At 50.7% G+C, this 57446-nt stretch carries 60 protein-coding genes; 38 read left to right on the top strand and 22 right to left on the bottom strand.

The window, feature by feature from the left end; genetic code table 11:
• Window positions 1-29 precede the first annotated feature (29 nt).
• The 10 genes from ubiE to V3O24_RS07595 all read left to right on the top strand — a co-directional run bounded on the left by ubiE (window position 30) and on the right by V3O24_RS07595 (window position 10965).
• Window positions 30-773 carry a bifunctional demethylmenaquinone methyltransferase/2-methoxy-6-polyprenyl-1,4-benzoquinol methylase UbiE gene (gene ubiE, locus V3O24_RS07640; protein ID WP_331306792.1) on the top strand — a complete coding sequence of 248 codons (744 nt, stop codon included), beginning with the start codon at window positions 30-32 and terminating at the stop codon, window positions 771-773.
• Between the two features lies 1 nt (window position 774).
• Complete coding sequence (locus tag V3O24_RS07635; RefSeq protein ID WP_331306791.1) at window positions 775-1395, top strand: SCP2 sterol-binding domain-containing protein; 621 nt, start codon at window positions 775-777, stop codon at window positions 1393-1395.
• Window positions 1396-1506: 111 nt separating this feature from the next.
• The gene (gene ubiB / locus V3O24_RS07630) at window positions 1507-3057 is read left to right on the top strand and encodes a ubiquinone biosynthesis regulatory protein kinase UbiB (RefSeq protein ID WP_331306790.1); all 1551 of its coding nucleotides are present in this window, start codon (window positions 1507-1509) and stop codon (window positions 3055-3057) included.
• Between the two features lie 270 nt (window positions 3058-3327).
• Complete coding sequence (locus V3O24_RS07625) at window positions 3328-3879, top strand: thioredoxin family protein (protein WP_331306789.1); 552 nt, start codon at window positions 3328-3330, stop codon at window positions 3877-3879.
• Window positions 3880-4176: 297 nt separating this feature from the next.
• A complete protein-coding gene (locus tag V3O24_RS07620; protein WP_331306788.1) occupies window positions 4177-5346 on the top strand; it encodes a phosphoglycerate kinase in 1170 nt (389 codons plus the stop codon).
• A 94-nt stretch (window positions 5347-5440) separates the two neighbouring features.
• Window positions 5441-5692: a DNA-directed RNA polymerase subunit omega gene (gene rpoZ / locus V3O24_RS07615; RefSeq protein WP_104421925.1), complete on the top strand. Its 252-nt coding sequence runs from the start codon at window positions 5441-5443 to the stop codon at window positions 5690-5692.
• 12 nt (window positions 5693-5704) lie between these two features.
• The gene (locus V3O24_RS07610) at window positions 5705-7873 is read left to right on the top strand and encodes a RelA/SpoT family protein (RefSeq protein ID WP_104421926.1); all 2169 of its coding nucleotides are present in this window, start codon (window positions 5705-5707) and stop codon (window positions 7871-7873) included.
• A gap of 10 nt (window positions 7874-7883) precedes the next feature.
• On the top strand, window positions 7884-8288 hold the full coding sequence (locus V3O24_RS07605; RefSeq protein WP_104421927.1) for a RidA family protein: 405 nt from the start codon (window positions 7884-7886) through the stop codon (window positions 8286-8288).
• 12 nt (window positions 8289-8300) lie between these two features.
• Entirely contained in the window at window positions 8301-10400 is a 2100-nt protein-coding gene (recG, locus tag V3O24_RS07600) for an ATP-dependent DNA helicase RecG (protein ID WP_331306787.1), read from the top strand.
• A gap of 4 nt (window positions 10401-10404) precedes the next feature.
• Window positions 10405-10965: a chorismate lyase gene (locus V3O24_RS07595; protein ID WP_331306786.1), complete on the top strand. Its 561-nt coding sequence runs from the start codon at window positions 10405-10407 to the stop codon at window positions 10963-10965.
• On the opposite strand, the gene V3O24_RS07590 is transcribed toward V3O24_RS07595, so the two are convergent.
• The 5 genes from V3O24_RS07590 to V3O24_RS07570 form a co-directional block, all read right to left on the bottom strand.
• Window positions 10962-11417, bottom strand: coding sequence for a DUF4411 family protein (locus V3O24_RS07590; protein ID WP_331306785.1), 456 nt, complete (start codon window positions 11415-11417; stop codon window positions 10962-10964). The two genes, V3O24_RS07595 and V3O24_RS07590, sit on opposite strands and share 4 nt — an antisense overlap.
• Before the next feature lie 10 nt (window positions 11418-11427).
• Window positions 11428-12576: an ImmA/IrrE family metallo-endopeptidase gene (locus V3O24_RS07585; RefSeq protein ID WP_331306784.1), complete on the bottom strand. Its 1149-nt coding sequence runs from the start codon at window positions 12574-12576 to the stop codon at window positions 11428-11430.
• Window positions 12577-12725: 149 nt separating this feature from the next.
• Window positions 12726-13700 carry a tRNA 5-methoxyuridine(34)/uridine 5-oxyacetic acid(34) synthase CmoB gene (gene cmoB / locus V3O24_RS07580; RefSeq protein WP_331306783.1) on the bottom strand — a complete coding sequence of 325 codons (975 nt, stop codon included), beginning with the start codon at window positions 13698-13700 and terminating at the stop codon, window positions 12726-12728.
• A complete protein-coding gene (gene cmoA, locus V3O24_RS07575) occupies window positions 13697-14428 on the bottom strand; it encodes a carboxy-S-adenosyl-L-methionine synthase CmoA (protein WP_331306782.1) in 732 nt (243 codons plus the stop codon). Before cmoA ends, cmoB begins: the two co-directional genes overlap by 4 nt.
• A 99-nt stretch (window positions 14429-14527) precedes the next feature.
• On the bottom strand, window positions 14528-15172 hold the full coding sequence (locus tag V3O24_RS07570) for an ABC transporter substrate-binding protein (protein ID WP_331306781.1): 645 nt from the start codon (window positions 15170-15172) through the stop codon (window positions 14528-14530).
• A gap of 131 nt (window positions 15173-15303) precedes the next feature.
• Here V3O24_RS07570 and hemB point away from each other — a divergent pair, with 131 nt between their 5' ends.
• From hemB to aroE, 3 genes are read left to right on the top strand one after another with little or no spacing between them, the layout of a single operon-like run.
• Window positions 15304-16308 carry a porphobilinogen synthase gene (hemB, locus tag V3O24_RS07565; RefSeq protein WP_331306780.1) on the top strand — a complete coding sequence of 335 codons (1005 nt, stop codon included), beginning with the start codon at window positions 15304-15306 and terminating at the stop codon, window positions 16306-16308.
• 53 nt (window positions 16309-16361) lie between these two features.
• Window positions 16362-16895 (top strand): hypothetical protein, encoded by a 534-nt coding sequence (locus V3O24_RS07560; protein ID WP_104421934.1) that lies wholly within the window; start codon window positions 16362-16364, stop codon window positions 16893-16895.
• Entirely contained in the window at window positions 16892-17725 is an 834-nt protein-coding gene (gene aroE, locus V3O24_RS07555) for a shikimate dehydrogenase (RefSeq protein ID WP_104421935.1), read from the top strand. The genes V3O24_RS07560 and aroE overlap by 4 nt, the downstream gene beginning before the upstream one ends.
• 185 nt (window positions 17726-17910) lie before the next feature.
• Here the strand turns inward: aroE and V3O24_RS07550 are convergent, their stop codons facing one another.
• The 3 genes from V3O24_RS07550 to lptF are packed head-to-tail and all read right to left on the bottom strand — an operon-like array spanning window position 17911 to window position 20660.
• Entirely contained in the window at window positions 17911-18447 is a 537-nt protein-coding gene (locus tag V3O24_RS07550) for a gamma carbonic anhydrase family protein (protein WP_104421936.1), read from the bottom strand.
• 33 nt (window positions 18448-18480) lie between these two features.
• Window positions 18481-19554, bottom strand: a complete 1074-nt coding sequence (lptG, locus tag V3O24_RS07545; RefSeq protein ID WP_104421937.1) for an LPS export ABC transporter permease LptG — start codon at window positions 19552-19554, stop codon at window positions 18481-18483.
• Window positions 19551-20660, bottom strand: coding sequence for an LPS export ABC transporter permease LptF (gene lptF, locus V3O24_RS07540; protein WP_104422268.1), 1110 nt, complete (start codon window positions 20658-20660; stop codon window positions 19551-19553). Before lptF ends, lptG begins: the two co-directional genes overlap by 4 nt.
• Window positions 20661-21004: 344 nt before the next feature.
• On the opposite strand from lptF, the gene V3O24_RS07535 reads away from it, so the two are divergent.
• The 7 genes from V3O24_RS07535 to V3O24_RS07505 all read left to right on the top strand — a co-directional run bounded on the left by V3O24_RS07535 (window position 21005) and on the right by V3O24_RS07505 (window position 28237).
• Window positions 21005-22681 (top strand): glycosyltransferase family 39 protein, encoded by a 1677-nt coding sequence (locus tag V3O24_RS07535; RefSeq protein ID WP_331306779.1) that lies wholly within the window; start codon window positions 21005-21007, stop codon window positions 22679-22681.
• The gene (locus V3O24_RS07530; RefSeq protein WP_331306778.1) at window positions 22678-23049 is read left to right on the top strand and encodes an SMR family transporter; all 372 of its coding nucleotides are present in this window, start codon (window positions 22678-22680) and stop codon (window positions 23047-23049) included. Before V3O24_RS07535 ends, V3O24_RS07530 begins: the two co-directional genes overlap by 4 nt.
• 1 nt (window position 23050) lies before the next feature.
• Window positions 23051-24166, top strand: a complete 1116-nt coding sequence (locus V3O24_RS07525) for a DegT/DnrJ/EryC1/StrS aminotransferase family protein (RefSeq protein WP_331306777.1) — start codon at window positions 23051-23053, stop codon at window positions 24164-24166.
• 204 nt (window positions 24167-24370) lie between these two features.
• Entirely contained in the window at window positions 24371-25330 is a 960-nt protein-coding gene (locus tag V3O24_RS07520) for a glycosyltransferase (RefSeq protein ID WP_331306776.1), read from the top strand.
• Window positions 25327-26262, top strand: a complete 936-nt coding sequence (locus V3O24_RS07515; RefSeq protein ID WP_331306775.1) for a formyltransferase — start codon at window positions 25327-25329, stop codon at window positions 26260-26262. The genes V3O24_RS07520 and V3O24_RS07515 overlap by 4 nt, the downstream gene beginning before the upstream one ends.
• A 29-nt stretch (window positions 26263-26291) precedes the next feature.
• Window positions 26292-27335 (top strand): bifunctional UDP-4-keto-pentose/UDP-xylose synthase, encoded by a 1044-nt coding sequence (locus V3O24_RS07510; RefSeq protein WP_331306774.1) that lies wholly within the window; start codon window positions 26292-26294, stop codon window positions 27333-27335.
• Window positions 27332-28237, top strand: coding sequence for a polysaccharide deacetylase family protein (locus V3O24_RS07505; protein WP_331306773.1), 906 nt, complete (start codon window positions 27332-27334; stop codon window positions 28235-28237). Before V3O24_RS07510 ends, V3O24_RS07505 begins: the two co-directional genes overlap by 4 nt.
• 137 nt (window positions 28238-28374) lie before the next feature.
• Here the strand turns inward: V3O24_RS07505 and V3O24_RS07500 are convergent, their stop codons facing one another.
• On the bottom strand, window positions 28375-28623 hold the full coding sequence (locus tag V3O24_RS07500; protein WP_331306772.1) for a hypothetical protein: 249 nt from the start codon (window positions 28621-28623) through the stop codon (window positions 28375-28377).
• A 231-nt stretch (window positions 28624-28854) separates the two neighbouring features.
• Window positions 28855-29187: a YnfA family protein gene (locus V3O24_RS07495; RefSeq protein WP_331306771.1), complete on the bottom strand. Its 333-nt coding sequence runs from the start codon at window positions 29185-29187 to the stop codon at window positions 28855-28857.
• A 317-nt stretch (window positions 29188-29504) separates the two neighbouring features.
• Here V3O24_RS07495 and V3O24_RS07490 point away from each other — a divergent pair, with 317 nt between their 5' ends.
• The 14 genes from V3O24_RS07490 to fdxA all read left to right on the top strand — a co-directional run bounded on the left by V3O24_RS07490 (window position 29505) and on the right by fdxA (window position 42586).
• Window positions 29505-30992, top strand: coding sequence for a leucyl aminopeptidase (locus V3O24_RS07490; protein ID WP_331306770.1), 1488 nt, complete (start codon window positions 29505-29507; stop codon window positions 30990-30992).
• Window positions 30993-31000: 8 nt separating this feature from the next.
• Window positions 31001-31432 carry a DNA polymerase III subunit chi gene (locus V3O24_RS07485; protein ID WP_331306769.1) on the top strand — a complete coding sequence of 144 codons (432 nt, stop codon included), beginning with the start codon at window positions 31001-31003 and terminating at the stop codon, window positions 31430-31432.
• 109 nt (window positions 31433-31541) lie between these two features.
• A complete protein-coding gene (locus tag V3O24_RS07480) occupies window positions 31542-31751 on the top strand; it encodes a DUF2281 domain-containing protein (RefSeq protein ID WP_331306768.1) in 210 nt (69 codons plus the stop codon).
• Window positions 31751-32041, top strand: a complete 291-nt coding sequence (locus V3O24_RS07475; RefSeq protein WP_331306767.1) for a type II toxin-antitoxin system PemK/MazF family toxin — start codon at window positions 31751-31753, stop codon at window positions 32039-32041. Before V3O24_RS07480 ends, V3O24_RS07475 begins: the two co-directional genes overlap by 1 nt.
• Before the next feature lie 133 nt (window positions 32042-32174).
• Window positions 32175-35087, top strand: a complete 2913-nt coding sequence (locus V3O24_RS07470; RefSeq protein ID WP_331306766.1) for a valine--tRNA ligase — start codon at window positions 32175-32177, stop codon at window positions 35085-35087.
• A 119-nt stretch (window positions 35088-35206) separates the two neighbouring features.
• Window positions 35207-36919 (top strand): type IV-A pilus assembly ATPase PilB, encoded by a 1713-nt coding sequence (gene pilB / locus V3O24_RS07465; protein WP_104421951.1) that lies wholly within the window; start codon window positions 35207-35209, stop codon window positions 36917-36919.
• A 2-nt stretch (window positions 36920-36921) separates the two neighbouring features.
• Window positions 36922-38145: a type II secretion system F family protein gene (locus V3O24_RS07460; RefSeq protein WP_104421952.1), complete on the top strand. Its 1224-nt coding sequence runs from the start codon at window positions 36922-36924 to the stop codon at window positions 38143-38145.
• Between the two features lie 93 nt (window positions 38146-38238).
• Window positions 38239-39105, top strand: a complete 867-nt coding sequence (locus tag V3O24_RS07455; RefSeq protein WP_104421953.1) for an A24 family peptidase — start codon at window positions 38239-38241, stop codon at window positions 39103-39105.
• A 4-nt stretch (window positions 39106-39109) separates the two neighbouring features.
• The gene (gene coaE / locus V3O24_RS07450) at window positions 39110-39712 is read left to right on the top strand and encodes a dephospho-CoA kinase (RefSeq protein WP_331306765.1); all 603 of its coding nucleotides are present in this window, start codon (window positions 39110-39112) and stop codon (window positions 39710-39712) included.
• 7 nt (window positions 39713-39719) lie between these two features.
• The gene (zapD, locus tag V3O24_RS07445; protein WP_104421955.1) at window positions 39720-40490 is read left to right on the top strand and encodes a cell division protein ZapD; all 771 of its coding nucleotides are present in this window, start codon (window positions 39720-39722) and stop codon (window positions 40488-40490) included.
• The gene (gene yacG / locus V3O24_RS07440; protein WP_331306764.1) at window positions 40490-40696 is read left to right on the top strand and encodes a DNA gyrase inhibitor YacG; all 207 of its coding nucleotides are present in this window, start codon (window positions 40490-40492) and stop codon (window positions 40694-40696) included. Before zapD ends, yacG begins: the two co-directional genes overlap by 1 nt.
• 215 nt (window positions 40697-40911) lie before the next feature.
• The gene (locus V3O24_RS07435) at window positions 40912-41388 is read left to right on the top strand and encodes a CYTH domain-containing protein (RefSeq protein ID WP_104421957.1); all 477 of its coding nucleotides are present in this window, start codon (window positions 40912-40914) and stop codon (window positions 41386-41388) included.
• 51 nt (window positions 41389-41439) lie between these two features.
• Entirely contained in the window at window positions 41440-42129 is a 690-nt protein-coding gene (locus V3O24_RS07430) for a tetratricopeptide repeat protein (RefSeq protein ID WP_331306763.1), read from the top strand.
• A gap of 133 nt (window positions 42130-42262) precedes the next feature.
• Window positions 42263-42586, top strand: coding sequence for a ferredoxin FdxA (fdxA, locus tag V3O24_RS07425; protein WP_104421959.1), 324 nt, complete (start codon window positions 42263-42265; stop codon window positions 42584-42586).
• Window positions 42587-42830: 244 nt separating this feature from the next.
• Here the strand turns inward: fdxA and V3O24_RS07420 are convergent, their stop codons facing one another.
• Window positions 42831-43118: a hypothetical protein gene (locus V3O24_RS07420; RefSeq protein ID WP_104421960.1), complete on the bottom strand. Its 288-nt coding sequence runs from the start codon at window positions 43116-43118 to the stop codon at window positions 42831-42833.
• A gap of 24 nt (window positions 43119-43142) precedes the next feature.
• A complete protein-coding gene (locus V3O24_RS07415; protein WP_331306762.1) occupies window positions 43143-43460 on the bottom strand; it encodes a DUF3301 domain-containing protein in 318 nt (105 codons plus the stop codon).
• Window positions 43461-43537: 77 nt separating this feature from the next.
• Between V3O24_RS07415 and V3O24_RS07410 the strand changes: the two genes are divergently transcribed.
• Together V3O24_RS07410 and V3O24_RS07405 are read left to right on the top strand one after the other, a co-directional pair.
• Window positions 43538-43951 carry a GFA family protein gene (locus V3O24_RS07410; RefSeq protein ID WP_331306761.1) on the top strand — a complete coding sequence of 138 codons (414 nt, stop codon included), beginning with the start codon at window positions 43538-43540 and terminating at the stop codon, window positions 43949-43951.
• A gap of 26 nt (window positions 43952-43977) precedes the next feature.
• Entirely contained in the window at window positions 43978-44655 is a 678-nt protein-coding gene (locus V3O24_RS07405; protein WP_331306760.1) for an alpha/beta fold hydrolase, read from the top strand.
• 49 nt (window positions 44656-44704) lie between these two features.
• Here the strand turns inward: V3O24_RS07405 and gltA are convergent, their stop codons facing one another.
• From gltA to zwf, 4 genes are all read right to left on the bottom strand, one after another.
• Window positions 44705-46006, bottom strand: a complete 1302-nt coding sequence (gene gltA / locus V3O24_RS07400; protein WP_331306759.1) for a citrate synthase — start codon at window positions 46004-46006, stop codon at window positions 44705-44707.
• A 122-nt stretch (window positions 46007-46128) separates the two neighbouring features.
• The gene (locus V3O24_RS07395) at window positions 46129-46779 is read right to left on the bottom strand and encodes a bifunctional 4-hydroxy-2-oxoglutarate aldolase/2-dehydro-3-deoxy-phosphogluconate aldolase (protein WP_104421965.1); all 651 of its coding nucleotides are present in this window, start codon (window positions 46777-46779) and stop codon (window positions 46129-46131) included.
• A 24-nt stretch (window positions 46780-46803) separates the two neighbouring features.
• Window positions 46804-48624: a phosphogluconate dehydratase gene (gene edd, locus V3O24_RS07390; protein ID WP_331306758.1), complete on the bottom strand. Its 1821-nt coding sequence runs from the start codon at window positions 48622-48624 to the stop codon at window positions 46804-46806.
• Between the two features lie 53 nt (window positions 48625-48677).
• Window positions 48678-50156 carry a glucose-6-phosphate dehydrogenase gene (zwf, locus tag V3O24_RS07385; protein WP_331306757.1) on the bottom strand — a complete coding sequence of 493 codons (1479 nt, stop codon included), beginning with the start codon at window positions 50154-50156 and terminating at the stop codon, window positions 48678-48680.
• Between the two features lie 378 nt (window positions 50157-50534).
• Between zwf and V3O24_RS07380 the strand changes: the two genes are divergently transcribed.
• Both V3O24_RS07380 and V3O24_RS07375 read left to right on the top strand, forming a co-directional pair.
• Window positions 50535-50717, top strand: coding sequence for a hypothetical protein (locus V3O24_RS07380; RefSeq protein ID WP_104421968.1), 183 nt, complete (start codon window positions 50535-50537; stop codon window positions 50715-50717).
• Window positions 50718-50803: 86 nt separating this feature from the next.
• Window positions 50804-51166, top strand: coding sequence for a hypothetical protein (locus V3O24_RS07375; RefSeq protein ID WP_331306756.1), 363 nt, complete (start codon window positions 50804-50806; stop codon window positions 51164-51166).
• A 124-nt stretch (window positions 51167-51290) separates the two neighbouring features.
• Here V3O24_RS07375 and V3O24_RS07370 read toward each other — a convergent pair whose 3' ends face one another.
• Genes V3O24_RS07370 through V3O24_RS07345 form a run of 6 tightly spaced genes read right to left on the bottom strand, consistent with a single transcriptional unit; the run spans window position 51291 to window position 57313 of the window.
• Window positions 51291-54308: a DEAD/DEAH box helicase family protein gene (locus V3O24_RS07370; protein ID WP_331306755.1), complete on the bottom strand. Its 3018-nt coding sequence runs from the start codon at window positions 54306-54308 to the stop codon at window positions 51291-51293.
• A gap of 9 nt (window positions 54309-54317) precedes the next feature.
• Window positions 54318-54587: a hypothetical protein gene (locus V3O24_RS07365; protein ID WP_331306754.1), complete on the bottom strand. Its 270-nt coding sequence runs from the start codon at window positions 54585-54587 to the stop codon at window positions 54318-54320.
• Entirely contained in the window at window positions 54584-54802 is a 219-nt protein-coding gene (locus V3O24_RS07360; protein ID WP_331306753.1) for a hypothetical protein, read from the bottom strand. Before V3O24_RS07360 ends, V3O24_RS07365 begins: the two co-directional genes overlap by 4 nt.
• Window positions 54803-54834: 32 nt before the next feature.
• The gene (locus tag V3O24_RS07355) at window positions 54835-55179 is read right to left on the bottom strand and encodes a type II toxin-antitoxin system RelE/ParE family toxin (RefSeq protein WP_331306752.1); all 345 of its coding nucleotides are present in this window, start codon (window positions 55177-55179) and stop codon (window positions 54835-54837) included.
• On the bottom strand, window positions 55169-55375 hold the full coding sequence (locus V3O24_RS07350; RefSeq protein WP_331306751.1) for a hypothetical protein: 207 nt from the start codon (window positions 55373-55375) through the stop codon (window positions 55169-55171). Before V3O24_RS07350 ends, V3O24_RS07355 begins: the two co-directional genes overlap by 11 nt.
• A 27-nt stretch (window positions 55376-55402) precedes the next feature.
• On the bottom strand, window positions 55403-57313 hold the full coding sequence (locus V3O24_RS07345) for a site-specific DNA-methyltransferase (RefSeq protein ID WP_331306750.1): 1911 nt from the start codon (window positions 57311-57313) through the stop codon (window positions 55403-55405).
• Window positions 57314-57446: the final 133 nt, after the last annotated feature.

Below are 57446 nucleotides of genomic sequence, written 5' to 3'. Positions count from 1 at the left end.
ATTACGATATAAACAAATCAGGTATAACCATGACCAACACCACCCATTTCGGATTTAAACAAGTCGCCACAGAAGACAAGGTCAAGCTGGTGCGCGGCGTATTCGATTCCGTTGCCGGACAATACGACATCATGAACGACCTGATGTCAATGGGCATCCATCGCATCTGGAAACGCGTTGCGGTGCAGTTGAGCAATGTGCGCAAAGGCGACCAGGTGCTTGATCTGGCCGGCGGCACCGGCGACTTGACCACGCTGTTCGAAAAACGCGTCGGCAAAGAAGGCCAGATAGTTCTGGCCGATATTAATTCGGAAATGCTGCGCACCGGACGCGACCGGCTGATCGACAGAGGCTTGGTCGGCAATATCCGCTATGCACAAGTCAATGCTGAATGCCTGCCCTTTGAAGACAATACTTTCGACTGCGTCTGTATCGCCTTCGGCCTGCGTAACGTCACCGACAAGGATGCGGCATTGCGCTCCATGTACCGCGTCCTAAAGCCCGGCGGTCGCGTCATCGTGCTGGAATTTTCGCATCCTGTCGATAAAATCACCGAGACAGTTTACGATTTTTACTCATTCAAACTGCTGCCGAAAATCGGCAAGATCGTTGCCAAAGATGAGGACAGTTACCGTTACCTTGCCGAATCGATCCGCATGCATCCCAAACAGGATGAACTGAAGAAAATGATGGAGAACGCAGGTCTGGAACGCTGCGAATACTTCAACATGACGCAGGGCATCGTCGCCGTTCATAGAGGTTATAAAATCTAGCATGACTATCAAGCCATTGCTGATTGGCGCACTGGAAGCCACGCTGAATCATTATCTCGCTCTGGATCAGGACAGCGGCTATTTTTTGACGCCGCTGGCCGGCAAGGTCATTGCTGTTAATGTTCAGCCGTTTGATGAAACCGTTTACCTGTGCCCTACGACTGACTCGATCCAGTGTCTGGATCAGTTCCCGGACCAGCCCGACACTCGACTGACCGGTTCGATTTGGGCATTGGGCTTAATGGGACTCAGCTCGACACCGATGCGTTCCGTTTTCTCAGGCGAGGTAAAAATTGAAGGCGATATGCAAACCGGCCGCAAGTTCCAGGAACTGTTCGCAAAACTGGACATCGATCTGGAAGAAAAACTGTCGCAATTCACCGGCGACATCATCGCGCATAAGGTGGCCAATTTTTTCCGTGCCGGGCAAAACTGGAGCAAAGATTCGCTTGAAACCTTCAGGCTGAATGCCAAAGAATTTTTGCAGGAAGAAACCCGCGACTTACCGGCCGTGCCCGAAGCGGATATTTTCTATGCCCAGGTTGATGAATTGCGCACCGATTTTGACCGATTGCAAAGCAGGATTGATCGTCTGAAAAGTACGTTGCAAAATAAATCTTAATTATTCACCACGAAGGCACGAAGGACACGAAGTTTTACCTTATTTTTCTTCGTGCCTTCGTGGTGAATTTAGGACTTAAAACACTGCCCGCCCTACAAACAAAGGTAACTCGTGATCCGCCCTAAATTATTATTGCGCCTAGTCCATATCAACTGGGTTCTGGTCTTTCACGGCCTGGACGAAATCGTTTTAAAAACCCATTTATTCCGGCCTGTCCGTTATCTGGCGGTTTTCTCCCCCAACTACTGGCTTAGAAGCTCGTCAGACTCTCGCGGCACCAGAATCCGACGCGCGCTGGAAGATTTGGGGCCAATCTATGTCAAGTTCGGCCAAGCCTTGTCCACCCGGAAAGACCTGCTGCCCGAGGACATCGCCGACGAACTGGTCAAACTGCAAGACCGCGTCCCTCCCTTTGGCAATGACATTGCCCGCAGCATTATCGAAAAAGAACTCGGCATGCTGATCAGCGAGGCGTTTGCCGAGTTCGATGCCGAACCGCTGGCCTCCGCATCCGTAGCGCAGGTGCATACCGCCGTCCTGCACAGCGGCGAAAGCGTCGTCGTTAAAGTGCTGCGTCCCGACATCGAAAAACGCATTCGCTCGGACATAGGGCTGCTCTACGAGTTGGCCCGTTTTGCCGAGCGCTTCTGGGCCGACGCCAGACGGTTGCGCCCTGTCGATGTCGTTGCCGAATTTGAACGCACCACGCTGGACGAACTCGATCTGGTCCGGGAAGCGGCCAATGCCTCCAAATTGCGCCGCAACTTCGAGAATTCCGACATCATCTACATACCGGAAATCCACTGGCCGCTAACGCGCCAGAAAGTCATGGTCATGGAGCGCATCCACGGCATACCGGTCGGCGAAATCGAGCAGCTCAGAGCGGGCGGCGCCGATTTTAAATTGCTCGCCGAGCGCGGCGTGGAAATCTTCTTTACCCAAGTGTTCAGAGACAATTTTTTTCATGCCGACATGCATCCCGGCAATATTTTCGTCGATCTGCCGGCCAAATATATCGCCGTCGATTTCGGCATCGTCGGCACTTTGTCGTTGTCCGACCAACGCTACCTCGCGGAAAACTTCCTGGCATTTTTCAATCGCGACTACCGCAAAGTGGCCGAAATGCACGTCGAATCCGGCTGGGTTTCCGAATCGACCCGGATAGAAGAGTTTGAATCCGCGATACGCACTGTTTGCGAACCGATCTTTGAAAAGCCGCTGAAAGACATTTCCTTCGGCCAACTGCTGCTGCGCTTATTCCAGACGGCGCGCCGTTTTGATATGCACGTCCAACCGCAGCTGGTGCTGTTGCAAAAAACCCTGCTCAATATCGAGGGCTTGGGACGGCAGCTTTATCCCGAGCTGGACTTATGGCAGACCGCGAAGCCTTTCCTTGAGAAATGGTTTCATCAGCGCGTCGGGCCTAAAGCCAAAATCGACAGGCTGATCAAACAGTTTCCCGACTTTGCCGAACAGTTCCCCGAAATTCCTTCGTTGATTTACAAGGCGCTGGACAATGCCGCTCACGCAAAGCGGCATACAGAACTGCAAAACAAGGAATTAATGCTGCTGCGCCGGCAAATGGACAAGAATCACCGCCGAACGGTCTGGGCTATGCTGGTCAGCGCGGCGGTCATCAGTGCGGCGGTGGTGTTTCGCTAATTGATTATTCACCACGAAGACACGAAGGACACGAAGTTTTCTGACAGTTTATGTTTTCTTCATTGTGAATAGATTGCAAGCTGGACGGGGCATGCTGCCCCGTCCGAAACGTAAGGCGTTGGTTAAGGTTAAGTTCAACCACTTTGCGTAAACATTGCAGAGGCGTAAGGTGTCAAAAGCCATCTTTATCCTATTTATTGTCCTTCGTGAACTTCGTGTCTTCGTGGTGAATAATTACAACGCTTTCCATACAAATAGAAAGGTACAAAAATGGTAGCACTGGAAACGCCGATCTGTGATTTCGGCAAAAAAGCCATCGATTTTGAATTGACCGGCGTTGATGGTCGAACCTGGACACTGCAACAGTGCATGGGCGAAAAGGGTCTGTTGGTGATGTTCATCTGTAACCATTGCCCGTATGTCAAAGCCGTGCAAGACCGGATAGTCCGGGATGCGCGGGAACTTAAAGCGCTGGGGGTTGAAACGGTCGCAATCATGCCCAATGATACGGTCGAATACCCTGCCGATTCTTTCGACAACATGAAAAAACTGTCCGAACAGCTAGGTTTTTGTTTTCCTTACTTGCTTGATGAAACGCAGCAGGTCGCCAAGGCTTACGGGGCTATCTGTACGCCGGACTTTTTTGGCTATAATGCCGACTATGAACTGCAATACCGCGGACGGCTGGATGCCAGCCGCAAGGAAACAGCACCGGAAGGCACCAAGCGGGAATTGTTCGAGGCGATGAAGCTGGTTGCCGAAACCGGCCACGGCCCCAAAGAGCAAGTCAACAGCATCGGCTGCTCGATCAAATGGAAGTAGGGATCGTGCATGAAATAACTTGAGCAAATTTTATTTTTAAACCATGAAGGATTTAAGTCTTTATGCGCTTCATGGTGATTGCTTAAATTAATTTATGCATGTTCCTTAAGTTAACCCTAAAAAACAAATGGAGCATGGATGTAACTGATAATTACGGATAAAAAACCCGTTTAAATCCGTCTAATCTGTGTCATCCGTCGACTGCATGGATGCAGGAGGTAGAGCAATGCAGGAGCAATTGCCGAGTTCCATTGAGAAAGCTAATACCTACACAACCCACAACAATGAGAGCGTAATATGTCAATTAAGAGAATGGTAGATCTGGACTTGTCAGGCAAACGGGTGTTAATCCGTCAGGATCTGAACGTACCGGTAAAAAACGGCAAAGTGACCAGCGACATTCGTATCCAGGCCAGCGTACCGACCATTGAAAAAGCCCTGGCTGCTGGCGCGGCTGTCATGCTGATGTCGCATCTGGGCCGCCCTGTCGAAGGCCAGTACGACGAAGAGTCTTCGTTGAAACCGGTCGCCGAACGCTTATCCAAATTGCTCGGCAAGCCGGTCAGACTGGAAAAAGACTGGATCGACGGCATCACCATCCAGCCGGGCGAAGTCGTGCTGTGCGAAAACGTGCGTTTTAATGCCGGCGAAGGCAAAAACAACGATGATCTGGGCAAAAAAATGGCGGCTCTTTGCGACATCTTCGTGATGGATGCTTTCGGCACCGCGCACCGGGCTCAGTCCTCGACCCACAGCGTAGCCAAGTTTGCACCGATTGCCTGCGCGGGACCGTTATTGGCCAGCGAACTGGACGCACTGGGCAAAGCTCTGGAAACACCGACCAAACCCCTGGTTGCGATTGTCGGCGGTTCTAAAGTCTCGACCAAATTAACCGTATTAGAATCTTTATCGGAAAAAGTCGACCAGTTGATCGTCGGCGGCGGCATCGCCAACACCTTTATTGCGGCAGCCGGTTTCCCGGTCGGCAAATCGCTGTATGAACCCGATCTGCTTGATGAAGCCAAACGACTGATGGCGGCAGCCAAAAGCAACGGTTCCGATATTCCCGTCCCTGTCGACGTGGTTTGCGCCAAGGAATTTTCGGAAACCGCCGTCGCCACCGTTAAAAATGTCGCCGATGTCGAAGCGGATGACATGATTATGGACATAGGTCCTGAAACCGCAAAACAGTATGCCGAAATTTTAAAAACCGCAGGCACCATCGTCTGGAACGGTCCGGTCGGCGTATTTGAATTCGACCAGTTCGGCGAAGGCACCAAGGCCCTTGCGGCGGCAATCGCCGAAAGTCCTGCTTTTTCGATTGCAGGCGGCGGCGATACTTTGGCGGCTATCGACAAATACGGCATTAACGATGACGTGTCTTACACCTCGACCGGCGGCGGCGCTTTTCTTGAATTTCTTGAAGGCAAAGAACTTCCAGCCGTTTCTGTGTTAAAATCGCGATAACAAGTTAGGCGAAGGGCGAAGGGCGAAGGGCGAAAAAGCCTTTCACCCTTCGCTTTTTGCCTTTTGCCTTAACTACAACGCATCAGGATTAAAAATGGCCAGAGTCACTATCGAAGATTGTTTGGAACACGTTGAAAACCGTTTCAAACTGGTTTTATTAGCCAGCACGAGGGCGCGCCAACTGAGCCACGGCGCGACTGAATTTGTGCCGCGCGGCAAGGATAAAGATACGGTGGTCGCATTACGCGAAATTGCGGCAGGCCATGTCTCGCCCGAAAACATCAACCTTCTGCACCGTGTCGGCGAAGCTCATGAGCATCAGCCTAGCCAAAACCCGATGTTCTAAATCGCAGAGCCTATGCTGGAAATAGCCGACCCGATCGAGCTCGAACGCCCCCAGGACAAATTGATCCGGCGTTTATGCACGACCTTGTCCGGCTATCTGGATCAAACCCAAATCGACCAATGCGTCCATGCTTATGAAGTTGGCGAAGCCGCTCATGCCGGTCAATTCCGTAAAAGCGGCGAAGCCTATATCTGCCATCCGGTCTCCGTCGCGATCAGTCTTGCCGAAATGCGCATGGACGCCAACGGCATCATGGCCGCCATCCTGCATGACGTTATTGAAGACACCCCGGTCAGTAAAAAAGAGCTGGCCGAACAGTTCGGCGCAGAAGTCGCAGATCTGGTCGATGGGGTTACCAAATTAACCAAAATCGACAGTAAATCACATGCCGAAACGCAAGCGGAAAATGTCCGCAAAATGTTTCTGGCCATGGCCATAGATTTACGCGTTATCATCGTCAAACTGGCGGACCGCCTGCACAACATGCAGACGCTCGGCGTCATGCCTGCGGCAAAAAAACGCCGTATTGCCCGTGAAACCCTGGATATTTACGCCCCAATCGCCAATCGGCTGGGCATGAACAATATCCGGCAAAAACTCGAAGCGCTGAGTTTTGAGGCGATGTACCCGATGCGCCATGCGGTGTTAAACAATGCCGTAAAAAAAGCGCGGGGCAACCGCCGCAAAATTGTCGACATCATCGAAAGCACGATAAAAAACCGTTTGGAACAAGTAGGTTTAAACTGTGAAGTTGCCGGACGGGAAAAAAATCTTTACAGCATTTATAAAAAAATGCTCAACAAAAGAATTTCCCTGGCCGATGTGTTCGATGTCTATGCGTTCAGGATTTTTTGCGATGATGTCGATACCTGCTACCGCGTGCTTGGCGTCATGCATAACCTGTACAAGCCGATTCCGGGGCGCTTCAAGGATTATATCGCCTTGCCCAAAGCCAATGGCTACCAATCCCTGCATTCGATCTTAATGGGACCCTATGGCGTGCCTATCGAGATTCAGATCCGAACGCACGAAATGCACCGCATGTCGGAATCGGGCATCGCCGCGCACTGGCTGTATAAATCCGACGATGACAAAGCCCAAAAATTTCGGGATCGCGCCAACGAGTGGCTCCGCGACTTGCTGGAAATCCAGAAATCCGCCGGCGATTCGCTGGAATTTATCGACAACCTGAAAGTGGACCTGTTCCCGCAGGAAGTGTTCGTGTTCACCCCGCAGGGCGCCATTATTAAAATGCCCCGCGGTGCGACCATTATTGATTTTGCCTACGCGGTGCATACCGATGTGGGCAATGCCTGCGTTTCGGCCAGAATCGACAAGCAGCTGGTGCCGTTACAGACCAAACTGGAAAACGGCTTCACCGTCGAAGTCATTACCGCATCGTGGGCCCGGCCCAACCCGCTTTGGCTCAATTACGTGGTCACCGCCAAAGCCCGCTCCGGCATCCGCAATTACCTGAAAAACTTTAAACAACTGGAAGCGATTAACCTGGGCCGCCGGCTGCTGGAAAAAGAACTGCAAGCCATGCACCTGCACCTGGAAGACATCGACAAAAACAAAATACAAGCCTTGCTTCAAGTCATGTCCAAGCAATCGCTGGATGAATTGCTTGAAGACATAGGCTTGGGCAACAAAATGCCGTTTTTGATCGCCAAACGCATCGCCCAGGACGACATTAACGCCACCGTCAAGCTGGACGACAACGATCAGGCCCAAAAAAAGCCGCTGATCATAAAAGGCACGGAAGACATGGTCATTACCCTGGCCAAATGTTGCAGGCCGATTCCGGGCGATTCGATCATCGGCTATTTCAACCCCGGCAAAGGCATCGTCGTGCATCATCACGAATGCCGTAACAGCAATCTGGTCAGAAAAAAACAAACCAACTGGCTGGATGTTGAATGGAGCGAGGACGCCGTCGGCGATTTCCCGGTTGAAATCCGCATAGAAATACTCAATCAACGCGGCTCGCTGGCGACCGTCGCTTCGACGATTTCCGAACTGAATTCCAATATTGAAAACGTCAACGTTGTTGACCAGGATGACCGCATCTGCGTCGATTTAATCACCTTGACCGTCAAAGACCGGGTGCATCTGGCCAAAATCATGCGACGTTTGAAAGAATTATCGATCGTGTTAAAAATTACCCGCGTTAAAGCCTAAAGGATCAAAAATGACCAGACAAATCATCCAGACTGATAAAGCGCCGCAAGCCATCGGCACCTATTCGCAGGCCGTCAGGGTTGATCGCACCGTTTATCTTTCGGGACAAATTCCGTTGGTGCCCGAAACCATGACCATTATTGAAGGCGATATAAGCGCGCAAATCACCCAGGTGTTCGATAACCTGCAAGCCGTTGCGGAAGCTGCGGGCGGCGATTTCTCGGACATCGTCAAGCTGAATGTTTTCTTGACCGATTTGGCGCACTTTCCGATAGTCAACGAAATCATGGGGCATTATTTCCAAGCACCCTACCCCGCACGCGCGGTTGTCCAGGTTGCCGCGTTGCCTAAAGCCGCCGGCGTGGAGATGGATGCGATTATGGTGTTAAAGCCGCAGGAATATCCGGCTTCTTAATGCTCCCGGTTAATGAAAAAACCGAACCCCCTGAATCAACCGGTCGGCATATTGACCGGGATAGGCGCTCAAACCGTAAACCGCCTGCAAAAACTCGGCCTTTGCGTCATTCAGGATCTGCTTTTTCACCTGCCGCTGCGCTATGAAGACCGAACCCGTGTTTATGCTATCGGCTCATTAAAGCCGGGCATGACTGCGCTGATCAGCGGCAAAGTCGAATTTATCGATGTTTTGCCCAGAGGCAGAAAAAGCCTGGTCTGCCGTATCGGCGACGGTACCGGCTTTATCAGCCTGAAGTTCTTCCACTTTACCGCCAGCCAGCACAACGCGCTAAAACCCGGCACGGCAATCAGCTGCTTTGCCGAAGTGCGCTACGGTTTTGCCGGGCTGGAAATGGTTCATCCCGAATACAAGGTTATCGCCAACCCCGACGACTGCATCACCCAAACGCGCCTGACCCCGGTTTATCCGCTGACCGAAGGCCTCAGCCAGAATGTCATCCGCAAAGCAGTCAAGCAGGCTTTAGACCTGTGCAACCGGGAACCTGAACTGCTGACCGACTGGATACCCGAGTCCATCCTAAAGCGATACCGTTACCCTAGCCTCGCAGACGCGATCCAGACGCTTCATGCGCCGGACGAATCGGTGTCGGTTGAAGCCTTGCAAAACGGCAGCGTACCCGCGCTGAAACGACTGGCCTTTGAAGAACTGCTGGCGCATTATTTAGTCTTAAGAGCAACCCGGAATAAAACCAAAGCCTGGCAAGCGCCCTCTTTCTCTGTAGGGACTACCGGCAAAATCGCCACCGAGCATTTCATCCGCTCCCTGCCGTTTAAACTGACCGGCGCGCAGCAACGGGTCATTGCCGAAATCGAAGCCGATTGCAACCGGCAACACCCGATGATGCGCCTGGTGCAGGGCGATGTCGGCTCCGGCAAAACCGTAGTCTCCGCCTACGCGGCGCTGCTGGCGTTGACGGCGGGCTATCAGGTTGCGGTGATGGCCCCGACCGAATTGCTGGCGGAACAACACTTCCGCAACTTCAGCGCCTGGTTTGACGGCTTTCAAACCCAGGTACTGTACTTGACCGGACAGCTCAAAGGCAACGCCAGAAAAACCGTATTACAGGCACTGGAGGACGGCACGGCCAACATTATCATCGGCACTCACGCCTTGTTCCAGGACAGCGTGAACTTTCATCGCCTGGGCCTGATTATTATCGATGAACAACACCGTTTCGGCGTCCATCAGCGGCTGGCGCTCAGGGAGAAAGGCCAGCAAGGCAATATCAGGCCGCACCAGTTAGTGATGACCGCCACGCCGATTCCCCGCACCCTGGCGATGCTGCAATATTCCGACCTGGATATATCGATTATCGACGAACTACCGCCGGGCAGAAAACCGATCGTGACCAGCGTGATCCCGTCCGAACGCCGCGCCGATGTGATCGACCGGATCAACAGCTGGGTCGGCAAAAAACGGCAGGTCTATTGGGTCTGTACGCTGATTGAAGAATCGGAAGTTTTGCAGTGCGAGGCGGCGGAAAAAACCGCAGAAACGCTGACAGAGGCCTTGCCGGATGTGCGCGTGGCGCTGATTCACGGGCGCATGAAATCCGCCGAAAAAGACGCCGTCATGCAGGATTTTAAAAACCACCGGATCGATTTACTGGTCGCCACGACCGTCATTGAAGTCGGCGTCGATGTGCCCAATGCCGGGCTAATGATCATCGAAAACCCGGAACGCTTAGGCCTGTCCCAGCTGCACCAGTTGCGCGGCCGGGTCGGCCGAGGCAACGACGACAGTTATTGCCTGCTGATGTATCAAGCGCCGCTGTCCGATACCGCCCGCCATCGTCTGGGGGTTCTACGGGACAGCAACGACGGCTTTGTGGTCGCCGAAAAAGACCTTGAATTGCGCGGCCCCGGCGAAGTCATGGGCACCCGGCAAACCGGGCAAATGCATTTTAAAATTGCCGATTTGGCCAGGGATTCCGAGTTGCTGGATACCGTCCAACAAATCGGCGACGATTTTTTCACCCAAGCGCCCCAGGCCATACAACCCTTGTGCGACCGCTGGCTGGGCGCATCCACCGAATATTCCGAGGTTTAACCCGTTGTCCAACAAAAGCTTTTTATTTAACCGGGAACCCTTGTGGTTTGAAAACCGCTCCGGCACCCGCCACACCCTGCCTGAAAACGTCCAGTCATGGACCTATGAACCGGGCTCGCTGACCCAGCGCATGCGCGATTATTACGGCAATGCGGTTGGCGTTAAAGTCCTGTTGCAACAATGGAATACGCCGTTCTTAAGCGAGCGCAGGCTGCTCAAATTACACGAAAACAGGTACAGCCTGATCCGTGAAGTCTTGCTGCACGCCGACGGCAAACCGTTGATTCTAGCCAGGACTATCATCCCGGCAAACACCGTCAAAATCGCTAAAAGCAACTTGTCTCATCTGGGCAGTCGTCCGCTGGGGGAAGTGATTTTTTCCTATCCCAAACTGGAGCGCATCGAGATGGATGTCACCTTGATCGAACCGCAGAAATGGAGCCGGTCGATTTGTAATGAAGTCAGTATCGACCAGGCGATCTGGGGCAGAAGAACCGTTTACGCAATAGCGCATCGGCAAATGCTGGTCAGCGAGTTTTTTTTACCGGGGGTTTTGGAGATTTAACGAAAAACTACAGCAGAACGTTTAATGAAATCAATGAAGTTGATACAAGGAACAGAAACCTCCGACATAGCACACACAGCAGGAATCTTATAGTTATGGCGCTCTTTGGGAAGATCGGGTTGTCTTCTCTCGTCTGAAACTAATTCGGCTCCCTGCTCCCGTGCCGTAGCGATGATAAGCAAATCATTTTCCCCAACACCAGTTCCGTATTTGTCACCGACAATACTAAGCAATAGCTTGATGCGCATAGCGTCTTGTATAACCACATTGCTAATTTCGATCAACCACAGACCATTATCATTGAGCCATTCCCCGCAATCCGGCGTTTTATTTGCCACTTCCTCAAACGCCACACTCGGCATCACCAGCTGCCTTTCCTCAGCCTGAGTCGCCATCCACTCCCACAAACCTGGAAACTGAAGCGCTGGGTAGTTATCCCATGCGTAAATCATGGATGACGCATCAAAGACCTGCAATGTGGCGCTCCAACTGATGTAAGTGTATGATTTTCAGGTTGTCGAGATAACTGCTCGCCTTGGCGAGTGTGATATATCGAGCATCCAACGCATCCAGAACCGTTCGCACAAAGGTATCGCCGAAAACATTTTTGGGCTCTCGATGTCGATACATTCGATTCCCGCCATCTTTTAGCATAACTACCGACTGCGCCCGCCATTGCCGGTAAGCTGTATATCGGTCTTGCGGCAGCCGACCAGCATCCAAAAGCCTGCGCAAAATCACCTCGCCACTCACCCCCCATGCCTTGCGTGGTCGCTCAAGCCATTCGTCATATTGCGATACCTCATCAGGCCGTTCCTCATCACGAATACTCGCCAGAAAAGCATCCGGCACCAATAAATGCCCCGCAAAAGCATTCGCCGCTAATTCCTTACCTTTATGGGATTGCAAGTCATGCTCATCATCAATTGAACTCATTTTGTGTAGCAGCAAATGACCCAGCTCGTGCATGAGTGTGAACGACTGCTGGGACTCCCAATACTGCTTCTTGATAACAATAACCGGGCAAGTCGGATAGTAAAGGGAAAAACCAAGAATCGGGTTCTCCTTCGCAATCTGCCACTTCCCGTTGTAGCCGTTACTACGAAACACCAGTATACCCTGTGCCTCCACAGATTCACGGTAGGTGTCGAAGCTGTTCCGGTCACTCAAACCAAGCCACTGGCGAGCAATACGCGCCGCCTCACGTGGATTTTCCCCATGTAAATCCGGCGAGCTAAACCCTATTTTGTCTGTATTACTCAAATCTTCGCACAGGCTCAGATACACTTCCCTCTGCTTTTCTACTCTTTCGATCAGAATCTTGAGTTTGGCAGACAACTCCGGTTTTTGGTTGGCAAGGGTGCGGAACTGTGCAGTATGAACCTGTTCCTCATCAACCTTCCCTGACTCCAAAAAGAACAGTACACCCCGACCAAAATACTCAGCGATCTTACGCAACTGATTGAATGTTAACCCATCTTCGCCTGCCATTACTCGTTCGATGCTTATCGTAGCAATGTTAAGCTCAGCCGCAAGAGCACTCGGCGTTATGCCATGATCGGCGCAACACCATGCAATACGTTCTGGATTAATAGATTGAATACGTTCCATATTTAGTCTTTTCAGGGAATTACGTTACATCTTGAACAATGATTTTGCTACAACACACCAGAAAAGGCAAAGTACAGTACCAATTTTTCAGCTCCTGTAAACCAGAATAAGCCTGTTCGAGCATAATGCGAGGACAGGCTTATCCTGTCCTACGCCACATTCGCAATAACAATCGCCCGTTTAGGAGCAGGCAAGCCTTCGCAAGTCAGCTGCGGATTTTCCGCATCCAGAAAATCTTTCAATGAATGAAAAGTCATCCATTCCGTAGTCCGCTGTTCTTCAATGCTGGTTACAGTAACGTCAACCACACGGATATTTTTAAACCCGCAGCGCTTTAGCCAGCTGACCAGCGTGTCGCAGCTGGGCAGGAACCAGACGTTGCGCATTCTGGCGTAACGGTCTTCCGGCAATAAGACTTGGCCTAAGCCGCCGTCGATAACCAGGGTTTCCAACACCAGTTCGCCGCCGGGTTGCAGACAGTCTCTTAATTCCATCAGATGATCGATAGGCGAACGGCGATGGTACAGCACGCCCATCGAAAATACCGTGTCGAATGCCTTGAGGCCGTAAGGCATGTCTTCGATGCCCATCGGCAGGACGTAAACCGGTGCTTCGCCATACAATTTCCTGACCAGTTGAAACTGCATGACATTGAGCATCATCGGATCGATTCCGACCACTGTTTTGGCACCCGCGCCGAGCATGCGCCAGCAATGATAGCCGTTGCCGCAGCCGACATCCAACACCAGACGGTGTTCCAGCGGCGCGATATGATCTTTCAGTCGGTTCCACTTCCAGTCTGAGCGCCATTCGGTGTCTACATGGATGCCGAATAGGTTGTACGGGCCTTTACGCCAGGGATGCAGGGCTTTTAACTGGCTTTCAAGCTGATTTTTTGCTGTCGCGGACAGGTCGTCCGAACCGCCTATCTGCACCGCATCAGTATCCAGCACGCGTTGTGCGGCAGGCAATACCGGCACGCTGTCGACCAGCGCCTGCCACTCCGCCAAATTGCCATGCCTGGCCTGATCAAAGCCCTGCTCAAGCTGCTGCGGCAACAGCTTTGCCCAAGCCTCGGCCTTGGCACCGATCAGCGCATCATATAAGGGTTGATAATCGATCATTTCAGCGCAATGATCGAGGCGAAGTTGAAGTATTGAAACCAGACTTCAGCGCTGCTGAATCCGACTTGACGCAAGCGGTTTTGATGCTGGGCAAAGGTCTCGGGAATCAGCACATTTTCCAGAGCTGTGCGTTTTTGGCTGACTTCCAGATCGCTGTAACCTTGCGCCTTTTTAAAGGCATGATGCATTTGGGTTTGCAATTCCTGTTGCCGGTCGTCATCGAATTTGAGTTTTTCCGACAGGATTAAAATGCCGCCGGGCAACAGTCCCTGATAGATTTTTTGCAACAGACAGAACCGATCTTCAAGCGGAATAAACTGTAGCGTGAAGTTCAAGACCACCACCGAGGCGTTTTCAATAGCGACTTCTCGAATGTCTCTGCACTGCACATCGACTGAGATCGGTGCCTGATCCTTTTGCAGCGCCTGCTGAAAACGCGTCACCATCGCTTCGGAGTTATCAATGGCGATAATGCGGCAGTTTTCAGCTTCAATCTGGTGGCGCATCGACAAGGTTGCCGCGCCTAAAGAGCAGCCCAGATCGTAGCAGACGCTATGTTCACGGGCAAAACGCCCGGCCAAAAGACCTATCGCGGAAATAATCGCACTGTAACCGGGAACGGACCGTTTAATCATGTCCGGGAAGACGCCGGCTACCGTTTCGTCAAATTTAAAAGCGCCGACTTCGCCAATGGGGCTGGCATAAATGGAGTCTTTCGGGAAGTTCATGAATTAAAAAGCAGGACGGAACCGCTGTTGGGTTGAGTAAGGGCGACCTATCGGCCGCCCTTTTGTTCTGTGGGTATGCGGGGTAAACCGGGTGTAGCTTTAAGAATTCGCAGCCGTTTTATCCGACAATGCTTCGGCATTACGTTTAACCAATCCTTCAATAACCGCGTTTAATGAGCCTTTGGTTTGAACCTCATTGCTGAAGGTAGTGCGGTAGTTGGTCACCAGACTCACGCCTTCAATCATAATGTCGTAAGCTTTCCATTCACCATCACGCAGCACCATCCGGTAATTAACGCCGATCGGCTGTATTCCGGGTTGTAATACTTCGGTTTTTACAATGACTTTTGTTTCACCGTCTTGCATTTCAAGCGGCAGGAAACGAACCGACCAATCGGTAAATTCGACAAAAGCGCGGGAATAGGTTCTTACCAGCAGCGTTTGGAACTCATGCTTAAACCGCTCCCGTTCATCAACAGTCGCCGTTTTCCAGATTTTACCCAGGACCAATTCTGAAATCCTGTCGAAATCTGTATGCGGATAAATAACTTCGTTGACGAATTGCGTAATCTTGGCGAAGTCTTTGGTAAACGACTTATCTTGCAGTTTTTCCTGTAATTTCGCAGAAGCCTCTTGTATCGCTTGTTGTGGAGGCAACAAGTCAGCCGCGTTTACCTTGGCAACAGGCATCAAACCGAGTAATACCGCAAATAAACCCAATATTGTAACTTGCTTAGCTTTCATAAAACCCTCTAAAATCAAACTGACGAATACGTTTACTCTCAAATATCAGCGTGCTAATTCCCTGATACAATAGATCCTCTGTACTTAGATAGAGATTTGAGATTTTTCAAACCCTTAGAACCAAGGATAAGATGCCATATAATAACATCAATTTTCCTCAAACACGTATGAGAAGAATGCGTTATAACGATTTTTCCCGTCGTTTAATGCGCGAAAACCGTCTGTCTGTGGATGATCTGATTTACCCGATGTTCGTCACCGAAGGCTCAAACCAACGGCAGACCATCTCGTCCATGCCCGGAGTGGAACGTCTCTCGCTGGATTTATTGCTTGAAGAAGCGCATCTGCTCTATAGCCTCGGCATCCCTGCGATTGCGCTGTTTCCGGTGACTTCCGCAGATAAAAAATCGGAGCATGCGGCCGAAGCCTATAACCCTGACGGACTGATTCAACGCAGCATCAGGGCTTTAAAAAAAGCCGTTCCCGAATTGGGCATTATTACCGATGTCGCGTTGGACCCTTTTACGACACACGGACAGGACGGGCTGGTCAACCTCGACGGCTACGTGATTAATGACGAGACTATCGACGTATTGACCCGGCAGGCGCTGTCTCATGCCGAAGCCGGGGCCGATATTGTGGCGCCGTCGGACATGATGGACGGCCGCATCGGCGCAATAAGACAGGCGCTGGAAGAGGCAAACCATATCAACACATTGATACTGGCTTATTCCGCCAAGTACGCCTCCAGTTTTTACGGCCCGTTCAGGGATGCCGTGGGTTCCGCCGGAACCTTGGGCAAAGGCAACAAATATAGCTATCAGATGGATCCGGCCAATTCCGATGAAGCCATGCGCGAAATCCAGCTGGATTTGCAGGAGGGCGCGGACATGGTCATGGTCAAGCCGGGAATGCCCTATCTGGACATTATCCGCCGGGTAAAAGACCAATACGGCGTACCGACATTCGCCTATCAGGTCAGCGGCGAGTACGCGATGCTTAAAGCCGCCTCGATGAACGGCTGGCTGGACGAGAAGCAGGTTGTTTTGGAATCCCTGCTGGCGTTCAAGCGCGCCGGCAGCGACGCCATCCTGACCTATTACGCCAAATCCGTAGCCCAGTGGCTGCAAGAGTAGTGCGTCTATTTTAAATAATCTTTTAATTTAACAACTGAAATGGAGCTTGTTTCATGTCAGAAGACATTCTAATCACCGAAAAAAAAAAATTTCACATTGAAGAAGCCATTTTGGTTTTACTGCTGATCCTGTCGCTGGTCGGCATCGGGATCATGGATTTTTCTCCGGCCGACGGCTATGGCTACTGGCTCATTTTAGTTGTCGTATTTTGCCTGTTCGCAATGATTATCGGCTGGCTGCAATCCAAACACCGCGCCGACGACTTCAAGATCATACTCCGCGAACAATCCATACACTGGTTCACCTCATTGCTGATCGTTGGCGGAATATTTTTAATCCATCAATCCGGGCGGATAGCCGAAGAAGACGCCGGCCTGATTATCCTACTGATTTTATCGCTTTCGACCATACTCGACGGCCTGCGCGTAGGCTGGCGTTTTAGTCTGGTAGGGCTTTTTCTCGGGGTTGCCGCTGTGGTTTCGGTTTATACGCCGCACTTTCTCTGGGTGGAATTGGGCATAGCCATTTTGATTGTTGCGGTGACCATTGCATGGGAGTTATGGATGGAGAAAAAAGCACAGTTATGATGCCCACTGACCGCTACGCCGTATTTGGCCACCCTATCAAACACAGCAAATCGCCGCGCATTCACCGTCTTTTTGCCGCACAAACCGGACAAACGCTCGAATACATCGCCGAGGAAGTCCCGGCCGAACAATTCCAGGCCGCCGTTGAGGCGTTTTTTGCCGCGGGCGGCAAGGGTTTAAATTGCACCGTGCCGCTGAAAGAACTCGCCTGGAGCTACGCAGACCATAAAACCGAACGCGCCCAGCTGAGCAAGGCGGTCAACACGCTCGCGCTTCAACCGGACGGCGCTATTTTGGGCGACAACACCGACGGCATCGGCTTGGTAACCGACCTGACCACTAATCATGGCATCGCCTTATCGGGCGCCCGTATCCTGATTTTGGGCGCCGGCGGCGCCAGCCGGGGCATCATACTTCCAATACTTGAGAAATCTCCGAAAACCCTGGTTATCGCCAACCGCACCAAGGATAAGGCCGTCAAGCTGGCGGCTGAATTTCACGGCAAAGGTCCTGTTACCGGCTGCGGCTTTGACGATTTAGCAAACCGGCAGTTCGATTTGATTTTAAACGCGACCTCAGCCAGTTTGAGCGGCCAGTTACCGCCACTGCCGACCGGTTTACTCGCAGCGGGCGGCATGTGTTACGACCTCGCCTACGGCAACGAGCCGACCGCTTTTGTGCGTTGGGGACAGGATAATCATGCGGCAAAAAGCCTGGATGGATTGGGTATGTTGGTTGAGCAGGCGGCGGAAGCTTTTTTTATCTGGCGCGGCGTTCGGCCTAAAACCCGGCCTGTTATTGAACTGCTGAATTCAGAGCGGCAAGCTTGAAGGGCAAAGGGCAAAGGGCAAAGGGCAAAGGGCAAAGGGCAAAGGGCAAAGGGCAAAAATAGCTTGCATTGAAATTTAAGAAGCCGTCAAATTTTTCGCCTTTCGCCTTTCGCCTTTCGCCTTTCGCCTTTCGCCTTTCGCCTTTCGCCTTTCGCCTTTCGCCTTTCGCCTTTCGCCTTTCGCCTTTACTCCTGCACCTTCAAATACTCATTTTTCAACTGAATATACTGCCGGGAAGAATATTCCAGAAACTCCTTTTCGGATTCCTTTAAAGGCCTGGCTTGTTGGGCCGGAACACCCACATAAAGATAGCCGCTCTCCAGTTTTTTCCCCGGCGGCACGAGCGCACCTGCGCCCAGCATCACATAATCTTCAAGAACGGCGCCGTCCATAATAATCGCGCCTATCCCTACCAGACAATAATCGCCGACAGTGCAGGCATGAACCACCGCCCTGTGCCCTATCGTTACGCCCTTGCCTATGATTAAGGGATGGCCTTGAGCCGTATATTTTCCGGCGTGAGTGACATGCAATACCGAACCGTCCTGAACATTGGTGCCGGCGCCAATCGTGATGCTTTCAACATCGCCCCTGACCACCGTCGTTGGCCATATAGAGACATCGTCACCCAAGGTGACATCGCCGATCACCACGGCGCTGTCATCTATAAAAACCGAGCTGCCGATTTCAGGTTGTTTATCGTTAAATTTTCTAACCGCCACTTCGCTCTCCCGCTTGCACACTCAATGGACTCATTACGCCTGCACCCGGCCCAACGCATATAAAGCCGCGGCCAAAGCAATCAGACTGGGAGCAACCGCCATAAACGGTGGATTAAGGTCATAAATCAGCCCGAGATGCCCGACAATTTTATCAATAATATTAAATGTCATACCGATCACAACGCCTATCATCATCCTGCCGCCAACGTTAACGCCGCGCTTAACACCGATAACAAAGGGCGCAGACACCAGCAACATAACGAAAACGACCAGGGGATTGACCACGCGTCCCCAGAAAGCCAGCTCAAAATCGTGCGATTTTTGATGATTATCCTTTAAAAAATCAATATACATAGCCAGATCATACATGGATAGATTATTCGGATTGACCACAACAATATCCAATAAATCAGGAGCAACGGTTGAACGCCATATTTGCTCACTTTGATGGCTTGCAGCCATCTGCTCTATTGAAATGTCCGATTGTTTGATTTGATCTAATTTCCATTGCTCATTGCCTTGAAAAACAGCCTTTTCTGCATGTGTTGAATGGCGCAAATGACGCTGGTCGTCAATCTCATAAATGCTGATGTCAGCCAAACTTCCGTCATCTTGTACTGTGCGGACATTGATGAATTTTTTGCCTTCGCGCAACCAAAGTCCATATTTGGCACTCATAATAATCTTGCCTTCATCGACGGCGGTGACCTTGATCATTTGCGCCATCCGCTCGGCTTCCGGCGCGATAAACTCGCCGACCAGTATCGAAATCAGGACCAGAATCGCGCCTGCCGCCATAACCGCCCTGATAATACCCAGAATGGATAAGCCTGCCGCCCGCATGGCGATAAGCTCGCGGTTATTGCCCATCGCGCCCAATATGAACAGACTGCCTAATAAGGCCGATGCGGGCATTAACTCATAAAAAACGGAAGGCGATCCCAAAGCGACATAATAAAAAATCTCTGTTAAACCGTAGTGTCCTTTACCCAAATCCTTTAGCTGATCACTGAAGGTAAACAAATTGAATAAGGTCAACAATAATACAACGGCGACAAAAGAACCCTTTAATATTTCCCGGACTATATAGCCTGTTAATACATTCACTTATGCACCATTGCCTTGACTTGCATAAACAGCCATCGCCATCCGTATAATCTCGCCAATAAAATTCCGCCGATTACCAACAACAGGGTATTGACGCCGAAAGCACCCAGCCACGCGGGGATGGTTTGGTTCATGACCCAGCTCTGGCTGACGCGAATAAGATTTCCATAGCTGAAATAGATTAGGAAACCAGCCAGCATATTGCCGTAAACACCGCCGCGAGGCGACATCTGGGCCAAAGGCACCGCAATAAAACTAAGCAACATGACCCCCATAGGAACGGAGAATCGGCGTTGCAATTCGGCAATATCGGTTACTTCACCGGAACTTATCAGCTGGTCGCTGGCCGCCGATTCCTTGCCTAATTTAACCGCAGTTGCTTCTTTGGTCTCCATTCTCACCGCATATTCGGAGAACTGCTCAACCACATAGTCCAAGGCTCCCGGCTGTCCCTGTATGCGCTCGCCATTTTCCAAAACGACATAGCGGCCGTCAGGCAAATCTTTCATCGTGCCCACTTCAGCGTTAATAATCGCCAAGCGGTTTCCCTGCCTATGTTGGACAAAAACCTGATACATCTTTTTATCGTCATCAATCTTTTCCACATAAAAAACCAAGTCCCCCTGGCTGTACTCGCTAAACTTTCCGGCGGCAACACCTCGAACATCGGACGACTCCTTATCCTCGTGCATGAGCAGCTCCATCTTGGCTTCCGCCCAGGGCGAGATGTAGAATGACAAGCCGGCTGCAGACACGCTTAACGGGAAAATCATCAGGAATATAGCCCGATAGACCGTTCCCGCTCCGCCTCCGGCTGAAGCCACTGCCGACATTTCCTGATCCCTGTACATTCTGCCCATAACCATCAACACCGCCATAAACAAGGCCGCCGGTAAAAAGGTCGCACTGGCGATAATCGTTTTCAAGCCAAGAACAGTCAACAGGGTTTCATTGGACACCTGTCCTTGAATAGCCTTGTCAAGAATCCTGATAAACTGGCGGCTGACGATAATAACGACAATCACCGACCAAACCGCCATTAATGTTTTCAGCAAATCCATCGCAATCAGCTTATCCAGAACGGTGATTAACTTACGCCGTCCCATTTTATGGCCTTTAGCCCAATTCGCTTCCAAGCGTATCTCCCCAATCGAAAATGTGTGTGTTGTAAAATAAAAACTTAAAATCAAAAAGATCGTTTTTTACCCGAACCTGTAAATTATCGACCATTTTATAGAAACAGTACCATTAGAAGTAGCTTATTGTGTCCGCCCGGTATTTTGCAAACCGTGAGAAAATCATGTCTGCTGCAACAATGCAATACTAACAACATGATTATATTGGCTTTTTATCTATGCTCTTTGATATAAAAGTGTATAGAACCGCGGATTGTATTATCATTGTAAGCATTTACCAACACCTGCGACTCGATCTAAAGGAACAGCCAAACATGACACCAGCGTCTTTCCGTCAATACGGGATAAAGGGGGCAGTAATCGTTATTGCCGGATTTATATGGTTTCTTTTGCTGGGTTACCGTGACCTGATAGAGCCGGATGAAGGGCGTTACGCCGAAATCGCCCGGGAAATGCTGAGCTCCGGCGACTGGGTTACGCCGCGCCTGAACGGCTTCAAGTATTTTGAAAAACCGCCTTTGCAGTATTGGGGCTCCGCGATCAGCATGGCCATATTAGGAGAAACCAATGCCGCCGCCAGGGTATGGTGTTCGGGACTTGGATTTGTCGCGGCCTTATGGGCCGGTTTTGTCGGCAAACGCCTTTATGGCGGCAGCGCCGGTTATTTCGCATTCCTGTTTTCAATCAGTACGGTTCTTTATGCCGGGATGGGGCACGCCAACAGTCTGGACATGGGCGTTAGCGCGCTACTGTTCATCGCCATGGGAGCCTTGGTATTGGCGCAGACAGAACGGCATCGGCCGAACCAGGAACGAAACTGGATGCTGCTGGCCTGGGTCGCGCTTGCCGGAGCGACGCTGAGCAAAGGCCTGATCGGCCTGGTGCTGCCCGGCGGAACCCTGGTTCTGTACACCCTTTGGCAGCGCGACTGGGCGTTGTGGCGGCATTTGCATCTGGGCAAAGGTTTGCTGGTCTATTTATTAGTAGCGGCACCCTGGTTTGTTGCGGTCAGCTACGCGAACCCCGAGTTCCCGCATTTCTTTTTCATTCATGAACATTTCGAGCGTTTTACCAGCGACGTTCACGGACGCACCAAGTCAAACTGGTATTTCTTCGCCGTCTTTGCGATAGGCACAATGCCCTGGCTGTTCTCGGCAATAAACGGCGTGATTAAACCACCGTTCTCCTGGCGCGCCGAACCGGGAAAATTCGAAGCCTCACGATTGCTTTGGGTTTATGCAATCTTTGTTTTCTTCTTCTTCTCAATTTCCCATTCCAAATTACCGGGCTATATCTTGCCGATGTTTCCGGCGCTGGCGCTGTTGGTCGGCGAGAACATGGCCAAGCGCAAACATTTTATTGCCGACGGCATTGTGGCTATAGTGCTTGCAAGCATTATCTTCATTTTCTTTATCTGGCAAGCCGATGATACCGCCAAGATTGGCCGATTAGCGGCGCACCTGCCATTGTTCCGTCCCTGGATTATTGCAACGGCTGTTTTAGCAGCTACTGCCGGTATTTCTACGCTGGTGTTCAGACACAAAAAGGATCTGGCTGTCTCCGTGTTTGCCCTGTGCGCGTTGCTTGGCATACAAATGCTTTCATGGGGCTATCAAAGCATCAGCGAACTGCGCTCCAGCCGGGCTATGGCGGAAGCGATTCAGTCCTACATCGCCCAAAGCGGCAAAAACAACGTGGAAATTTACGATATCGCGCGCTACGATCAATCGCTACCCTATTACTTGGGCCGAACCATTACCTTGGTCAATTTCACAGGGGAACTGGAATTCGGCATTAACCAGGAACCGCAAAAATGGCTAAGCGAAGCGGATTTCCTGCCTTTATGGTTAAACTCAGACCAGGCAATCGGCATACTTAATCAGAAGACCTATAATGAATTGAACCTAGTGAACTTTCCATGGAATCAACCGAACTTTCCCATGCGTATAATCTATCAAAACTCCCGTTATATCGCGGTGGCCCGTCGATGAACCTTATTAGTTTCTGCATTATCCTGACCGGCGTCATGCTGAACGCCGTCGCGCAATTGGCGCTCAAAGCCAGCGTCAAGGAAATGGGCGCTATCGGCTTGAATTTTGCTTCATCCTCCACGGCATTTCTGAAATTGGCGTTTGAGCCTTTTCTCTGGATCGGATTGTTTTGTTACGGTATCAGTGTCGTTGTCTGGATCTTGGCGCTGTCCAGGGTCGATGTCAGTATCGCCTATCCGATGCTGTCCATGGGCTATGTCGTCAATGCACTGTTCGCGTGGCAGTTGTTCGGCGAAGCCATGAATCCCGCCCGCATCATCGGGATGGGCATCGTCCTTCTCGGCGTTTACGTCTTGGCAAGGAGTTAAGATGCTGCCATTCACCCGTCCCACCATTGATACAGAAGAATTTGAAGCGATCAAAGAAGTGCTGCAATCAGGCTGGCTGGCAACCGGCCCCAAAGTTGCCGCTTTTGAAACCGCGTTGACCGATTATATCGGCGGCGATGTCCAGCTTCGGGTGTTCAACTCGGGCACCAGCGCGCTGGAAGCCGTTTTGCTGGCCTACGGCATCGGGCCGGGCGACGAAGTTATCGTACCCGCGATGAGCTTTGTCGCCAGCGCTAACGTCATCGTTCGCTGCGGAGCAACGCCCAAATTCGTCGATGTCGACCTGATCTCCCGCAATATCGATGCGGCTGCGGTTGCGGCGGCAATCACGCCCAACACCAAAGCCGTTATCCCTGTGCATTTTGCCGGTCGCGCCGTCGATATGGACCCTATTTATCAACTGGCCGAACAGCATAATCTGCTGGTGCTTGAGGATGCGGCCCAGGCCATCGGCACTCAATATAAAGGCCGCCGGATCGGCAGCTCGGGCAATCCGGTCTGCTTCAGCTTTCATCCCAATAAAAACATGACCACGATTGAAGGCGGCGCGCTGTCCATCAACGATCCTGTGTTGCTGAAGAAAATCGAAGGCATTCGTTTCCACGGCATCGAAAGAGACTCGCTGGGCGGCATGGATGTGCCTGCCTGGGGCGGCAAAATGAATATGCCTGATGTGGGTGCGGCGCTGGGTTTGGTGCAATTGAAGAAACTGGACGGCTTTAACCGGAAACGCCGGGCACTGGTCGACCGTTATTTGCAGCAACTTCCGAAACATGATGCATTGGTGTTACCTACTGATGTGGAAGGCCATAGCTGGCATATGTTCTGTATCCTGCTCGATTGGGAAAAGATAGGCCTGAGCCGTAACCAGGCTCTCGAAGTCTTCAAGCAGCAAGACATCGCTGCGGGCATTCATTACCCGGCCATTCACCTGTTCTCGTTTTACCGCCAATACGGCTACAAGCCGGGCGATTTTCCTAATGCCGAAAGAATCGGCGAGCAAACCATCACGCTCCCGTTATTTCCCGGCATGGAGGAAAAAGACGTTGATCAGGTCTGTTCGGCGGTAATTTCACTACTGAACGGCTCTTATTGATAAATCGCGTAGGATGTGCAGGATGCGGTGAATCGCATTAATATTAAATGCCTTTGGCATCCTACCGCCTTTATTAATGAAGCAGTTAAGCCTGTTTCCGAATAGGATAACAGTGCGTTTTTATATTACAATGAGAGCCGTTAACTTGCCTCGCTAGGTTTTACGGCGCACTCACCGATTTAAAATCATACTCTCTTAATCTAAATGACCGACAATTCTGAAACAGAAGTATCCATCGTTATTCCTGTTTATAACGAAGAAGCCGTTTTATCGTTGCTGTTTGAAAGACTTTATCCCGTGCTGGAAAACCTTCAGCGCAGCTACGAAGTCATTTTTATTGATGACGGCAGCCAAGACAACTCGGCGGCATTGCTCCGCAAGCAATTTCAACTGTTCCCGAGCACAACCCGCGTCGTGTTCCTCCGCGCCAACGCCGGACAACACGCGGCGCTGATCGCCGGTTTTGAGCGGGCCAGGGGCCGTTATATCCTGACCCTCGATGCGGACTTGCAAAATCCCCCTGAAGAAATCCCCAATCTGCTGGTTCAAATGGATGCCGGTTTCGATTACGTCGGCACTATCCGGCGGGAACGAAAAGACAGTCTCTGGCGGCATTGGGCCTCGCTGGCGATGAACCGCCTGCGCGAAAAAATTACCCGCATTCACATTACCGACCAGGGCTGCATGATGCGGGGCTATCACCGCGACATTATCAATGCGGTTTTAGCCACCACTGAAACCAACACCTTCATACCGGCGCTGGCCTATCTTTATGCCGGAAATCCGACTGAAATCGTCATTAACCATGAAGAACGCGCGGCCGGGGAATCGAAATATTCTCTGTTCAAACTGATCCATCTCAATTTCGACTTGATGACAGGATTCTCCATTGCTCCTTTACAGGCGTTCTCCCTGATCGGTATCGGCGTTTCGATACTGTCGCTGCTTTTTGTCTGTTATCTGGGCTGGCGCAGGCTGACCGTAGGTCCCGAAGCGGAGGGGGTTTTTACGCTGTTCGCGATTGTATTTTTTTTGATCGGCATTTTGCTGTTCGGTATCGGACTGCTGGGCGAGTACATCGGGCGGATTTATTCCCAGACCCGCTCGCGCCCTCGTTACCTGGTTAAAGCCATCCTGGATAACAGCCAAGGCGATAAATCTTGAAGCCGTCAGCCGTCGTTTTTGCCTACCACAACATCGGCGTTACCGGCATAGAATGCCTGTTGCAAGCCGGCGTCGAGATTAAACTGGTCGTCACCCATCAGGATGACCCCGAGGAAAACATCTGGTTCGGCAGCGTTGCCGAATTGGCAGGCAGGCATCAAATTCCAGTCATAACGCCGGACGCCCCCAATCAGGCGGAAGTCATCAAACACATTGCCGACCTTCATCCGCAATGGTTTTTCTCCTTTTATTACCGGCACATGCTGAGCCCCGAGCTGCTGGCGATTCCGCCCCAAGGCGCTTACAACCTGCACGGCTCGCTGCTGCCGAAATACCGCGGCCGCGCGCCGGTCAACTGGGCGGTTTTGCACGGCGAATCGACCACCGGCGTCAGCCTCCATCAAATGGTGGAAAAGCCCGATGCGGGCTCACTGATCGACCAGGAAGCCGTCGCCATTCTGCCCAACGATACCGCACACGATGTTTTTTTGAAGCTGACGCCGGCCGCAAAAACGCTGTTGGACCGCTGCTTGCCGTTGTTGTTGGCCGGGAAGATAGAGCCCAAGCCCCTGGATCTTGCCCAAGGCAATTATTTCGGCGGCCGCAAGCCGGAACACGGACGCATCGACTGGCATCAATCGGCCTGGAACATCCATAATCTGGTCAGGGCCGTCGCGCCGCCTTATCCGGGCGCATTTTTCGATTTCGACGGCAAGCGGTTTTTCCTGTTCGGCAGCCATTACAGCGGCGAAACCGCTTTAAATCCGGGCAAGGTTCGCATCTATTGGGCGGACGGTCATTTTTACGCCGACTGCGCCGACAACAACCGCTTCCGCATCGAACAGCTCAGCTGCGACGGCATAGCTCTGGATCAGGCCGCTTTCAACGCTATAACCAACAATGGACAGTTATTTCCAAACGCAAATAGCTAACAATTTTTAATATAACCCATCAGGAACTTATGAACGTACTCATACTCGGTGTCAATGGTTTTATCGGCCATCATCTTTCAAAGCGCATACTCGAAACCACCGATTGGCATGTCTATGGCATGGATATGCAATCCAACCGCGTTGAAGCCTTCCGCGACAACGAACGCTTCCATTTTTTTGAAGGCGACATCACCATTAACCATGAGTGGATGGAATACCACATTAAAAAATGCGACGTGATCCTGCCGCTGGTTGCAATCGCCACGCCCGCCACTTATGTGAGCCGCCCGCTGGCGGTATTCGAACTGGATTTTGAGGCGAACCTGCCGATTATCCGCGCCTGCGTAAAATACAGAAAACGCGTGCTGTTCCCGTCAACGTCCGAAGTTTACGGCATGTGCCAAGACGAGGAGTTTCATCCTTATGAATCCGACCTGATCTTAGGGCCGATGAACAAACCGCGCTGGATTTACTCCTGCTCCAAGCAATTGATGGACCGGGTTATCTGCGCTTACGGGCAGGAACAGGGTTTCGATTACACCCTGTTCAGACCCTTTAACTGGATAGGCCCCGGCCTCGACAGCATCCATACGCCGAAAGAAGGCAGTTCGCGCGTGGTCACCCAATTTCTGGGCCATATCGCCCGAGGCGAAGCCATTAAACTGGTCGATGGCGGACAGCAACGCCGCAGCTTTACCTTCGTCAGCGACGGCATTGACGCCTTGGTGCGCATCATCAAAAATGAAAACGGCAAGGCCACCGGCAGTATCTACAATATCGGCAATCCGGCCAACGACCTGTCCATCAGGGAACTGGCCGAGCTGATGCTGAAAATCGCCAAAGAGCATCCCGAATATAAGGATTTGGCCGCCAAAGTCGAACTGATCGATACCACCGCCAATGAATACTACGGCAAAGGCTATCAGGATGTTAAAACCCGTGTGCCCTGGATCGGCAACACCATCGATGACCTGGGCTGGAAACCTGAAGTCACCGTGGAAAACGCCTTGCGCAATATTTTCGATGCCTACAGCTACGAAGTTGCCGCCGCCAGGGCGCTGATCGACCAATGAAAATCGCACTGAAAGTCGATGTGGACACACTGCGCGGTACGCTGGAAGGCGTACCCGCATTGCTGGATCTGTATCAACGCTATGGCGTAAAGGCCACATTCCTGTTCAGCCTCGGCCCCGACCATACAGGCCGGGCGCTGCGCCGGGCATTCCGCCCCGGATTTTTCAGCAAGGTTCAACGCACCTCGGTACTGAGCCACTACGGACTGAAAACCCTGCTGTACGGCACATTGCTTCCCGGCCCGCATATCGGCCGCCGGGGCCGCGACATCATGCGCCAAGCCGAACAGGCCGGGCATGAAGTGGGCGTCCATTGCTACGACCACGTCCGCTGGCAGGATTTTGTCGCCAACCGCGATGCCGACTGGACCCGGAAAGAAATGCAGGCGGCCATCGATTCATTTCAGGACATTTTCGGCCATCCGCCGTCAGTACACGGCGCGGCCGGCTGGCAGTTGAACAAACACACACTGCAACTGGAGCAGCAATTGGGTTTTCGCTATGCCAGCGACTGCCGGGGTCAGTCTCCGTTTATCCCGCAAATGGAAGGCGAGACCTTTCAATGCCCGCAAATACCGACCACCCTGCCGACGCTGGACGAACTGCTCGGTTGCAACGGCATCACCGAAGCCAACGTGCATGAAGCGGTATTCGCCGCCAGCCGCCAGCCCGCCCCGGAAGGCCATGTCTATACCTTGCATGCCGAACTGGAAGGCATGAAATTGCTGCCGGTTATGGAAAAGCTGCTGCAACTGTGGCAACAAGCCGAGGATGACATCGGTACGCTGGAAGATTATGTCGCCGACATTGACACCGCCGCGCTGCCCAGGCATGAGCTGGTCTGGGGCGAAGTGGAAGGGCGTTCGGGTGTGTTGGCCGTACAGGGATCGAAGGTTCCGTAGGCCGGAATAAGCCTGTTTGAGCGATAGCGAAAACGGGTGTTTCCGGCGCACACTGCGCGAATCCGCCGGAAACGCCACCTCGCGCTACGCGCTTGGATGGCCTTATTCCGGCCTACTTGACTACCCGTCCGCCCTATTCAAAGCAGCTTAACCAGAGCGGCAACGACACCAATGGAAAACGCCATCAGACTGCCTAGTTTAATGACCAGCCGCTGTTCCGTTTGGATAAAACGCGAATCCATATCGCGGCGCAAGACGTCAATGTCGCGCCTTAAATCATCGATGTCGCGTTTGGTTGCCAGATCGGCTTCGCCCTGCGCTTCTTTAAACGCTTCCGAGAAAGCCTTGGCTTTCCGGCACACCGGCATCCTTGAGTGTGCGAACAAATTTATGGGTATCAAACGTAATGGCAGTCATCAGCTTACCTCCTGCTTTTGATTTAGCGTCCAATTTACCATGCTTGGCAACCAAGACAAGCTGGAGCTTGGGAGCTGGCGAGAAACCGTGGTCTGTCTCCTATTGTCCCCGGCTCACACTGCCCGAATCCGCCGGAAACGCCACCTTCGTGCTACGCGCTTGGATGGCCTTATTCCGGCCTACGTTACTTCAGCCCAAAATCATACATTTTTGGGTGCGAACATAATGATTGCCATGCCTGTCAATGCAATCGAAGCCCCGGCAATATCCCAAACAGTAGGCCTCACGCCATCTACCGACCAGAGCCACAGAATTGCGACAAAAATATAAACGCCGCCGTAAGCCGCATAAACTCGACCTGCGGCTGTTGGATGAAGCGAAAGCAACCATGCGAAAAGTGCCAAACTCAACGCAGCCGGAATAAGCAACCAAGCACTCTTGCCTTCTTTAAGCCAAAGATATGGAAGATAGCAACCGACGATCTCTGCGACCGCCGTAATGAGAAATAAGATTATGGTCTTCAATTCAAGCATGATGATGTCTCGCTAAAGCGGAGTGAAAGGTATAACGCAAAATATATGCGGCAAGACTGTCTTATATAAAGAAGTTAACTTATCCCATATTCCTCATACGCTTATACAACTAATTGATCTTATGGGATCGAGTATAAACCAATAGGCCGCAACTCACAAAACGAGGCACATTACTCCAATTTTCTGCCAACCGCGCCTCCCCAAGCAACAACCGATATTTGTGTTGTATAATCCCCGCTAAACGGCCCATCTTGTAGCGACTTATTTTCCGGCCCGCTCAAGATAACGCTCTATTCAACAAATAACCGAGTCAAGTCATGGACTATTCAGTAGAAACCGCGCCATTAGAAGAACTGCAATGCGATTGTGTTATTGTCGGTGTTTATCAAGACCAGCAACTCAGCCCGTCGGCAACCGCGCTTAACAACAGCACCGACGGACTGATTAACAAAATCGTCAGCCGCGGCGACCTGAGCGGAAAAAACGGCGAAACCGTGTTAATCAATGCGATTCCCGGCAGCAAGATTGAATCCATATTGCTGGTCGGATTGGGCGAAAATAAACCTTTATCCGGCAAAAACTACAAAAAAGCCCTGCTCGCCGCTGTCAACAGCCTGAAAAAACCGCAAATCAAATCGGTCGTTTGCAGCTTGGCCGAATGCGAGGTTGAAGGCCGCGACTGGCAATGGAAGTCCCGGCATATCATCGAAGTCTTTAACGATGCCGCGTATCAGTTCACCCACACAAAATCCGATAAAGAAACCGAAAGCAGGATTGCAAAAATCTCCATTGCCGCGCCGGAAACCGAACGCGCTTCAGCCCAGGCCGGGTTGCTGCAAGGCAAGGCGGTTGCCGAAGGCATGGATTTGACCAAATATCTGGGCGATTTGCCGGGCAACATCTGCACGCCGACTTATCTTGCCGAACAGGCGATTGAATTAAGTAAAAAATACGCCGGCCTGGACGTAAAAATTCTGGAAGAATCCGACATGGCGTCTCTGGGCATGGGGTCTTTTTTGTCGGTTTCGCGCGGCAGCCGTCAGCCGGCAAAATTGATCACGCTGAATTATCAAGGCGGCGATAAAAACGCCAAGCCTATCGTGCTGATCGGCAAAGGCCTGACCTTCGATGCGGGCGGTATTTCATTGAAACCGGCCGCGGGCATGGAAGAAATGAAATACGACATGTGCGGCGGCGCATCTGTCCTGGGCACATTGCTCGCCGTAGCGCAACTGCAACTGCCGCTGAATATTGTCGGCCTGATTCCTTCATCGGAAAACCTGCCCGACGGCGACGCCAATAAACCGGGCGATATTGTGACCAGCATGTCCGGCAAAACCATTGAAATAATTAATACCGACGCCGAAGGCCGCCTGCTGTTGTGCGACGCCTTGACCTATGCGGAGCGCTACAACCCCGAGGTGGTGATAGACATCGCTACGCTGACCGGCGCGGTTGGCGTCGCTTTAGGCCGCGTAGCCATGGGCGTGCTCGGCAATGATGACGCCTTATGCAACGATCTGGTTGCTGCCGGTGAAATCGCCAACGACAACGCTTGGCGTTTGCCGCTCTGGGAAGAATATCAGGAGCTGCTTAAATCCAATTTCGCCGATATGAGCAACTCCGGCGGCAAGGACGCGGGCACCATTACCGCCGCCTGCTTTCTGGCCCGATTTGCCGAGAAGTTCCGTTGGGCACACCTGGACGTTGCAGCCACCGCCTGGCGCACCGGCCCGACCAAAGGCGCGACCGGCCGCCCCGTGCCGTTATTAAGCCAATACCTGATTAACCGGGCTAACTCATAGAACATAAAGTGGCTGAAGTCAGCTTTTACATACTGCCGACCGAATCGTTACAGGATAGGTATCTGTTTGCCTGCAAACTGATCGAGAAAGCCTACCGTAGCGGCAGTTTTTGTTATGTACTGACCGATTCCGCCGAACAAAGCCGAATCATAGACGACCTGCTCTGGACTTTCAGGGCGGGCAGTTTTATTCCGCACCAGCTGTACTCCGGCGAACAACCGGAAGTTGAGCAAGTCATCCTGATCGGTTCGCTAGATGCGCCCGAGAACTGGCAGAAAGTCCTGTTCAATCTGTCGTCCCGCTATCCTGACATAGCCCCGCAAACCGAGCGCATCCTTGAAATACTGGATAACAGCGAAACAACCAAAGAAGCGGGCAGGAGCCGTTACCGTCAGTATCAACAGTCCGGCATGAAAGTCACTACATATAAAGATTGGTAGCAAATACACGATCCTAAGCCGCCTATTAAGCACAGATGATTAAAGGCTACAGCGATATATTTGCGGTCTATGCTGAAATCAGATTAAATCGATTTAACTGGAGGCAAACATGAATTTGTCAGAAAAAATCTTAACAACCATAGCCTCTCTACCCGAATCAAAACAGGTGGAAGTGCTTGATTTTGTAGAATACCTAAAACTAAAAACGGAAAAAGAAGAAAGTAGTAATTGGAATAGCTTTTCTATTGCATCCGCAATGAGAGGCATGGAAAATGAGGATTCCAATTATTCCGTTACTGATTTGAAAGAAACATACTGATGATCTCAGAAGGCCAGATTGTTTTTTTTCGTTTTCCTCAAACGGATCAAAAAGACGGAAAACTTCGTCCCGCCCTTATACTTCGAAAACTGCCTGGGAAATTTGATAATTGGCTTATCTGCACGATTTCCAGCCAACTTCATCAAGCGATTCCAGAACTGGATGAAATTATTAACTTGGGAGACTCGGATTTCCAGCAAACCGGTTTAAAGCATCCGAGCCTGATACGGGCGAGTAGGCTGGCGGTTGTAGATGAAGACATTCTTATTGGCAAACTGGGGTACTATTGATGCTCCAAGGCTATATAAAATAAGGGGCAACATCTCTAAATGGCTCCAAAACCGACAATCCAATCCATCAGCCTGATTACCAATCTTAATCCTGCTAAAATAACTAATTTTTCACGAACACAATAACGCATCCATGGAAAAAACATACGCCCCTCATTCGATCGAACAACGCTGGTATCAAACCTGGGAAGATAAAGGCTATTTTACCGCCAGGGATGGTGTGTATGCCGCAAGTCAGTCGGGAACTGACGCGGCGACCGCCAGGGATGGTGTGTATGCCGGAAACCTGCCGGGAGCAGGTTCGGCGGAGGCCAAGCCAAAAGGCGAGTCCTACTGCATCATGATTCCGCCGCCCAATGTCACCGGCAGCCTGCACATGGGCCATGCGTTCCAGGACACCATCATGGACGCGCTGACCCGCTATCACCGGATGAAAGGCTACAGCACCTTATGGCAGCCGGGCACCGACCATGCCGGTATCGCCACGCAAATGGTGGTTGAACGTTTATGCAACGCCGAAGGCAAGACCCGTCATGACCTGGGCCGCGAAAAATTCCTGGAAAAAGTCTGGCAATGGAAGGAAGAATCCGGCGGCACGATTACCCGCCAGTTGCGGCGCATGGGCTCTTCGCTGGACTGGAACCGGGAGCGCTTCACGATGGACGAAGGCATGTCCGACGCGGTGCAGGAAGTCTTTATACGTTTATATGAAGAAGGCCTGATTTATCGCGGCAAGCGTCTGGTCAACTGGGACCCTGTTCTGCATACCGCCGTTTCCGACCTGGAAGTATTGTCGGAAGAAGAAAACGGCTCGATGTGGCATCTGCGCTATCCGCTGTCGAACGGTCATGGGCATTTGATTGTCGCCACCACCCGCCCTGAAACCCTGCTCGGCGATGCGGCGGTAGCGATACACCCCAACGACGAACGCTATAAACATCTGCTCGGCGAATTCGTGGAACTGCCGCTAACCGGCCGCCGCATTCCGATTATCGCCGATGAATACGTCGATCCTGAATTCGGCACCGGCTGCGTCAAGATCACCCCGGCTCACGACTTTAACGATTACGAAGTTTGGACGCGCCACCGGCATAACTCGGTCATTCAGGATTTGCCGCATGGCGGCTTGATTAACCTGTTTACCGTTGACGCAGCGATACGCGACAACGGTGAAGGCGATAACAATCTGATTCCAGCCAAATACTGCGGCCTGGACCGCTTTGAAGCGCGTAAACAAATCGTCGCCGATCTCGATGCGGCAGGCTTGCTGGAAAAAATCGCCGACCACAAATTGATGGTGCCGCGCGGCGACCGCACCAACAGCGTGATCGAGCCCTTCTTGACCGACCAGTGGTATGTCAGGGTAGCGCCGCTGGCGGAACCTGCGATTGCGGCCGTCGAAAACGGCGACATCAAGTTTGTGCCCGACAACTGGAAAAACACCTACTTTGAATGGATGCGCAATATCCAGGACTGGTGCATCTCGCGGCAAATCTGGTGGGGACACCGCATCCCGGCCTGGTATGACGAGCTCGGCAATGTTTACGTCGGCAACTCCGAGCAGGACATCCGCGCCAAGCACGACCTGCCCGCCGACTATCCGCTTAAGCAGGACGAAGATGTGCTGGATACCTGGTTCTCATCGGCATTGTGGCCTTTTTCCACGCTGGGCTGGCCTGAACAAACCCCGGAACTGGCCAAACATTACCCGACCAGCGTACTTGTGACCGGCTTTGACATCATTTTTTTCTGGGTCGCACGGATGATCATGATGGGCCTGAAATTCCAGGGCGAAGTGCCGTTCAAGGAAGTCTACATCCACGGATTGGTGCGCGATGCGGAAGGGCAAAAAATGTCCAAATCCAAAGGCAACGTGCTCGACCCGATCGACATCATCGACGGCATCGACTTGGAATCTCTGGTTGCAAAACGTATTTCCGGCATGATGCAGCCGCATTTGGCCAAAAAAATCGAACAAGATACGCGCAAGCAATTTCCTGACGGCATCCAGTCTTACGGCACCGATGCGTTGCGTTTTACCTTCGCTTCGCTGGCGTCTACGGGGCGGGATATACGTTTCGACCTTGCCCGCACCGAAGGCTATCGCAATTTCTGCAACAAGCTTTGGAACGCGGCGCGTTACGTGCTGATGAACACCGAAGGCCACGATACCGGTTTATCCGGCGCTCCTTGCAAATACAGCCAAGTGGATCGCTGGATTACGTCCCGGCTGCATCAGGTAACGGCCGTAACCAGCAACGCGATCGACAACTACCGCTTCGACTTGGCCGCGCAGGCCATTTACGAGTTTACCTGGAATGAATACTGCGACTGGTATCTGGAACTGGCGAAAATATCCCTGCAATCCAGTGATGAGGCGCTGCAACGCGGCACGCGCAAAACCCTGCTGACGGTTTTGGAATCGATTCTGCGTTTGGCCCATCCGATCATGCCGTTTATCACCGAAGAAATCTGGCAACGCGTTGCGCCTCTAACAGGGATTGAGGCGGATACCATCATGTTGCAGCCTTACCCGGTTGCCGATGAAACGCAAATCGACAACAACGCTATCGCCGAAACCAGCTGGGTGATGAACTTTATTCTGGGTGTGCGCCGCATTCGCGGAGAAATGAATATCGCCCCCAGCAAGCCGCTGCCGATATTCCTGCAAAACGGCTCTCTTGCCGATCAGCATAGCCTGAATAACAACCGGGTTTACTTGCAGAAACTGGGCAAGCTGCATTCGATTACCTGGCTAACGCCTCATGACCGCGCGCCGGAATCGGCCATTGCTTTGGTTGGCGAGATGAAAATCCTGATTCCGATGGCGGGCTTAATCGACAAGGAAGCGGAGCTGGCGCGATTGGAAAAGGAAATACAAAAAATCCATAATGACCTGCCCAGAGTTGAAGGCAAGTTAAATAACCCGGCGTTTGTCGACAAAGCGCCGCCGGAAGTCATCGATAAAGAAAAAGCCAAACTGGCTGATTTGCGCTCGATGCTGAACAATCTTGAGGAGCAGCAACGTAAAATTCGGGCTTTATAAGAAAAACCGGCAAAAGACGAAGGGCGAAAGGCAAAGGGAAGCCTCCTTTAGCCTTTCGCCTTGTACCCTCCTCCTTTTTCGCCTATATTTGCGTAAAAAACCGACAAAGCCATCATCATATGACTACAGCATCGACAAATTTACCATTTAGCGGTCTTACCCGATGCTTGATTGAAAAAGGCTTGCTGACTGAGAGCGATGCGCAAATTCATAGCCAGGAAGCGAAAAAAAACCAGATTCCGTTAATACGCTATCTAGTCAGCCATCAGCTCATCCACAGCAAAGCCTTGGCGTCCCAGGCCTCGCAAGAATTCGGCATACCTTTTCTGGATTTGGACGCCATTGACTTCCGCAGGCTGCCTATAAATCTGGTCAGTGAAAAACTGATCCGCAAATACCATGTGCTGCCCCTGTTCGCCAGAGGCAAAACACTGTTTGTCGCTGTCTCCGATCCGACCGACTTTCACGCGCTGGACGACATCAAGTTTCACAGCCGTCTTAATCCCGAAGCCATTCTGGTTGAAGAAGACAAACTGACCAAAGCTATCGAAGCCTCCTTGGAAGCCGCCGATACGTCGATGACGGATATGCTGGATGAGGATCTGGACAATCTGGAAATCACCGGCGGCGAAGAAGATACAACTAAAGCTGACATTAATTCGGATATTGATGACGCGCCGATTGTCCGCTATGTAAACAAAATACTGCTGGATTCGATAAAACAGGGGGTATCCGACATCCATATGGAGCCCTACGAAAAAACTTTCCGCATCCGCTACAGGTCGGACGGCATGCTGCGCCAGGTCGCTTCGCCGCCGCCCAGTATCGCCGGCAGACTCATCTCCCGCATCAAGGTTATGTCCAAAATGGATATTGCCGAACGCAGGGTTCCGCAAGACGGCCGTATCAAAATGACCTTATCCAAGAATCGCGCGATTGATTTCCGGGTCAATACCTGCCCTACGCTGTTCGGCGAAAAAGTTGTGCTGCGTATTTTGGACCCTACCAGCGCCCAGTTGGGTATCGAAAAGCTGGGTTTTGAGCCGGAACAACAACGGATTTTCCTTGAGGCCATTAACAAGCCCTACGGTTTAGTGCTGGTAACGGGGCCTACGGGCAGCGGCAAAACAGTTTCGCTCTATACCGGTTTGAATATCCTCAATACCATGGAGCGCAATATTTCCACGGCCGAAGACCCTGTGGAAATTACTGTGGAAGGCATCAACCAGGTCAATATGAATCCTAAAGCCGGCCTGACTTTCGCCAGCGCTTTGCGCGCTTTTTTACGGCAGGATCCAGACATCATCATGGTGGGGGAAATTCGCGACCTGGAAACAGCCGAAATCGCCGTTAAAGCCGCACAAACCGGACATTTGGTACTATCAACCCTGCACACTAACGACGCGCCGCAAACATTGAACCGGCTGCTGCAAATGGGCATCCCTGCGTTCAACATTGTGTCTGCGGTTAATTTGATTATGGCGCAACGTTTGGGCCGACGGCTCTGCGAACACTGCAAAATCCCTGCCGACCTTCCCGATAAAGTCCTTCTCGCTGCCGGCTTTAAACCAGAAGAGTTGCGCGATCTTAAAATCTATAGTGCGGTAGGCTGCGAACATTGCACCAACGGCTATAAAGGCCGGGTCGGTATTTATCAAGTCCTGACGCTGACCGACAAAATGCGCACACTGATATTGAACGGGGGGAATACCGATCAACTGGCGGAGTGCGCCTTGGCCGAAGGCTTTAATGATTTGCGCCGGTCAGGATTAAACAAAGTCCGCATGGGCATAACCAGCCTGGAAGAAATCGATCGCATCACCAAGGAATAGACATGGCCGAGCAAACTGAACAAATAGATTTCGTCTGGGAAGGAACCGACAAAAACAAAAAGAAAGCCGGAGGAACAATCTCTGCAAAAAGCGAAATCATTGCAAAAACCGAGCTGCGGCGGCAGGGCTATCGGGTTATTAAATTCAAGAAAAAACCCAAACCGTTATTCACCGAAAGAGTCCAGAAAATCACTCCAGGCGATATAGCCGTTTTTGCCCGGCAATTAGCCACCATGCTCAGTGCCGGCGTACCCTTGGTTCAATCATTCGATATTGTCGGCAAAGGCCACGACAATGCCAGCATGCAGGACCTGCTGCTGGGCATCAAGGCCGATATTGAGGGCGGCGACACCCTGGCCGAAGCGCTTAACAAAAGACCGCTGTATTTTGATGAATTATTTTGTAACTTGGTTGCCGCAGGCGAACAGGCCGGCGTACTGGAAACGCTGCTGGATAAGATCGCCACCTACAAAGAAAAAACCGAGTCGATGAAGAAAAAGATCAAAAAGGCGCTGACCTATCCGATCGCAGTAATCGTCGTCGCCTTTATCGTCACCACCATCCTGCTGATTTTTGTCGTACCCGTATTTGCCGACATGTTTAAAAGCTTTGGCGCGGATTTGCCGGCTTTCACTAAAATGGTTGTCGCCATGTCGGAATGGATGCAAGCGTGGTGGTATGTTGTTGTCGGCATTGTTGTCGGCACCGTTTACACATTCGGCTATTTTAAGAAACGATCCAGGCCATTCAACCACTTTCTGGATAAAGCTCTGCTGAAGTTACCGATAGTCGGCATCATTCTACATAAGTCCGCCGTTGCGCGTTTTGCCCGGACCTTGGCAACCATGTCGGCGGCAGGCGTCCCCTTAGTAGAAGCGCTGGAATCGGTTGCCGGCGCCTGCGGCAATATTATCTACACCGAAGCCGTTTTAAAAATGCGCGAAGAAGTGGCGACCGGACAGAGACTGCAATTTGCGATGCAGCAATCAGGCCTTTGGCCGCACATGGTGATACAGATGGTGGCTATCGGCGAGGAATCGGGCTCCATGGACAATATGCTGTTGAAAGTCGCTGATTTTTTCGACGAAGAAGTCGATAATCTTGTCGATAACTTAAGCAGTTTAATGGAACCTATCATTATGGTTATTTTAGGCACTTTAGTCGGCGGCTTGGTTGTCGCGATGTATTTGCCGATATTTAAAATGGGTTCGGCAGTCGGCGGCTAATTGCCGCCCCTACCAAGAAATGTCAATTAAACAACATAAAGACCCATCCGCCTTTTTAAATTGCTCCGGCAGAACACTACTCAAAAAATACAGATGCAGCAGCTCATAAACACACCTACTTTATTTCCGGCTCTGTCCGCCGTTATCGGCTTGCTTGTCGGCAGTTTTCTCAATGTTGTTATCTACAGATTGCCGATAATGATGCAGCGGGGATGGCGCAAGGAATGCGAGGAATACCTGCAACAGATCACGGAAGCAAACCAGGCCGAAGAGCCGTTCAACCTGGTTTTCCCATTATCCCGCTGTCCCGGCTGCAATACGCCGATCAAGCCTTACCAGAATATTCCGGTCATCAGCTACCTTTTCCTAAGAGGCAAATGTGCAACTTGCGGTTGCCACATTTCAATGCGCTATCCGATCATTGAAGCTCTCACGGCGATAGCATCAACCATCGTGGCCTGGCATTTTGGCTACACACCACAGGCCGGTTTTGCGCTGCTGCTGACGTGGTCGTTGATTGCGTTAATCTTTATCGATATTGACCATCAGTTACTGCCGGACTCCATCACCCTGCCGATGCTTTGGTTGGGCATGTGCCTGAGCCTGTTTAATATATTCGCCGATTCCCGCACCAGTATTATCGGCGCTGTTGCCGGCTATCTGGCGCTTTGGACTGTTTTCCACTTGTTCAAACTGGCGACCGGCAAAGAAGGCATGGGTTACGGCGATTTCAAATTGCTGGCTTTATTCGGCGCTTGGCTGGGCTGGCAGTACTTGCCGATCATTATTTTATTATCATCGCTGGTCGGCGCGGTCATCGGCATCGGCATGATCATTTTTGTCAAACACGATCGCAACGTACCCATCCCCTTTGGCCCCTATCTGGCTGTCGCCGGCTGGATCGCGCTGTTATGGGGGAATGAACTCAACCGGCTCTATTTGACAAGCATAGGTCTGTAAAATCATGCTAAAAGTCGGATTAACCGGCGGCATAGGCTGTGGAAAATCGACTGTTGCCAAAATTTTCGCCGACTTCAATATCCCGGTACTTGATGCCGACGAAATAGCCCACCGGCTGGTCGAACCAGGCCAACCCGCCCTGGTTCAAATTCGGCAGGAATTTGGCGCGGACATCCTGAACCCGGACGGTTTGTTAAATAGAAAAAAACTCAGAGAGCGTGTTTTTTCAGATCTCGGTCAGAAACAAAAACTTGAATCGATATTGCACCCGTTAATCTTTAAAGCCCTACAAACGGAACTTGAACAACTGACCGCTCCGTATTGTATTGTAAGTATCCCCTTATTATTCGAAACCGGCATGGCGCATCTTGTTGACCGGATACTTGTTATCGACTGCCCTGTCGAAATGCAGATTGAACGCGTTAAGACTCGGGATAAGATCGCTGTTGAACGGATACAATCGATAATTGACAGCCAGGTATCGCGGGCAACCAGGAAAGCAAAAGCCGACGACCTGATTGATAACTCGGGCGCGGATTATAGACTTGCAGAACAGGTAAAAAAACTGCACAATTTGTACCTTTCATTAAGAGATTTCCGGGATTAACTTGTCTGTGAACACCACCATTACCTATGAATTTCCACTCAATGAACGCATCCGGGTTTTCATACGGTTAGAACAGCTTTTCCAACAATTCAATCATTTTTTAACCGGGGAGACCGTCGCAGACAAACGCGCGGCGATTAGCATATTGCTCGACATCATGACGATTTTCAGGCGCAATGACTTAAAATCGGAAATTCTGAAGGAACTGGATCGCCATGCCAACGTACTGAATAAAATCGCCCATAATCAAGGCGTCGACACCCTGAAACTGGAAGAACTGCTCGACACATTAAGTCAAACCAGCAAAAAACTCTACGCCACTAACGGAAAAATAGGCACCCATGTCATGGAAAGCGACCTATTCCAGAGCATAGCCCAACGCAGCTCCATCCCCGGCGGAACCTGCTCTTTTGATTTACCCGAATTCCATTACTGGCTGGAACAGGACGAAGCCACCCGCTTAAAAGATATGCAACACTGGAGCAGCCCGTTTGCCGACATTCGTACCGCAATAGACCTGATCCTTAATTTTATACGGAATTGCAGTTCACCGACTCAAGAGGTTGCGGAGGCCGGTTTTTTTCAATTTTTGCTGGACACCAACCAGCCTCATCAACTGCTTAAAGTAAGCCTGGATAAATCCATACACTGTTTTGCAGAAATCAGCGGCGGCAAACACCGCTGCACCATCCGTTTCATGGTGCCGTCTTCCGACAACAAAAGGCCATCGCAAAGCCCTGACGACATTCCTTTTGCCTTAACCTGCTGCCTCTTCTGATGCCGGCATCCGACAAACCGCTTATCGTAAAATGCCCCAACTGCGGCTGTCCGGTGCCCTGGGTTCCAGAACATCTCTCCAAACCCTTCTGCTCCGAGCGTTGTAAATTGATAGACTTGGGAGAATGGGCAATGGAAGAAAAGAGGATTCCCGGACAGTCCGTATCGCTGGAAAACGACAGCGAGGACGATACTTTTTTTCATTAGCCGACCGGCAAAACAAGACACCCGGAGCTGCATAGCGGACAGAACCGCTTATCCATATTTTCGATGACACCGGCATCGATCGACACATGACCGGCGCAGCCGGGATCATCTAAAACTTTAACTTTGTAACGCTGCCTAATGGGTTACCGCCTTACAAAACAATCTTGTAATCCGTCTTCCCCTCATTGTATAACCCACTGCAAGGAAATCCAGTCATGGCTATAGAAATAGAACACAAATTCCTGCTCGCCAGCGCAGACTGGCGTCAACACATTAGCCGCTCGATAAAATACCGGCAAGGCTATTTAAGCTCCCAGCCAACCAGCTCAATTAGGGTGCGAACCAGTGACGACCATGCTTGGCTGAATATCAAAACGGCGACCATCGGCACTCACCGGCATGAATACGAATATGAAATTCCGCTGACCGATGCAAATGAAATATTAAATACTCTTTGCAGAAAACCGTTAATCGAAAAAACCCGTCATTTCGTTACTGATGATGGCAATCTTTGGGAAATAGATGAGTTTGAAGGCGATAATCAGGGCTTGATAGTCGCAGAAATTGAATTGGACGAAACAGGACAATCCTTTGCAAAACCGCTCTGGCTCGGTCAGGAGGTTACCGGAGATTTGCGTTATTACAACAACAATCTCGCAATACACCCTTATTCTGAATGGCGCGAAGACTAAATATTTCATACACATATTGAAATATAATGAGTTTTGTTCTATATTCGCAACATGAAAAAATTATTTCTTGTTGTTTTGTTGCTACTGTCATCGACCCAATGCTTTGCAGAGAATCTTAAAGATTCTTTAAAAAACATTGAGGCTGAATGGACGTCTATCTACTACAAAACGCCCCAGAACGAACAGGGTCCGGCTTATGTCCAGCTGCTCGACAAAACGACGAATTTAATCCGGCAATATCCGAACGCTGCCGAAGCTATTTACTGGCAAGCCGTAATCAAGGCGACTTATGCCGACCATCAAGATGCTTTTTCCGCACTTAGCGCCATTCAAGAAGCGCGTGACTTGCTGCTCAAGGCGCTTAAAATCGACCCGAAAACCATGGGCGGGTCGGCCTATGTAACCTTAGGCACACTTTATTATATGGCGCCTAAATGGCCGATCTCATTCGGCGATGACGATGCCGCCAAACAAATGCTTGAAGCGGCTCTCAAAATTAATCCCGACAGCATTGATGCCAACTATTTTTACGGCGAGTTTCTGTTGCAACAGAACAAGCCCAACGATGCGGCTATTTATTTTAAAAAGGCAAGCGCCACACCAGCCCGAACAGAACAACTTTTTGCCGACAATCAACTCAAGGCTGAAGCAAGACTCGCCTTAGAAAACGCCCAACAACGAAAAATCAGCAGCCAAAAAGGCATATTTTTGTCTTTATTTAATTCGGCAAGCGCAAAATAAGTTTTATGGCCCCGTTAGCAAGACTCCGCCCAACCCCACTTAAATAAAGCCTTTAATAAACTCGGCATTCAATCGTACAATGCTTTCTGCTAGAATACCTTTTTAAATTAAACCAACTTTCCTGGAAATAATTATGGCTTTTGTAGTTACCGAAAACTGTATTAAATGCAAATTTACTGATTGTGTAGATGTATGCCCTGTAGATTGCTTTCATGAAGGCCCTAACTTTCTGGTTATTGACCCGGATGAGTGTATTGACTGCACATTATGCGAACCCGAATGCCCTGCCAACGCGATTTTCTCGGAAGATGAACTGCCGGAAGGACAAGAAGGCTTTATCGCATTAAATGCAGAGCTAGCCAAAACATGGCCCACCATTACCGAAGTAAAATCGGCTTTACCGGATGCCGACGAGTGGAATGGCAAAGAAGGAAAGCTTGATCTACTGGAAAAATAACACGTTCGCGGAAATTCCAGACGCACTGCCTTAGTTAAGGATCGTGCATAAATTAATTTAGGCAATTACCATGAAGAGCATGAAGGATATGAAGACTTAAACCTTTCATGCCGCTTCATGTCCTTCATGGTTAAAAAATGAAAAATAAAACTTGCCCAAGTTATTTCATGCACGTTCCTAAGCTGTTTCCGGCAAGTTAACAGCTTAACAGGCACATCAAAAAACGGTCATCCCCGCTTATTTTCTATAAAACGGAAACGACCAGAGCAAACACAAAGACGAAAATAACAAAAAGCGCAAACACGCCTGTTTTAGTCAAGCCGGCCCACGCCAACTTCAGTTCGGACAGCAATGCCTGCTTCACATCATCCGAAGCAAGAATTTTTTTACACCGTCCGCGAAATGTTTGCATTTCCTCCAGAGCCTCCTGCTCGGCGATAATCTCGGCAATTTTCGAGTAAAAACTGCCGCATTCCGGGCATTTTACATCACGGTCATTACGCTGATGACCGCATACTGAACATTGATTCACACATCCTCCACAAAGATCATTTCTTCAGAATTCCTCAAACCGGTACGGCTCCATCTGAATGGACTCAACTCTCCGCCCCAGCATAGTACAAATCCCGTTATAGCGTTCATTCCCGGTTGAAGAAAACTCAAACACAAACGTCCGTTGCAACCTCATTTTCCCTGCTTGGTCCCTTTTCAACCGGACGCCGTTTAAGGCGACATACTCATCCAGCATTTGCACGTCCAAATTCAGGCAATGCGCCCTGACTGCTTTCAGCGCCAGTTCTTTGACCAGCTGCCCGTTAAACCAGTACAGGTATCCGACCAGCAGTAAAGCGATTAGAATGAGATCGTCCAGCATAACCATGACCGCGCGTTGTTAAAGTAAGCCCGCTCTATTGTACTAAGATTTGCCGGCAAACTCTCAAGGAGAAAAGCATGGAGCTTCCAATCACCGGCGGCTGCCTTTGCGGCGCAGTCCGCTATGCAATATCCGCCGACCCCATCGGCGGCTTCAACTGTCATTGCCGAACCTGCCAAAAAGCGATTGGAGCACCCTATTTTGCAGGTATGTTTGTTCCGGCCTCAGCCTTGACCATAACCGGCGCCTATAAAGAATATGCCACGATTGCAGCCAGCGGCAACACGGTTTATCGCGGCTTTTGCCCTGAATGCGGAACCCCGCTATTCGGCAGAAACAGCACCTTTACCGACATCAGGCCGGTCGCAGCCGCAACCCTTGACGATCCCGGCATTTTTCAGCCGCAAAAAGATATATGGGTGGCAGACGCCCAGTCATGGGACACTATGAATCCCGATTTGCCGAAATTTGCCGGCAATCCCTGGCATTAACGCCATTACCTACCTTGGAGAAACTTATGAATTCAGGAAAATTGAGCACCATCGAGATACAGCCTGAATCAGAACACCGATATTCGGTGATATGGCTGCATGGACTAGGCGCGGATGGTCATGATTTTGAAGGACTGGTTCCCGAGCTGCATTTAGCCGCGCAAGAAAATATCCATTTCATTTTCCCCAATGCGCCTATTCAGCCCGTCACTGTCAATGGCGGAATGTCCATGCGCTCCTGGTACGACATTCTGGAGATGTCGCCGCAACGCAAAATCAATATTGACGATGTCTATCAATCGGCCGACTTGATTGAACCGCTGATCCAGCGGGAGATCGACAAGGGCATCCGATCGCCCCATATTTTACTGGCGGGATTTTCCCAAGGCGGAGTCATTGCGCTTCATGCCGGACTAAAATGCCGGACTAAATTGGCCGGGATTATTGCGCTGTCGACTTATTTGCCGACCATCGAACAGTTAAAAACAGAACGCTCCGCCGCCAATAACGCCATGCCGATATTTATGGGCCACGGCGTCCTCGATCCCGTCATGGCGATCGAGGACGGAAAAGCCGCGTTCGATGCATTAAAATCGATGGGTTACAGCATCGAATGGCATGATTACCTGATAGCGCATAATCTTTGTATTGAAGAGATACAACACCTTTCAGTGTTTATTAATTCAATTTTCAAATCACAGTGAGAAGCCATGAAGACACGATTTTTCTTCGCGCCGTCATGGTGACGGGTAATTAACCCCGCTTGATATGCTGCGGCGGTATATCGCGTTTTGTTGCGCCGGTATAAAGCTGCCTTGGCCGCCCTATTTTTTGTTCCGGGTCCGCGATCATTTCATCCCAATGGGAAATCCAGCCCACGGTTCGCCCCATCGCAAACATCGCGGTAAACATATTGGTCGGTATGCCTAAGGCATGCAGCACGATGCCGGAATAATAATCGACGTTCGGATAGAGCTTTTTCTCGATGAAGTACTCGTCTTCAAGCGCAATACGCTCCAATTCCAAAGCCAGTTTAAATATTTTGTCGTCATGCAGGCCGAGTTCCGTCAGCACTTCATGACAGGTTTCTCGCATCAGTTTGGCGCGCGGGTCATAGTTCTTATAAACCCGATGACCGAACCCCATCAGCCTGAACGAATCGTTTTTATCCTTGGCCTTGTTGATAAACTTAGTGATATTCGAAACATCGCCAATTTCCTCCAACATGTTCAGCACGGCTTCATTAGCGCCGCCATGAGCGGCCCCCCACAGGCATGCGATCCCGGCAGTAATGCAAGCATAGGGATTCGCGCCGCTGGAACCCGCCAAACGTACCGTTGAAGTCGAGGCATTTTGTTCATGATCAGCATGCAGGATCAAAATTCTGTCCAGCGCTTTGACCAGCACCGGGTTGGGCACGAAGTCGTCGCAAGGCGTACCCAACATCATCCGCATAAAGTTTTCAACGTAGCTCAACTTATTTTGCGGATACATAAACGGCAGGCCGGTACTGTATTTATGACACATCGCCACGATGGTCGGTACTTTGGCGATCAGACGGATCGCGCTGATGTCACGATCTCTTTTCGATTTAATGTCCAACGCGTCATGATAGAACGCTGACAATGCGCCAACGACAGCCACCATAATCGCCATCGGATGCGCATCGCGGCGAAAGCCTTTAAAAAAATTGGTCAGCTGGTCATGCACCATCGTGTGCATGGTGATGGTGCCTTCGAACTGCTGCATTTCATCAGGCGTGGGCAATTCGCCATTCAGCAGCAGATAGCAAACTTCCAAAAAAGTGCAATGCTCCGCAAGCTGCTCGATAGGATAACCGCGATACAGCAGCACCCCTTTTTCGCCGTCTATGTACGTTATCGATGAACTGCAACTGGCCGTCGAAGTAAAACCGGGGTCATAGGTAAACATGCCGGTCTTCTGGTACAGCGTTTGGATGTCGACTACATCGGGGCCAATAGTTCCAGATAAAATAGGCAACTCACATAAAGACTGAGTTTTCTCATTTAAGGTAGCAGTGCGCAGTTTAGTCATGGTTTTTCTCAGTTTTGAACATAGTCCGTAGCGTCATCAACAGGCTTGGCATCGGGAAAACTCCAGATATACCAAGCCGATTGAATGATTGATCCCGGCCAGTATTTTAAAGAACAAGCTAATTAAACCGAAACAACCTTGTCTATGGTCTGTTTTGCCAGTTCAGTCACCCTAGCCCAGTTTTTTGATTTTACCACATCCGCAGGCACCAGCCATGATCCGCCTACGCAGGCAACATTGCTTAACTGCAAGTAACTGTTGTAATTTTCCGGCGAAATGCCGCCCGTCGGACAAAACGTCACCTTCGGGACAGGCCCTGCGATAGATTTCAGCATCGGTATGCCGCCCGCCGCTTCGGCCGGAAAGAATTTGAAATGATCCAGCCCGTACTCCATCCCCAGCATCAGCTCCGACAGCGTCGCTATGCCGGGTATCAATGCGATATTTCCGTCGTTGGCGGCGGCTAAAAGCTTCGGTGTTAGTCCCGGGCTAATCGCAAAAACGGCCCCGGCCTCTTCCGCCGCTCTTAATTGTTCCGGCGTGGTAATGGTGCCTGCGCCGACAATCGCGTCCTTGACTTCCCGGCTGATCAGCCTGATCGCATCAAGCGCTATCGGAGTGCGCAGGGTTATTTCCAATACTTTAATGCCGCCTGCAACCAAGGCTTGCGCCAGAGGAACCGCATCTTCCAGGTTCTGGATGACCATTACAGGCATCACCGGACCGGCGTTTAAAACTTCAGCAGGTTGAATTTTCCAGTTATTTTTAGTCATTGTCTTACCTTATTTTTATAGTTATTAATCGGCAACAAACAGATTGCAGGCGCCGGTTTCGGCTGAAGACGCACCCTGCCGGAAACCGCCGAACAATTCCCGGCCCATGCCGAAATGGTGGCCTTTGGCGCTGTTGGCGTCAGGAATGCGGGCAGCGAATTCAGCCGCATCCACCTTTACGTTGACTTCGCCGGTTTGGGTATTCAGGTAAATGACGTCGCCGGTACGCACTTTCGCCAACGGGCCGCCTTCCTCGCACTCGGGACACATGTGGATGGCTGAGGGGACTTTACCCGAAGCGCCGGACATCCGTCCGTCGGTCACCAGCGCCACCTTGAAGCCTTTATCCTGCAACACGCCCAAAGGCGGCGTCAGTTTGTGCAGTTCGGGCATGCCGTTGGATTTCGGCCCCTGGAAGCGGAGCACCACGATAACATCCTTCTCCAATTCGCCGCGCTTGAAGGCCGCGACCACGTCGTCCTGATCATCGAACACCATCGCAGGCGCTTCAACGATCTGGTGTTTTTCCGCGACCGCAGACACTTTCGATACGCCGCGCCCCAAATTGCCGTGCATTACATGCAAGCCGCCGCCGGCTGCAAAAGGTTTGGCGACCGTGCTGATCACGTCCGCGTCCAAAGAAGCTTCGGGGCAAGGCTCCCAGACCAACTTGCCGTCAACCAGCTTGGGTTCCTGATGATAATGGCTCATGCCGCGTTGGTCTGCTACGGTCAGAATGTCCTCATGCAGCAGGCCGTTCTTTAACAGTTCGGCAATCAGCACTCCCATACCGCCTGCGGCCTGGAAGTGATTGATGTCCGCCTGGCCGTTCGGGTAAATGCGGGTCAGCAACGGCACTGCCCTGGACAGCTTATCAAAATCATCCCAGTTGATAATAACGCCTGCCGCGCGCGCAATCGCGACCAGATGGATCGTGTGATTGGTCGAACCGCCGGTAGCCAGTAAACCGACAATCGCATTCACAATCGCTTTTTCATCGATCATGTGTCCAATCGGACGAAAGTCATCGCCCAGCGCGGTAAATTTCAACACCTGTCTGGCCGCGGCTCCGGTCAGTTCATCGCGCAATGGCGTATAAGGGTTGATGAACGAACTGCCGGGCAGATGCAGCCCCATAATCTCAACCATCATCTGGTTGCTGTTCGCGGTGCCGTAAAACGTACAGGTACCGGCGCTGTGATAGGACGCGGATTCGGACTCCAGCAGTTCTTTACGCCCTATTTTACCTTCGGCGTAAAGCTGGCGGATGCGTACTTTTTCTTTATTGGCCAGACCGCTGGGCATAGGTCCTGCCGGTACGAACACGGCGGGCAAGTGACCGAAACTCAGCGCGCCGATCAGCAGTCCCGGCACAATCTTGTCGCAGACGCCCAAATACAGCGCGCCGTCAAACATGTTGTGACTTAAACCGATCGCCGTAGCCATCGCAATCACGTCACGGCTGAACAACGACAGCTCCATGCCGGGACGGCCTTGGGTGACGCCGTCGCACATCGCCGGTACGCCCGCAGCAAACTGGGCGACGCCGCCGGCTTCCTTGATGGCGGCCTTGATCAGCGCAGGCGCGTCTTTGTACGGTTCATGCGCCGACAGCATGTCATTATAAGAAGAGATAATCGCAATATTGGCTTTTTTATGCCCGGTTAAATCGACTTTTTCTCCGGCTCCGCAAGCGGCGAAAGCATGAGCCAAATTGCCGCAGGCAAGCTCGGCGCGGTGCGGCTCCTGTTTTACAGCCGCATCGACACGCGCCAGATAGGCGGCGCGCGTTTCGCGGCTGCGCTCGATAATTTCGTTAGTCACTTTTTCTAATACAGGATGCATAGTGGTTCCTTTAATAATCTGAACGGTCAATTTTCGGTTTAATCCGGGCCAAGTTAAATGGGTTCATCTTCCCAGGCCCTTTCGTCCCTCGCAATTAACTTGTCGGCAGCCTTAGGCCCCCAAGTACCGGCAGGATAGGGGGCTGGTATAGCATCCAAATGCGCCCAGGCATCCTGTATCGAATCGATCCATGTCCAGGCCTGCTCAATCTCCTCGCGGCTAAGAAATAGCGTGGGATTGCCGCGCATCGCTTCAAGCACCAATTTTTCATAACCGCCGAAAATCTTGCTGTTTTTGAAGGTATCGGAAAAACTCAAGTCCAGCTTGGTTTTTTGCAATTTAATATTTTCATCGATACCCGGTATTTTGTTGAGTATCTGAATTTCCACACCTTCATTCGGCTGCAAGTGAATGATCAGCTTATTCGACGGCAAATCGGCAAAGCTGTCTTTAAAAATGTTATGCGGCTGCTGCTTAAAATTAACGACGATTTCAGTGCGTTTATATTTCATGCGTTTTCCGGTACGCAGGTAAAACGGCACGCCGGCCCAGCGCCAATTATCAATGGCCACTTTCAAGGCGACGAAACTCTCAGTGGTGCTTTCAGTATTAGCGCCCTCCTCTTCAAGATAGCCCGGCACCGGCTTACCGTTGATCTCCCCCGCCGTATACTGTCCACGAACGGTTTTTTGTTTGACGTTTTCCGGGGTAATGGGACGTAGCGCGGACAGCACTTTTATTTTTTCATTGCGTATGCTTTGCGCTTCCAGATTAATCGGCGGCTCCATCGCCACAAAGGTCAGAATCTGCAACAAATGGTTTTGCAGCATGTCGCGCAGCTGGCCGGTTTTGTCGAAATAATCCCAGCGTCCTTCAATACCGACTTCTTCCGCGACGGTAATCTGAATATGATCGATGGTATTGTGATTCCAGTTGGTCGTAAAAATGGAATTGGCGAAGCGTAACGCCAATAAATTGAGCACCGTTTCCTTACCCAAATAATGGTCGATGCGGTAGACCTGCTTTTCGCTGAACACCTCGGCAACCGCGTCATTAATGTCTTTTGAAGATTTAAGATCGTGCCCTATCGGTTTTTCCATGACCATGCGCGATTCTTCATTCAAAACCCCGCACTTAGCCAGTCCCTGACAAATATTGGTGAATAAAAAAGGTGCCACCGCGAAGTAATTGACCATCACCCTGGACTGTCCATCAATGACAGTATTCAGCAATTGGTATTGATCCAGTTGGGTTAAATCTATTTTCAGGTAGGAAAACCGTGCCGAAAACCTTGCCCATACCTGTTCATCAATTGCTTCGTTTAAAAACTCCCGCAAACTTTTATGGATGATCCCGACAAATCCCGAACTGTCATTCTCGTGTTGATCTATCCCTATGATGCGAGTGTCGGCTTCAATCAAACCGGCTTTTTCAAGCCGAAACAATGAAACAAGCAGCTTGCGGCGGGATAAATCGCCCAAAGCGCCAAAGATAACCAGATCACAAGGTTTGAATGCTGTTTTTTCGTTCATGGATGCGTTGTTGAATAAAGAGTTATAACCGGCATCAGACCGGCAATTTATAGATAGAAAGCTTATTTTTTATTATCGCAGAATTTACTACACGGTGCAGTTCTGGATGCATTCTTGTATCGAATCGATATTTAATTGACAGCTATCTTGAGCTTCTTTTATAGTATTGATCCGCTACTATACAAAAAGAAGATATTTGCTCGTCACCCTTGCCTCCGCGCCTACACGCGGAAGCTCAAGCGCCGAGAATTCAAAATATCCGGGTGAAGTAGCATAGAGGAGGCCTCAAGGAGAAATCAGTTCCAACGTTGATATTACTTTTTACATCAATCTTGGCGCTTATCCATTGATGATTTAACAGACAAGAAGGTATAACAAATGAACGAAGAAGCACAAACAAAAGACAAATTCTGGTTTTATGTCGGCGGCACCGTATTGGCTTTGTTGGTGACCATTGCAATGGTCAAGCAAAGCGAAACCGAAAAATTCGCGCCGATCAAACAACAGCTGGAGGAAGAGGCTGCCCAGATGAATATACGCGTCTTGAGCGGCGGAGAATAATACCCTGCCACGAGAACAACTGAAAATCGTTCTCGTCAAGCTCAACGCAAACACACGCTACTTAAAATGATAACCAGGAGAGAACCATGAGACTTAATTTACTATGCCTTTCGATGGCATTAGCTTTTTTTTCAGGAACCGCGTCTTCGACAGAATATATTTATCGGGACCTGATGGCTAACACGCTGCCTTCGCCGGGCTGCGCCGCAGAGTCCGAGGCCAAGGAAACGGCGGCAAAACCTTACAACATCACCCGATTCTCCAAGACATTTTGCCAAACGCAAGGTTACGGCTGGCATGTCGAAGCCGTGAAGGATGAAGGCAAGGCTACCTGCACACCCTGCACCGGCGCCAACCAAGGAAAAAGCCAGTGCCACCTGGAGGATGTGATTGTTACCTGCAAACGCATCAAACCCGGTTCGGTCGGCATGCTGCCGGGAAAAGGTTAATCGCATCGCGTGAGCAAGGGATACGGCCTTCTTGCTCACGCTTTCCAGCCCCGCATCAGCCAATTCATCACTTTCTTCCGCGTTGGCGCATCGCGATACCGTGGGGAACAGGGGAGGTTATGAATTACTTCACCAACTCCATCAGCTTGCCGTAACTGTCTACCACACCATACTTGACTTGCTCGGAAGTGATTTTGCCAAAAAACTTCCTCGCACAATCGATTCTGCATTGTTCGAGTTTCCTCAACTCCATCGACGACATCGAACCTTTAGTTTCGGCGATAAAATAGATGTGCTTGACCGTGCCTTCTTTAAATGAAATAGCCCAGTCCGGATTGTAATCGCCCACGGGGGTAGGAATAAAAAACCCCTTCGGCAACTTGGCATAAACAACCACTTCTTCGCTGATGTCGAGTTCGTTGACGAATGCGCGCTCAATCTTGGAATCGGTAAATACATAATCGTAAATATGGCGATTCAGTTTATCCCCGGCCTTGCTTAAATCCAGCATCCGTTTTTCCTGGGTAAAAATATCAAGACTATGGGTTCCGGCAATCGTGTCATAAGCCAGATGCTCGACGATGACGGTAGCTTTCTGCTCATTAATCAGTCGCGTAGCTTTGGCAATAAAATCTTCCGGGTTGGTTGGGTATTGGTTGAACGTATCCGGCTGTATTCCCTGAAGAATACCGGCAATGGTTCGGCGGGTAAGATTCGACTCTTGCGCCAATTTGCCGATAAGGTCGTATTTAACCGTGGAACGGATAGAGTCCTTATCCGACGCCGTTATTGACTCCATCACCTTGAACGACTCTCCTTGTTTGACTTCATCATAAACAGCTTCGTTCTTTTGTTCGCCGCGTTGGACGGTGTATTGCAAGGGGCTTACATGCAACTCCTTATCCAGCTCAAGCACACATTTATCAATCAGTTCCGGCGTTGCAAAATCGACGGTATAGACAGCCTTACGGTTGATTCGCCGCCAAAGCGCCTTGAATTCTTTCTTGTCGAAATTGGCGTTGAGCGGGTTGATTCTGCTGTTGCGATCATTACCAATGGGCGGCAATTGGGCATCGCTGAACACGCTGTCAATCAGCTCGAACACTTGCTCGGCATAAACCGCCAATTCCGGCGGCAATGCGGCAAGCCGCCCTTCCTTCTTGGCGTCGTGATAAGTTAAGGTAATTTTATCGCCGTCATCGGTGTAATCGTTCTTCAGCAAATATTTATAAATTTGCTTGGCAAGTTGCGCCGTAACTTCCACATCCCCAGCCGCCGTTTTAAGCACTTTGCCGGTAAAATATTTTTCATCCGCGATGCGGGGACGCGCTGACAGCGACTCGCTAATATCGCGTTGCAGGCCGGTGACGAATTCCGTGTAACTCTCGCCGGTCACGACGGTCAGCACATTCACCTGATGCACGGTTGCCGGGTTATCCATGCGTTCGCCGAACTGGTTGACCGAAAGCCGCATGCCGCGCCCGACTTCCTGGCGGCGCGAGATGGTATTGTCGCTATGCTTCAAAGTGCAGATAACGAACACATTCGGATTATCCCAACCCTCGCGCAGCGCGGAATGGGAAAAAATAAAGCGCACCGGCTCGCTCAGCGACAACAAGCGTTCCTTGTCTTTCAAAATCAGATCGTAAGCGTCCACATCATCGGTTTCAGTAGACTTTTTCCCGGTCGCCGGATCGACCAAGCGCTTGCTCTTTTTATCGATTGAAAAATAACCCTGATGGGTTCGGGCAGCCCCGATACCGCGCAGGTAATCATTGTAGGGATTGTCGTCGGGCGTCAGTACCTCATCCAAATAACGGCTGTATTCCTGCTCGAACATTTGCGCGTATTCACCGGAGCTTTCCCCGCTTTCGTCGTAGCACCGATACTTGGCTACCGTATCGATAAAAAACAGCGTAAGCACCTTAACGCCCTGATGAAACAGCGCCTGCTCTTTTTCAAAATGGGCTTTAACGGCTTCGCGGATTTGGATGCGCCGCAACGTGGATTCGTTAACATCCCCGACAGCCTCGCCTGCCGTCAACTCCACGCCATTGGTAAAGCTAAGGGTATCGGTATATGCATTAATATCCGCAACCACGAAGCCTTTATATTGATCCAGCTTGGACAGCTCGAACAGATTATCGCCTTTGCCGAGCTTGCGCAGCACCCGTTTAATGCCGGTGTTTTGCTTGATTTCCAGCTCGACGCGACCGACCGGCGCTTTGGCCGTCGAAACTTCAATACTATCCAGATATAAATAAGCGTTGGCGCCGCTCAGATTTTTGACCGAAATCCCGCGCACCGATATTTTTTTCACCAGTTTCTGGTTATAAGCGTCCAGCGCATCGAGACGATGGATTTTATTGTGCTCGGTTTTGTGGGTCGCGGAGTAGCGCAAAATCATCAGCGGATTAAAGCCCTTCAGCGATTCCAGCGTTTTCGCCCCTTCCATCTTTTGCGGCTCGTCCAGAATCAAAATCGGGTTATTCGCCGCTATCACATCAATCGGCTTACGCGACTGGAAATCGTCCAACTCCTCATAAATACGGCGATTATCCTTGCCGGTCGCATTAAACGCCTGCACGTTGATGACCATCACATTGATACCGGCGTCGGACGAAAAGCTTTCCAGGTTATGCAATTGCTTGGAGTTATAGATAAAAAACCGGGCGCGCTTGCCGTAGTCTTCCAAAAAATGCTCGGCGGTGATCTCCAGCGATTTATACACGCCTTCGCGGATCGCGATACTCGGCACCACCACGATAAACTTGCTCCAGCCGTAGCGCTTGTTCAACTCGAACACCGTCTTGATATAGCAATAAGTCTTGCCGGTGCCGGTTTCCATCTCAACATCCAGGTTTACCGGGCAAATCTTGCCGCCGGCCAGCGCCGTGGACAGCGGCAGGTTTTGGCGGCGTTGCACGTTGTGGATATTGTCCAGAATACACGGCGGCGTCAGCGCAAGCTTGTTATTGCAAAAACCGTTGCCATCCAGCAGGCTTTGCTGCGCCCCCGGTTTAACGCGGCCCGGATCGACGCGGTATTGAATTCCGCCGGTTAATGACTGCCCGGCAAAGCAATCCGCCACGGCTTCGACGGCGTGGGTTTGGTAGGCTTGGTGTTTAAATTTGAGTTTCATTATTGCCTGTTACGGGAATTTCTTATAAAAGCTTTCTCTGCCACCCACGCGTAAAAACTGTATTACCCCATTCTCGTAATAAATACCGATGCGATAGCGGTAATCGAATTTAATTCGGTAAAAGCCGGCAAAACCGGATAATTCTTCCACATCGCTCAAGTCTGTCAGGTTTTCAATTCGGCCGGCTTCAAGTAAAACTTGTTGAATTTTTGCCAAGATGCGTTTGTCGGTGATTTTTTGTGTGTCCTTTACAAAACGTTTGCTGATTTCAATATTCATTGCGGCAAGCTTTGTATGAATGCCTGTGCTTCTTGATCATTGAGAAACTCGTTCTCGTCTTTAGCCTGCTTGCAAGCAAGATAAAGACCAAGATCTTCCAATTGTTGAGGTTTTTTTTGCAACAATTCCTCAAGAAATGCCTGCTGAACTTCATTAGGTAGCGTTTCATACAATGCGTACAGACTATGTGCGGTATTGGCTTGTTGTGAATTCATACGGGTTCTCCTAATCATCTGCCAAGCTTTTGTTAAAAAATGCCGGTATCGAATTGCTTAATGATGGCTTTTAGTTCATTGACGGTTATGTCCGACTGTTCAGATTTTGAATAAATAGTGACTAACACAATATTTGCCGCTGTTTTTAAATAATAAATGATCCGATAACCCGCACTTTTACCTTTCCGGTTATCACTGTTTTTGACTCTGAGCTTATAAATAACGTACCCGCTATGCTGAATCCTATCGCCCAATAATTCGCCTTGTTGCAAACCCTGAATAATGGGCTCTATATCTTGGCGGATAGAGGGGTATTTTTTGACGAGCTGCCGAATATTGCGCTTAAATTCAAGCGTATAATCAACATTAATGCTCATTCATATCCCACAGGGTTTCAATAGGCCGGGTCTCCCCCGTTAACGCCTCCTTAAAGCCTTGTTTAAAACTTTCTTCAGCCGTATTTAAACTGATACTCTCTCTAAAGGTATGAATAATATTAAACAAAGCCGGTAAATATTCAGGCGGCATTTGTTTGATTTCCTGGTCTATTTTTTCAACATAAGAAATACTCATTATTTTCACCCTATTTTTTAGTTTCAGTTAAAGCGATTTTATTTCAGTTTGCGGCGAAACGAGCCTGAAGATTTGCTCGATGTTGATCTTCACGCTGTCGCCGGCAAAACCTGAGTCTTGGAATACTACACGCAAGGGATGACGGGCGGCGAGTTCCTTGACGAAGGCCTCGTTAATATCGGCATCGAAACAGGCGGCCAGCGCGTTGCCGTCGACAAACCACACGGTCTTACCGGCGATAGTTTCCTGAGCGATAGGCCGCGTCAAATCCACGCCCCAGTCCAGCAGCACCTGGAACAACAAATCTTCGGCGCTGCGGTCTTCGCGGATATTGTCGACATGGTCGATCAGGTCGCTTTGCCGCACCGCATCGGGCGTGTAGTAAACGTCCTTCATATTGGAGCTGTCGATTTTCAGTACGCGGAAGCCGATGTCGAGGTCTGCTATGCCTTCCTTGCCTGCGTTGTCCTGCCTGATTTTTTGCCCGGCGCGGCGGATGCGTTCCTTGCCGATTTCGGCGATGGTTGGGTAGCCCGCTTTGTAGGCTTCGCTTTTTTCGTCGCAGGCTTCGGGCAGTTGCACCATGATGAACTTGCGCTTGCCGGGCTGTGCCGAGCCTGTCGAAGCATCTTCGGCGTTGAGGGCCATGACGGCGTGGGCGGTGGTTGCTGAGCCGGAGAAGAAATCGAGAATAATGTCATTATTCTCAGCCTTAGTTGATAACTCAAGCATTCTTTTAATTAGCCGAGTTGGCTTTGGAGTATCGAAAATTTTCGGGAATGCCAATAAATCAGAAACTTGCTTAGAAGCTTCTTCATTGCTTCCTACTTCCTCCATATCCCAAAGTGAAGGAACGACTTGTCCATCTGATTCAGATAGAAAATTTTTTATACGAGGAACATTATCTCCTAACAATCCAAACCAGATTCGATTGTCACTTCGAAGTTGCTTAAATGTTGCCTCAGCGAGTCCCCAAGAGCGTCCTTCTGGCGGTGTGACTCTCCGACCGCTTGGTAGTAAAACCTCAAAAAATTGATCTTTGGTAGCCCTCCCAATCATTCCTGTCATATCTACCGACGCCCAAAGCCCTCGAGGATCGTTATCTGGATTTGTAAATGAGGCACGACGCTTATCACTCAAAGGCATTTTACCTATAGCTTTTTTAGGATCATCTCCATACTTCACGTAACATAAAATCGTATCGTGTATGCTTCCAATTGTTGAGCGGGCATCAGGTGAAGACCTTTTTTTCCAACATATATTTGATAGAAAATTATCCTCCCCAAAAACCTCATCACACAACCGCTTGAGATTCGCCTGCTCATTGTCATCAATTGAAATAAAAATTACCCCGTCGTCCCGCAACAGGTTCCGCGCCAGCTTCAAACGCGGATACATCATGCTCAGCCAGTCGGAATGGAAGCGGCCATTGGTTTCGGTGTTGGCGACCATGCGCTGCCCGGCTTCGTCTTTCTGGTTGGAGCGCTGGAAATAACTTTGGGTGTCTTCGCTAAAATCGTCGTCGTAGATGAATTCCTTGCCGGTGTTGTACGGCGGGTCGATGTAAATCATCTTGACCTTGCCCAGATAGGTTTCCTGCAACAGTTTCAGCGCATCGAGGTTGTCGCCTTCGATAAACAGGTTTTGCGTGCTGTCGAAATCCACGCTTTCTTCCCGGCAAGGCCGCAGGGTTTTGGCGATCGGCGCGTTGGCGGTCAATAAGGCCTCGCGCTTGCCCGGCCAGTTGAGCTGGTAACGCTCTTGCGGCCCTTCAACCACCGATGTGGAAAGCTCTTGCCGCAGTTGGTCGAAGTCGATAGCTTGCTTCAGCGTTCCATCGTTCTGGCGGGTCTCGGTCACGCAATTGGGGAACAGCTCGGCCAGTTTGGCAATGTTTTCTTGGGTAAAATCGGGGCTGTGCAGCTTGAGTTTTTCCATGTTTTTTAGCTTAAGTTTGTTTTTGTGGGTAAGGCTTCGCCACGGCGCACCGCTACGCTGCTCCTGCATAATCCACCGGGGAACATGCATAAATTAATTTAAGTAATCACCATGAAGCGCATGAAGGACATGA

It is taken from the genome of Methylobacter sp. Wu8 (assembly GCF_036440755.1).
GTDB lineage: Bacteria > Pseudomonadota > Gammaproteobacteria > Methylococcales > Methylomonadaceae > Methylobacter_A > Methylobacter_A tundripaludum_A.
Note: the sequence above shows the minus strand (reverse complement) of the source record. Positions and strands in the feature narration are given on the sequence as shown.

Bases quoted from the DNA above. Each gene is read 5' to 3' on its own strand.
- cmoA (WP_331306782.1), bottom strand. From the start codon at position 14,428: ATGAACTTCCCGAAAGACTCCATTTATGCCAGCCCCATTGGCGAAGTC.
- V3O24_RS07505 (WP_331306773.1), top strand. From the start codon at position 27,332: ATGAAAATCGCACTGAAAGTCGATGTGGACACACTGCGCGGTACGCTG.
- V3O24_RS07590 (WP_331306785.1), bottom strand. From the start codon at position 11,417: ATGATTTACGCATGGGATAACTACCCAGCGCTTCAGTTTCCAGGTTTG.
- aroE (WP_104421935.1), top strand. From the start codon at position 16,892: ATGATGCCCACTGACCGCTACGCCGTATTTGGCCACCCTATCAAACAC.
- V3O24_RS07495 (WP_331306771.1), bottom strand. From the start codon at position 29,187: ATGCTTGAATTGAAGACCATAATCTTATTTCTCATTACGGCGGTCGCA.
- V3O24_RS07380 (WP_104421968.1), top strand. From the start codon at position 50,535: ATGAACGAAGAAGCACAAACAAAAGACAAATTCTGGTTTTATGTCGGC.
- V3O24_RS07455 (WP_104421953.1), top strand. From the start codon at position 38,239: ATGCAGCAGCTCATAAACACACCTACTTTATTTCCGGCTCTGTCCGCC.
- V3O24_RS07530 (WP_331306778.1), top strand. From the start codon at position 22,678: ATGAACCTTATTAGTTTCTGCATTATCCTGACCGGCGTCATGCTGAAC.
- V3O24_RS07395 (WP_104421965.1), bottom strand. From the start codon at position 46,779: ATGACTAAAAATAACTGGAAAATTCAACCTGCTGAAGTTTTAAACGCC.
- V3O24_RS07350 (WP_331306751.1), bottom strand. From the start codon at position 55,375: ATGAGTATTTCTTATGTTGAAAAAATAGACCAGGAAATCAAACAAATG.
- ubiE (WP_331306792.1), top strand. From the start codon at position 30: ATGACCAACACCACCCATTTCGGATTTAAACAAGTCGCCACAGAAGAC.
- lptF (WP_104422268.1), bottom strand. From the start codon at position 20,660: ATGGGACGGCGTAAGTTAATCACCGTTCTGGATAAGCTGATTGCGATG.
- coaE (WP_331306765.1), top strand. From the start codon at position 39,110: ATGCTAAAAGTCGGATTAACCGGCGGCATAGGCTGTGGAAAATCGACT.
- V3O24_RS07410 (WP_331306761.1), top strand. From the start codon at position 43,538: ATGGAGCTTCCAATCACCGGCGGCTGCCTTTGCGGCGCAGTCCGCTAT.
- hemB (WP_331306780.1), top strand. From the start codon at position 15,304: ATGCCATATAATAACATCAATTTTCCTCAAACACGTATGAGAAGAATG.
- fdxA (WP_104421959.1), top strand. From the start codon at position 42,263: ATGGCTTTTGTAGTTACCGAAAACTGTATTAAATGCAAATTTACTGAT.
- yacG (WP_331306764.1), top strand. From the start codon at position 40,490: ATGCCGGCATCCGACAAACCGCTTATCGTAAAATGCCCCAACTGCGGC.
- V3O24_RS07375 (WP_331306756.1), top strand. From the start codon at position 50,804: ATGAGACTTAATTTACTATGCCTTTCGATGGCATTAGCTTTTTTTTCA.
- V3O24_RS07470 (WP_331306766.1), top strand. From the start codon at position 32,175: ATGGAAAAAACATACGCCCCTCATTCGATCGAACAACGCTGGTATCAA.
- V3O24_RS07480 (WP_331306768.1), top strand. From the start codon at position 31,542: ATGAATTTGTCAGAAAAAATCTTAACAACCATAGCCTCTCTACCCGAA.
- V3O24_RS07430 (WP_331306763.1), top strand. From the start codon at position 41,440: ATGAAAAAATTATTTCTTGTTGTTTTGTTGCTACTGTCATCGACCCAA.
- V3O24_RS07370 (WP_331306755.1), bottom strand. From the start codon at position 54,308: ATGAAACTCAAATTTAAACACCAAGCCTACCAAACCCACGCCGTCGAA.
- V3O24_RS07360 (WP_331306753.1), bottom strand. From the start codon at position 54,802: ATGAATTCACAACAAGCCAATACCGCACATAGTCTGTACGCATTGTAT.
- V3O24_RS07635 (WP_331306791.1), top strand. From the start codon at position 775: ATGACTATCAAGCCATTGCTGATTGGCGCACTGGAAGCCACGCTGAAT.
- V3O24_RS07585 (WP_331306784.1), bottom strand. From the start codon at position 12,576: ATGGAACGTATTCAATCTATTAATCCAGAACGTATTGCATGGTGTTGC.
- V3O24_RS07605 (WP_104421927.1), top strand. From the start codon at position 7,884: ATGACCAGACAAATCATCCAGACTGATAAAGCGCCGCAAGCCATCGGC.
- V3O24_RS07560 (WP_104421934.1), top strand. From the start codon at position 16,362: ATGTCAGAAGACATTCTAATCACCGAAAAAAAAAAATTTCACATTGAA.
- zwf (WP_331306757.1), bottom strand. From the start codon at position 50,156: ATGAACGAAAAAACAGCATTCAAACCTTGTGATCTGGTTATCTTTGGC.
- V3O24_RS07365 (WP_331306754.1), bottom strand. From the start codon at position 54,587: ATGAATATTGAAATCAGCAAACGTTTTGTAAAGGACACACAAAAAATC.
- V3O24_RS07490 (WP_331306770.1), top strand. From the start codon at position 29,505: ATGGACTATTCAGTAGAAACCGCGCCATTAGAAGAACTGCAATGCGAT.
- V3O24_RS07460 (WP_104421952.1), top strand. From the start codon at position 36,922: ATGGCCGAGCAAACTGAACAAATAGATTTCGTCTGGGAAGGAACCGAC.
- V3O24_RS07355 (WP_331306752.1), bottom strand. From the start codon at position 55,179: ATGAGCATTAATGTTGATTATACGCTTGAATTTAAGCGCAATATTCGG.
- V3O24_RS07625 (WP_331306789.1), top strand. From the start codon at position 3,328: ATGGTAGCACTGGAAACGCCGATCTGTGATTTCGGCAAAAAAGCCATC.
- V3O24_RS07535 (WP_331306779.1), top strand. From the start codon at position 21,005: ATGACACCAGCGTCTTTCCGTCAATACGGGATAAAGGGGGCAGTAATC.
- cmoB (WP_331306783.1), bottom strand. From the start codon at position 13,700: ATGATCGATTATCAACCCTTATATGATGCGCTGATCGGTGCCAAGGCC.
- recG (WP_331306787.1), top strand. From the start codon at position 8,301: ATGAAAAAACCGAACCCCCTGAATCAACCGGTCGGCATATTGACCGGG.
- V3O24_RS07510 (WP_331306774.1), top strand. From the start codon at position 26,292: ATGAACGTACTCATACTCGGTGTCAATGGTTTTATCGGCCATCATCTT.
- V3O24_RS07475 (WP_331306767.1), top strand. From the start codon at position 31,751: ATGATCTCAGAAGGCCAGATTGTTTTTTTTCGTTTTCCTCAAACGGAT.
- V3O24_RS07525 (WP_331306777.1), top strand. From the start codon at position 23,051: ATGCTGCCATTCACCCGTCCCACCATTGATACAGAAGAATTTGAAGCG.
- V3O24_RS07435 (WP_104421957.1), top strand. From the start codon at position 40,912: ATGGCTATAGAAATAGAACACAAATTCCTGCTCGCCAGCGCAGACTGG.
- V3O24_RS07610 (WP_104421926.1), top strand. From the start codon at position 5,705: ATGCTGGAAATAGCCGACCCGATCGAGCTCGAACGCCCCCAGGACAAA.
- V3O24_RS07405 (WP_331306760.1), top strand. From the start codon at position 43,978: ATGAATTCAGGAAAATTGAGCACCATCGAGATACAGCCTGAATCAGAA.
- rpoZ (WP_104421925.1), top strand. From the start codon at position 5,441: ATGGCCAGAGTCACTATCGAAGATTGTTTGGAACACGTTGAAAACCGT.
- V3O24_RS07570 (WP_331306781.1), bottom strand. From the start codon at position 15,172: ATGAAAGCTAAGCAAGTTACAATATTGGGTTTATTTGCGGTATTACTC.
- edd (WP_331306758.1), bottom strand. From the start codon at position 48,624: ATGCATCCTGTATTAGAAAAAGTGACTAACGAAATTATCGAGCGCAGC.
- gltA (WP_331306759.1), bottom strand. From the start codon at position 46,006: ATGACTAAACTGCGCACTGCTACCTTAAATGAGAAAACTCAGTCTTTA.
- V3O24_RS07415 (WP_331306762.1), bottom strand. From the start codon at position 43,460: ATGCTGGACGATCTCATTCTAATCGCTTTACTGCTGGTCGGATACCTG.
- pilB (WP_104421951.1), top strand. From the start codon at position 35,207: ATGACTACAGCATCGACAAATTTACCATTTAGCGGTCTTACCCGATGC.
- V3O24_RS07520 (WP_331306776.1), top strand. From the start codon at position 24,371: ATGACCGACAATTCTGAAACAGAAGTATCCATCGTTATTCCTGTTTAT.
- V3O24_RS07345 (WP_331306750.1), bottom strand. From the start codon at position 57,313: ATGGAAAAACTCAAGCTGCACAGCCCCGATTTTACCCAAGAAAACATT.
- V3O24_RS07620 (WP_331306788.1), top strand. From the start codon at position 4,177: ATGTCAATTAAGAGAATGGTAGATCTGGACTTGTCAGGCAAACGGGTG.